Here is a 53,290-nt window from a genome sequence, read left to right on the forward strand (position 1 = left end):
AGGATAAAAAATAATATAGTGAATTCAAAGTTTTGACCGTATATTTTTTTATAAAGTTATCGTATATAAACTTTATTGACCTTACTTCTTCAAGTGCAAGTATTGACAGTATTAGCCAGTAAAATATATTAAAGCTTCGCTTCTTAAAAATATGTCTATATTCATATAAATATTGTTTTAATGTTTGTTTTATAGAGTTTTTGGATATACTAATCATAATCAGACATCTCCTAGATTTTTTTTTTAGTTATGATTAGTATTCCTAGGATTTAGATGTCTGATTTTTCTACTTTATGGAAGCTAACTCTTTATTTCTTGTAAAGTGGTGTTTTTATAAATATAAGTTTAAATATAAGTTTGTAATTGTCAAAAGTAATAGAATCGACTTTTATAATTTTTACTATTCAATCAGCATAACATAATCCTCCAAATATCTTATAAGCATCTAATCCTTCATTTCGTATTATTGAAAACTCATCTACTGCAAACCATCCTCTTTCACCTATTTTAGTTTCAACTAAACACCATTCTTTATCATCAGTTCCAACTATAGTAACTTTCCGTCCTTCATTTAAAATAAAATAATCATCACTATTTCCTCTATTTTTTAATAACTTTATTGGTCTTTTTATAAATACATCATAATTAGTTATATAGATATCTTGAGGTACTTCTATTAATTTATGCTCTTTTGATAGAGTATAATACTTATCAAAAAACCAAGTCTGTAATATCTTGCTCCTAGTTCTTGCTGAAAGCTTACCCATTCCATCTATTTTTATACCATATTCGAATAGCCCTTCTGTTTGTCCCATTTTGATAATGTTTTGTCCATCATAACAATAAAAATACGATACATAATCATTACTAGGTCCATAATCACTTATTATAATCTCTTTAAAGTTATCATTCTTATCTATATCGACTATAGCAAAATTATTACTATAATTGCCTAGTTCCCCTTCAATTACTAAATTGTTAATATGAAGTTTATAATTACTCATATTTTCTAACTCAAATAAAATCCTCTCTGTTTTACCATCACCATTAATATCTATATTTATTTCTTTATTGCATGGATAAACATCATAATTAGTTTTATAATTTTCATGTTTTTCATGGGTTTTTCTATATCTGTCTTCAAAAAATTTAATAAAATTTACATTATATTTCTCTATACTATTTAAACTACTAAACTCTACGGTAGTTGTTGGTTTATACCAACTTTTTTTAGCAAAATAATTTCTATACTTTTCTTTTTTAAATATATGTCCTTTTCGTGCAAAAATCTCATTTCTAGCATATTCAAGGAGCTTATTTGATAACCCTAGTAGTTGTTTTTCTGTTAACTTTTCAATATGACTATTTGGAAATATAAAATCTTTTTCTTTTCTTATCAGTTCTTCATTAGTCTGTTCTATTTCCGTAACTTCTATTTTATTCTCCGCAACTTTATTCTCTTCGATTCTATCATTGTTAATATTATTGCAAGATACAATAATAATTAACATAAAAACAAAAAATATTAAGAAAATAACATTCCATTTTCTCATAAAAAAACTCCTAAAAAATTTAAGAGAGCTAACGCCCTCTTATTTATTCTTCATAAATTCTTCTATTTCCTCTACTGTTTTAATAATATCTTTTGATAAAACCTCACAACCATCCTCCGTTACTAAAACATCATCTTCTATCCTTATACCTATTCCCTCTTCTTCAATATATAGACCTGGTTCAACTGTTAAAACCATTCCTGGTTCTAATTTTCTTTCATAACTACCTACATCATGTGTATCAAGCCCTAAATAATGGCTTACTCCATGATAATAATACTTAGTTATTTCACTATCTTCATTTATTAAACCTATTTTTTTACACTCTCTAATCAATACATCTTTCGTAATTTCATTTAATTTTTTTATAGGCATGCCAGGTCTTATAGCTCTAATCGTTTCAAGCTGTGCTTTCAATACAATATTATAAATTTGTTTTTGTCTTTCAGTGAATTTACCATTAACAGGATAAGTTCTACTTATGTCAGAACAGTAATTCTCATATTTAACACCTAAGTCAAATAATATTAGGGAATTATCAGCTATTTTACAATTATTTTGTTCATAATGAAGTATTGTACCATTAACCCCTGAAGCAGCTATTGTTTTAAAAGCCAAGTTCTTAATGCCTAATGATTTTACTGTAAAGTCGAAATATGCTTCAGCTTGATATTCCATCATATTAGGCTTTAAATTTTTCATTACATTTTCAAGCCCTTCCTTAGTAATATTGATTGCTTTCTTTATCCTTTCTATTTCTTCCTCCTGTTTTATAGTTCTTAAATTACAAATATCTTTATAAATGTTTTTTATATTAATATATGGATATCTTTCTCTTATTTCGTTTGCAAAAATAATCGCCGGATTTATATTTGAATTCCATTCTCTACGTTCTAAATCTAAATAAATTGTGTCTATATTATTCACTACTACGTTCATTGCTAAAAATTCCTGAAATTCTTCTTTGAATTGAATATTTTTAATACCTGATATTTCTTCTGCTTCACCTTTAGTCATTTTTTTACCAATCCATTTTTCTAATTTAGGATTAGAGTTTTCTATAAATAACATTTCTTCAACTTTATCATTCTTTTTAAACATAAAAAGTATAAAATTTTCTCTCTCTAATCCTGTTAAGTAATAAAAATTCCTATTAGGTGTATAAGGATACTTTTGATCTGCACTACGATAAGGTGCATTACCTGAAAATAGAATAACAATAGAACCATTTTCAACCATATCCATAAGTTTTTTTCTATTGTCTACAAAAAAACTTTGCTTCATAGTTTCACCATCCTCAATCAAATATTTAACAATATACTTCATACTTCTACAAAAACATTCCGTATCCTTTATTAAATATTTTAAATAATTTTAACTATACTCTATCCTTACTTTAGTCCCAGAAACACCAGATATTGCTGGTTCAACAATTAATTTAACAGGTACTCTATCTTTCAGTTCATCAACATGGCTTATTATTCCTACTGACAGCTTTTCTTTTTGAAGTTTCTCTAAAGAAGTCATAACTACATCTAAAACACTACTATCAAGAGTACCAAATCCCTCATCTAAAAAGAAAAATTCTATAGATGTATTTCCTTTTAATTGTATTTGTGTCGACAAAGCCAAAGCTAAAGATAGTGAAGTAATAAAAGTTTCTCCACCTGAAAGTGTATTTACATCCCTTTTTACACCGCCATTATAGTTATCACATATAACAAAATTACCTTTACTATCAAGCTCTAAACTATATCTATTGTTAGTTATATCCATCAATCTTTTTGAGGCTTCTCTAGCAATATACTTCAAATGACTTATTGCAACATATTCAACAAATTTATTTCCTTTTATGAGATCTGAAATTTCATTTAACATATCAACCTTTTTCAAAATATCTTTAAGCTGTTTTTCTAATTTTTTAACCTCAATAATATCTTTTTCCATTTTTCTTATTTTCTCTTTTTTCATACCTAACCGTTCTTTTATTTCACTATGAGCTTCTTTTTTCTTCTTTCTATTTTCAATAAAAATATTCCAATTGTCTTCAGTTAAAATTTCTCCATTTAATCGAGTTTCAATTCTCTTTATATTATCATTAACCTTTTTTACTTCATCATCATAATCATTTATCTCTTTTTCTAATTGTTCCAATACATCTCTATCTATATAACTTGCCCTTATTTCATCAATGTTTTCAAAACCCAGATTACCCATAATAACCACTAATTCTTTTTTTATATTATTTTCTGAATCTTTCAGCGTATTAATTGTTTTTAACAACCCTTCCTTACTAATTTGCAAATCTTTTAGTGTTTTTTCTCTATTTTTTAAATCATTTCTAGTTTCTTCTTCTTTTCTAATAATATCTTCTTTCAGTTTTTTAACTTCCTCTAGATATAATAAAGGATTTTTGTTTGGCGAAACAGTTTTAATCTTAATCTCATTTTCTTCTATTATTGAAGTTAAATTTTTACCATTCTCCATTATTAAATTCATTTTATTATTAATTCTTACAAGTTTATCATTCAACTTTTTCATTTCATCTGCTATTATTTTTAATGACTCTCTTATTTCTTTAACTCTAGCTTCCAATTTTTCATACTCTAAATCTTTTTTCTTAATTTCCTCAAATGCACTAATAAAGCTTTCAATTTCTAGTGTATCTTTGACTTTGTTGTATTTTTCCCGCACTCTATTGCATTCTTCTTTATTAGCTTCCAATTCTTTCAAGTTTTCTTTAATCGCCTCATTATCTTTTCTAATAGTTTCTAATAAAACAGCTTTTTCTCTTTCAAATCTGCCCAAACTCTCTTTCAATTCATCTGTCTTTTTCCTATATTCTTCATATTCTTTATTCCACTTGTCTAAATATGCTTCATTTTTTTCTAATTCTCTTTTATGATTTTCTATTTCTTGCTTAATAGTTTCTAAATCTACATCTTTAATTAATTCATCTAATTTTTGTACTTCTTCAGTCAAATTCTCTTCCTTTGCTATAATTTTATAAACTTCTGAATTTAGGCTTTCTATTTTAAGGCTTAATTCTCGCTCTCTTTTTTCGAGTTCCAATTTATTTTTTTGTATATTCTCAATTTCAAATGTATCAACTACATCGGCTTTTCTAGGATGGTGTAAAGAACCACATACTGGACAAGGTTCTCCTTCTTTTAAATTAACAACTATATTATTCATATGATTAATTAACTCTAATTTATCAATTTCTTTTTTTAGATTATCAATCTTTCGATTTACCAAATCTAGTTCTTCCTTAAAAGCTTTAAGACTTTTTTCGATTTTTTGCCTTTGCTTTTTGAGTTCATTTAACTCTTTTAAAACTTTTTCTTTCTTTTGTTTATTTTCTTTTATCTCATTGTATTGGTTTTGAAGACTTTCTATCTTTTTCCCATCTTCTAATAAAGATTTTGGGTCTTTTGGTCTATTAGATTCTAACTCTTTCGATTTATTTTCATAAATTTTATATATTTCTTTTTTTTCATTTAATAATTTTTCTATTTCTTTTAATTTGTCCTGATTTAAAGCTGTAGTATCTTTAAGTTTTTCACCTTTTTCTTCTAGTTGATTTATTTTTTCACTTAAATCTAAATACTTCTTTTCAAGTTCCAAACCTTTTATCACTTTATCTCTAAATTCACTGCCTATTTTTATAATTGACATCTTCTCTTCTATTTTTATAAGTTCTTTATTTTTCTGCTTTTCTTTTAATTTCAAATCTTCTAATGCTTTTTCACAGGAATCAAATACTTTTTTTAGTTTTGAATACTCTTCTCTAAGTTTATTCCTCTCTAAAATTAGTTCTTCGTTTCTTTTATGTAACTTAACGGCATTTTTCAGCTCCGTTTCCTTTTCTATAAGACTTGGCAGTTTATTGTCTTTCATCAAACTTATTTCTGTATATTTTCTTTCTAATATTTCTTTTTCCCTTAAAATACTTTGTAAACTTAACTCTACTTTCTTCAATTCTTGCTCATTTTTATTAATCTCTTCTAATGTTTTATCTAAATTGTTTATATATGGCTTTAATCCCTGTGCCTTTTTACCCTTTAAATATTTTTCTCTTTTTATTTCGATGTCTCTTTTTTCAAGCTCTAATCTCTCTCTTATTTCCTTATATTTTTTTAAATCTATTTGTAAATCCCATATTTTACTTAGTTTTTCATACTCTTTATCTAACTTTTCATTTTCTATTTTTAATTCTATTTCTTCTTTCTCTATAACCTTTAATTCCTCTTTTAATAATTTTAGATTTTCTTCACTAACATTTTCGTATTTATTTAATTGCCCTTGTATAACGTTTAATTTTGCCTCTTCTTTTCTTTTTACTTCTTTAACTTTATTAATTAATCCTGTACCATATTTCCCCAATCCCAATATTCTTTCTAACATATTACGTCTTTCACTGCCAGTTAATTTTAAAAATTCGCTAAACCGTCCTTGCGGCAATACAACAGACCTTATAAAATCGCTGTGATTTAATCCTATCAGTTTGATTATTTCTTCATTAATATCTGAAACTTTATCTATTATATTGGTCTCGTTTCCATTCTCATCTAAGTAAGACAATCTCGCTAATGTAGTCCTAGTTCCACTATCGCTTTTTTTAAGCTGTCTTTCCACTTTTACCTGCTTTCTTGACTGTCCTAATCCGACCTCAAATATAAAACTTACATTCAATTTTTCACAATCTGTATTTATAAATTCCTTCGTTCCTCTTGATACCTGTCCATAAAGCGCTATAGTTATAGCATCCAAAATAGTAGATTTTCCACTACCGGTCGGACCAAATATCCCAAATAACCCTTTCTCTGCTAATCTCGAAAAATCTATAATTTGCTCTTCTACAAAACTGTTTAACCCCGAAATTTTAAGAAGAATAGGTTTCACCTTCGTCACCTTCTTCATAAATTATTTTTGTGAAAAGTTTTATCAAATCCTCACTAGGCTCTACATTCTTTTCCCTTATATAAAATTCAGTAAATAATTCTACTATATTTCTCTCACTATAATCTTCAAATTCTTCTATCGCTTCAACTTTATCCTTTATTACGGGAATAATACTTAATATATCTGGTTTTATCTTTTTAATTTCCCTAATTTCCGATTTTGAAATAACTTTATCTGTAACAATCTCTAAATATGCCCATACTTCCCTATCCTTATTTTCTTCGCATTTCTTTATTGCTTCTTCTACTCCATTTACCTTCCATATCTCTATAGGTTTATAATTTTTTAAATATACCTCTTCTATATTTGGCTCTTGCTTAGGTTTAACATCGATTAAATATACACATTTACTGTATCCTATTTCACTTCTACTGTACTGTATAGGAGAACCCGAATAATATGCTTTTATATTTTCAGATTTAACTTTTTGCGGTTTATGAAGATGTCCTAAAGCTACATATTGTGCTTTAAATGGAAGTTTATCTATATCAACAGTAAGACCTCCACCCAACTGTATTGGTCTCTCTGAATCTGAAGTATCTCCTCCTGCCACAAAAATATGACTTACTGCAATATTTATAGTATCATCTCTAAAATATTTGGATAGATTTTCGAATATATGTCCAACCTTATTTGAATAACTTTTCTGCATTTCATTTTCATCCAACATATCCCCCAAGACTTCATTTAGCCTCTGTTCGCTAGGATATGGAAGAGTTATAATTACTATTTTTTCACCTTTTATTTCAAGTTCTAAACACCCTTCACAGGAATTTATAACTTTATGTTTTCCTACTATACCAGTTTCAACTGTACTATTTGGCTTTCCCAATAAGATGATTCCCTGTTCTGTTGCCAGAGAATTTACTGCAATAAGTCTTTCGGGACTATCATGATTCCCCGCAATTACTAATACAATTCTCTCTCCATTATTAGATAATCTCTTTAACGCATCATAAAAAAGTTTTTCGGCTCTTGCCGGCGGATTCCCATTATCATAAATATCTCCTGCTATAATGATTAAATCGACTTCTTTTTCCTCTACTATTTCTACCAAATCATCAATAAATTTCTCCTGTTCATCTAATCGGCTGTAATTCTCTAAATATTTACCCAAGTGCCAATCTGACGTATGGAGGATCCTCATATTACTCTTACCTCCTTATTAAGATCAAATAGATAAAGATAACTTTCTTTTACTTTTTTACCTGTTATTTTTTCTAACGCTTCTTTATACAGTTCAAGCTGAACTTTATATTTTTTTACTATATTTTCTAAATAACCATCATATACAAAATCCGTCTTGTAATCCACCAAAACAAGTTCATTTCCTTCTTCAAAATAACAGTCAATTACCCCTTGTATCAACAATTCTTCATCACAACCGTTTACATCTTTAATAATTTCTTTAGCCTTTTTTCTAAGTACAAAGGGAACTTCTTTATACAGTTTTTCTGCTGATATAATGCGCTGTCCAATACTACTTTTAAAGAAATTTAAAATTTTAGATATATCAATAACTTTAGCTTCTTCTTCAGTTAATAATTTTCTTTCAACCATATCATCTATTTGCTGTTTAATATATTGTTCGCTCATATTATCATTAAACGATAAATGCTGCATCATAAAATGCATTATTGTACCTTTTTCAGCTCTTGTAAAACCTTTTTTACTTTCTAAAAATCTAGGTTTTTTAATTAATGACGGTGTTTTCATAACTGCATTCTTAATATCTTTAAAAGAAAGATTCTTTATATCTGTAACAGAAAGTTTAGAAGGTATCTCAACTGCCTCTGCCTGTTTATATTCCCAATTAAACCTTAAATTAATAATATCTCTATATTCAGAAGATTTCTCTAGCTTAAAATATTTAAGTCTTTTTAATATTTCTTTACGTTTCATCAGTTCATCATTTTTTTCCATTAGAATACTACTTCTATCAATAATATTTATTTTCCATTTTGAATTATGGCTGTCTAATGTATTCTCATCTGTCTCCAAACCAGCTAACTGATGGATTAATATTCCATCTCTATGTTCTGATAAAGCGCTCATTATCCAATCTAAATAACAATTAGATTTTGTAAGATTATAAAGACTTGCACCGTCGCACCACTTTAAACTTCTATTATTAATATTTTTAACTGAACCTAATAAGATAAGTTTATCTACTGCACGTGTTAATGCAACATACAATATTCGCATCTCCTCTGACAAACTTTCTAACTTCATCTTTTCTCTTATAGCTATCAAAGGTAGAGTTTCTATATAAATCCTTTTATCTAGATCTATAAATTTAGGTCCTAGCCCTAAATCTTTATGAAGCAAAATATCTTCTCTAGTATCCATTAAATTAAACTTTTTACCCAATCCAGCACATATTACTACTGGAAACTCAAGCCCTTTACTCTTGTGTATACTCATAATTCTCACAACATTTTCATTTTCTCCAATAGTTTTTGCTGCTGACATGTCTCCACTACTTTTTGTTAGCTTATCTATAAATCTAATAAAATTAAAGAGACCATTAATTGATGTCTTTTCAAATTGACTTGCCCTATCAACCAGAATTCTTAAATTAGCTTGTCTCTGTTTTCCACCCGGCATAGAACCTACAAAATAATAAAAATTAGTTTCTCTTAATAATTTCCATATAAATTCGTCAAGCTTCATAAATTTAGACTCTTCAGCCCATTTATCCAACTTTTCAATAAACTTAACTAATCTATGCTTTAATTCATCATCTTTTGTATCTATGTATTCTTCTAAAGCATTATAAAAGGTCCCTTCTCTTTTATTTACTCTAATGGCTATCAAATCGTCTATTGAAAAATTAGCAATAGATGACCTCATTACGCTTAATAAAGGTAAATCCTGTCTCTTATTGTCAATCAACTTGAGTAAGTTTATAAAAATCTTGATTTCTAAAGCTTCAAAATAACCAGTATTATCATCAGAATATACCGGAATTCCCTCTTTCAACAATACTTCAGTAAAAATTGAAGCCCAGTTTTTAGTTGCTCTTAATAAAATTACAATATCTTTATACATTATATCTCTGAATTCCTGTTTTTTAGAATCATATGTCTTTTTACCTATAAGTTCTTTTATTTTCGAAACAATTATATTAGCTTCAACTTCTATATCAGTCAATTCTTCAAGTTCTTCATCAATGTCAAGTTCAGATGTGTCTTTTTCAACAATATCTATTTCAATACTCGAATCCCAAATTTCACCAAAGTCTAATCCTTTATATAAATAAGCATCTTCTGTATAGTCTATTTCGCCTAATTTGCTTGACATTATTTTTTTGAAAATATAATTTACACCTTCCAATATCTCTTGTCTACTTCTGAAATTTTTAGACAAATCTATTCTTACATTAACATCCTCTATATTCTTTGAAAAAGTATTGTATTTTTCTATAAAAAGACTAGGATCAGCCAATCTAAATCTGTATATGCTCTGTTTTACATCTCCTACTAAAAATAAATTATCGTCTCTCTTTATACAGTTTAATATAGTTTCTTGTACAATATTGCTGTCTTGGTACTCATCAACAAAAATATATCGAAACTTATTCTGATATTCCCTTTGTATATCTTCATTTTCTAGTATTTTTAACGTATAGTGCTCTAAATCGTTAAAATCAAGTATCCCTCTTTCTAGTTTCCTGCTTCTATACATTTCCCCAAAATCTATAACTATTTTATAAAGATATTTCATTATAGGATAAATCTCTTTTAGATATCTAGCGTTAGATTCTATATCATTAGTTATCATCTTATTTTTTATAGAATCGATTATTTTTTTATAATCATTTCTCAATTTTTTTACCTTTTCTTTGTTTTCTTCGCTTACTTCAAGCTTTCTATCTCCTTTAATAGACTTCAATTTTTTATGTTTTATACCATTTATCTCATCAAAGAAATTCTGTAAGCTATTTGACAATCCTTTCTCAAGCGAATCTATATTTTGCATATCATCATATAAAGCATCTAAATATTCAACTGGACCGTTTATTTTTTTACAAGTTTCAATAGCGTTATTTATCATATGTTTAGCACCATCAAGCTCAATATATAATATATCTTTTATAGTTTTAATCCATTTACCTTTTTCTAATTCTTCCTTTTCTACATTAAACATTTCGATACTTTCTTCTAACCATATTTCTGGATAAGGTTTACTCTGAATAAAATAATATATTTTTAATATTAACTCTCTAAGTTTTATATCCTCTTTATCTCTTCCATACCCTTCAACAAGTTTTATAAAATACTCATTTTCTTTTTCATACTCTTTCTCTAAAATCTCATCCAAAACTTCCTGTCTAATAATACTCAATTCAGTTTCGTCACCAATTCTAAATTTAGGATCAATATCAACTAAATGAAAATTTCTCTTTACGACATCTCTACAAAAAGAATGTAAAGTTGTTATTGAAGCCTTATTTAATAAAGAAATCTGTTTTCTTATATATTCATCTTCACCATCTTCTTCAAGTTTTTTTGTCAATGCATCTAAAATTCTTTCTCTCATTTCTCCAGCAGCAGCATTTGTAAATGTAACTATCAAAAGCCTATCTATATCTATCTTATCTTCAGTTATTATTCTGATTATCCTCTCAACTAATACAGCAGTTTTCCCAGAACCAGCAGCTGCCGATACTAACAAGTTTTTATCTCTTAACTTAATTGCACTTAATTGGTCAGAGGTCCAATTAGGCATCTTTTTCACCTCTACTTTCCTCTGCTATTTTCTCTAAAACCTCTTCATTAGTTAATTTCTTTATATTTCTGTAACTGTTATTCTCAAATTTTGTATCGAACTGACAAATAGAAATATACTGACAGTATTTACAAGACGTAAAATCTCCTATTTTACAAGGTTCAATTTTAATATTGCCTTTGAGTATTTCAATAGCAATTTCAGCAATAATATTACGTACGTGTTTTATTAGTGCTGTTAACTCTTCTTTAGAAAGTGCAGAAGACCTTTTTCCTATTTCACCATTTTTATTTAAAGAAGCTGGAATAATCAAAGATTTTCTATTTTGCTCAATATCTCTATCCATTGCTTTAATTACTTTAACATCTTTCAAAATAATTCCATCTAATTTTAACTTTTTCATTATTTCATTTTCTATTTCAGCTTCTTCAATGCCCTCACCATTGATTAGAGGATCGTCTATTCTAAAGTAGAAAACACCTCCAGGGTATAATTCGTCTTTAACCAGCTTATCTTTGTTTTCTAAAATAGCATCTAGATAAACTATTAACTGTATCTGCAATCCATAATAGACATCTGACAAACTGAATTTTTTATTTCCTGATTTATAATCTATTATCTTTACATAATTTCCATCTGAATCTTTATATATGTCTACTCTGTCAATTCTACCTTCAAGTTTGATTTCTTCACCATTTGGCAATTGAATAATAATCGGTGGAATTTGACTATTATCCCTGTCAGTGAATTCTAATTCATATCTTAAAGGTTTAAATTCTCCTCTTTTTAAATGTTCAGTTAAAGTCCATACGGCTCGTCTACTAATTCTCTTCAATTTCTTTACTAAATATCTATATCTATAAGTACTCTGTAGTAATTTGTTTTCAAATTCAGGGGCTAACTCATCGATTACTATATCTACTAGATTATCACATTGTTCTTTGTCTAAATTCTCCCATAAAATATTTCTCTCTTTGAGTTTTTTAGCAAATATTTCGATTGAAGAGTGAAATAATCTACCCATATCAGGAGCTTTTATTTTAAATTCTTTTCTCTCTTTAGGTTTTAATCCAAAATTCACAAAATGTGAAAATGGACAGTTAACAAATTTTTCTAGTCTTGATATGCTCGACTTAAATGGCATACTATAAAGCGCTTTCGCCTTTTCTTCTCCTATATAGCTTTCTTGATTATCAAAAGAAAGCCCATCTATTAGATTACTTAATCTATCTTTCCACTCGCTATTGTTAAAATACCAATTATATACATCTAACCATATGTCATCTAAACTATCTCCATCTAAATATCTTCTTAAATTTTCAATCATATATTTATAAGTAGATTCAGGTCTTGATATTAAATCTATATTTTTTTCGTTTTCCTTCGTTATGTCGCTAAACTCAACTATATTTGGAAACAGTCTCTTAAATCTCTCTATATATATTGACGGTCTTAAGGCCTTACCTTCTATGTCGGCTATCGGATAGCTTACCCATAAATATTCAGTTGGTTTAGCTATTGATTTATAAACTGAAAATCTTTCTTCTTTAATCCTTGAATCTACATCATCATTAATTTGGATAGAAGCTGATTTCAATGAAATCTTATCTTCTTCTGTTAGTATCCCTTCTTCTCCATATGAAGAAGGCAGCAAACCATCATTTACGCCAATTAAAAAAAGTGCCTTTATATCATGACTCCTAGATCTTTCTAGATTACCAACAAGTACTTTATCAATAGTAGGTGGTAAAATCCCTACCTCATACTCTCCAAACCCTGATTCTAAAATCTTCTTATAATCTTTAATACCTATTGTTGTATCACCTAACATTTCAACCAATTGATCAAATACTTCTATAATTATATTCCATATTTGAGTGTTTTCATTTACCTGTTCAAGTTCGCCTGCTTCTTTTAATATTTGTATTCTCTCTTCAAGTTTTTCCTCGATATTTATCTCCATTAGAAACTCAAATAATACTTTAGTCTTATTGCTGACCTTTCTGTTCTTTTTCATTTCTTCATTAAATTTTACAAAAGGATTTATAAACTTTTTTCGAATTTCATTTATAAAGACTAAATCATATTCTTCTTCTCCATAAGTAAAATCATTAAACCATTTGTCCCCTTCTATACCATAACTTAAAACATAATTTTCTAACTCCTCATATTCAATCCTATCTAGGTTTGTAAAACCTGTTTTTATAAAGTTGAATACATCTTCATATTTAAAATTTCTAATAATTATATCTAATGATGTTAATATAAGTTTAACTATTGGATTATTTAATATGCTTCTCTTTTCATCAATAAAATAAGGGATTTTGTACTCAGAAAATACTCTTTTTATAATCATTCCATATTCATCAATTGAAGACGGTACTACTGCTATATCTTTCCATCTATACCCTTTATCTCTTACAAGGGATATAATTTCTGAAGATAAGTATTCAACTTCTGTATATGGATTTGTAGCTTTAAAAATTTTAAAATTCAAAACTTCATCTCTATATTTTTTATATGGATAAGAAAAAAATTCACCTTCTAAGTATACTAATTCTGGACTTTTTGTTAACTTCAAATCTCTACCAACATATGTAGTTGAAATTTTTGCTTCTTCAGCCATTTTAGATAATATTTCATAAGTCTTTCTAGTAGGTGCAAAAACATCATAATCTCTAGCAAAATCATCTAGGTCTAATGTTAACGCTATATTTAACCTTGAAACTTTCCCAAGCAACTTTTTTAAAATATGATACTCTTGACTAGTAAAAACATCAAAACCGTCAATCCAAATTTCTGCATCGTCCAAAAATGAAACTTTATCTATATTCTCTATAAGTAAATCGAGTTTATCTTCTTCATCAAAATACTTCTTATGTTTCATAAACTCATTAAACTTTTCATACATATAAGTAATGTCTTTTAACTTTTTATTCAAAACATTATTTTCTTGAAATAAATCTATTTTATCCTTAAGCAAGTCTGGTGTTATTTCATTTCTTTTAAATTCTTTAACTAGTGCACAAAAATCAGAAATAAATCCATCCTGCTTTGAAGCCTTATTATATAGTATCAAATCCTTTGAATATTTTTCAAACAACCTTCTTAAAATCATTATTTTACCAAGTTCATTTACTTCTACCTTTTTTAATCCACCAACTTGGCTAAATACTTTATAAGTAAGCCTTTCAAAACTAAGTATTTCAAGGTCTATAATCCCCGGCATATCCATTTTAGTAATAAAGTCGTACTCAGTTTGTAGTGTAAATTGCTCTGGAACAAGTAAAATCAGCTTATTATTTGTTCCTTTTAATATTCTATCTTTTATTTCTTTAAAAATTTGATAAGTTTTGCCACTGCTTGCTCGTCCTAAAATAAATCTTAATTCCATAAAATCACCTCTTTTACCCAAGGGAAAGTTAAAAAAATTAATGAAAATAAATATTCTTAAATATAATTATAGACTAAAATAATATAGTTATCATCTTTTATTGACTATATATTTTTTATATCTGATAAATATTTTTCTATAATTATTTATTACCTGTATGACTAATTTACAAAATTTTGTATAGAATTTGTATAGAATATATAGAAGAAATATAAATTATAAGTCTATAAGGAGGTTAAAGTTATGCCAAACTTGACACCTTATAATAGAAGAAGAAATCACATGAGAAGCTTTATCAAAAATTTTTTCGATGATGATTTCTTTTTAGATTTACCTGATTTTTTTAATACCAGTGGATTATCAATGAGAACCGACATAAAAGAAACAGAGAAAGAATATATCATAGAAGCCGATATTCCCGGCTTTTCAAAAGATCAAATAGATATTACCGTTAACAATGGATATTTAACTATTAAAGCAAATAGAAAAGATATAATCAATGAAGAAAAAGAAGGTTATATTAGAAGAGAACGAAGATATGGAACTTTCCAAAGAGCTTTTAGACTTCAAAATGTAAAGGAAGATGAAATAAAAGCTAAATATGAAAATGGAGTATTAAAAATAACTCTTCCAAAGATTAAAGAAGGAAAAGACAGTATTAAAAAAATTGATATAAATTAATTTAGAGCGGCTAAAATATTTTAGCAGCTTAACTCTTTTAAGCAATTTCTCTAAAGTTTTCTATATATTTATCCGCTAAACTGCATATCTCATCTTTATATGGAAAAGAAAACTCATCTGCAACAGCAAAAACTTTCATCCCTGCTCTTTTAGCAGCTAATACCCCAGCATAAGTATCTTCAAAAACTAGACAATCTTCAGGAGATACCTTCAAGTCTTCAGCTACCTTTAGAAAAACATCAGGATACGGCTTACCTTTTTCAACTTCACAAGATGTTCTTATGGTATCAAAGTAATGAAGTATATTGTGAGTTTTTAATACCTCTATTGCCAATTCTCTAGAATTACTCGTTCCAATCCCTAATTTAATATTTTTTTGTTTAAGGTATTTTATAAACTCATTTACACCTTTTTTTAATGGAACTCTATTTTTATAAAAATCATAAGCCATAGCATTCCATTCTTCTTTAATTTCTTCAATTGATTCTTTTAGGTTAAACCTATTTTTAAAATATATCGCTGTTTCTGTAAAGCTCATTCCTTCAATAGCTTTTTGCAAATCATTTGGTAATCTAATACCTCTTTTAGCCAGAAAGTCTATATCAATTTGTTCCCAAATCCACATTGAATCTACAATAGTACCGTCTAAATCAAATATTACAGCTTTTACTCTATTTAACATATATGAACCTCCAAAATTAATTACTTTATTATTTACTCTATTATATTCTAATATTCTGCTGCTAGTCTAGTCAATTCTAAAAATTTTTATATGAAATTTTTTAAATTCTTTGTTGCTACTAAATTTTAAATCCATCCAATTACCATCTTATCATGAGCTTTTTTCTTAAATTTTTAAAAATTTAATTTGTTAATAAGTCGCGTTGTTTCTAAATGCTATACCTATTACTGTGAGTCTATAATTATATGCTGTTTATTATAATTTTTTTGCTAGAAATAAAGCTACTAATTGTTTCTTTTTAATATTACCACCATACTTTTCTATAATATCTTTTATCCCTTTAAATAAAGCTTCTCTATCTTTTTTAGGTAACAATCTGTGCCTTGAATGGGTATTTAGTAAACTAATATATTCATCGGATGTATAAAAATCATCCCAACTATATTCTTTGACCATTAAATCTTTAAATAAATTTGTTCTTTGAATTATATCTTTAGTCTTATTTATTACTTCTTCAGGAGTAGGCATTTTTGTATCATCTAAATCAGGAGCATATTTTTTATATAATTTTCTTATATCTAAATATAAGTTATCATATGATTGTACATGTACAGTTCAAAAAAATCCTATTGAGCCTCTTTCATTCAATAATCTTGCTACTTTAGGATACCCAACTTCAGGGTTTATAAAATGAAAAGCAGTTGCAGATATTGCTAAATCAAATTTACTTCCATCTTCATTCAATTCTTCAAAAGATGAATTGTATACTTTTATCGTACGTTCTTTTCTAAACTTTTCTTTTGTTAGTTTTGCTAGTTCACTTCCTAGTTCTATACATGTTATATTTTTATAACCAAGATCTACAAAACCTTGTGTTGCTTTACCTGTTCCAAAACCTATTTCTAGTATTTCACTATTTTCTTTTATCTCTGAATATTCGACTATGTCATAAAATAATTCTTTTGGATATGTAGGTCTAATTCTTTCATATTCTTTTGCTACCTCATTAAATGTTTCTTTTCTTTCTTTTATCATTCCTTTCACTCCTTATATAGTCCATTACCTTTCAATATTTTTAATCATTAATTTAATTTCATTGATAATTTTATCCAATTTATTATCTTTAAATATATCATTATGTCCTGCATTTTCTATTAATAATAATTTTTTATTACGAGATGGACATATTTTATATAATTTTTCACTCATAAATTTAGGAATAAAGTTATCCTGTGCACCATGAATAAATAAAATAGGTAAATCTATTTTACTAACTGATTTTTGATTATCTAATCTTTTTAAATTAGGGTTTATCACTAAATTATTACCTGTAGCACCAAAGACCATGACCAAATCTTCAATTCCAGAAAATGCAGATATACAGACATAACCTTTTATCCAATCATCTATTTCCTGACTCTTATAAGAATTTAAACATGTAAAACAACCTAATGAATAGCCCATTAAAATAGTAGGAATAGATTTATCGGCTACACTATAAACTTTTTCAACAACTTATCCTCCATCTCTTAAAATATTTTCGATTGAAGGACTGCCTGTGCTATTACCATAACCTCTATAGTTAAAGGCATAAATATTTAGTGAACATTCTGAATTTAATCTGTGAAATAAGTTTACCATAAATGAAATGTTTCCTCCATTCGGCGGAAAGAATATCAAATTCCCTTTTGAATTTTCACTTTCTAATAACCAAAAGTCTATTTTTGCTCCATCCGGCAATTCAATAAACCTCTTCTTACCACTAAACCTATTTTCACTGTCATGATTATCTTTACTAACCATAAACAAATCCCTCTCTGAAAAAAACATTTTCTCCCCCATCATTAACCCCCCTTTTTATCTAAATGATATATATACGACAAATAATATAAATCCTTGTTTAATCTAAAATTGACTCCGCATTTTTATAGATCTTTTCTATTTCATCTCTTGTCAATAAAAGATTTAAAACATGTTAATCCCGAATTTTCTCCCATATATTTCACCATAGTCTCTCTAGGAACCCATATATCTAGTAATCCTAGAACTATAAAAACTGGAGGAATAACTAAAATCATCTCTTTAATGCTATATACTGCTGTATTGAAAGCTTTTATCCCCAAATTTCTATTAAACAAGGTAATAATCGTCATAATAAAAACACCTATTAACGGAAAACTATATCCCACCCCATCCTGATTCTTTACCGATTAATCTTGAAATAACATCGGCATTAAATATTGAAAGAAGTATCCCTACTAAAATAATAACTCCTAAAAATTCGGGTAGTATATTGCTAAACGCTTTCCACGATTTTTTTAAAGCCTTTTTAGTTTTCTGTTTATCTTTCGTAAAGGATATTCCAAGTAATATGAAAGTAATAACATAAATAATATAGTTTGTCATTTAAATACTCCCTTCTAAAATATTTAATTGTTTTTGAAAGTCCAGTTAATTAGCTGGACTTTACTTATTCGTTGAAAAAATTACGTCCAAAGTGTTAGCCTTGTATCTCTGATAAAATGTCTCATAAACAAATTTAGCACATATCGCTGCTAATAAATACCCTCCTGCAACATCTATTACATAATGTTGTTTTATAGTAATTGTAGATAATATAACCATTGTAGAAAACACATAAGAAGATATTTTTACCGATTTTTTTATATTTTTAATATTTAAAATAGCTATATGTGTTAAAACTGACTGTAATACATGAACACTTGGAAAAGCATTTACTGGATTATCATTTGAATATATTAAAAGCACTAACTTGCTAAAAATATCACTACCAACTACTTCAGGTCTAATAACATATGTTGGATATAATAAAAATATTATTAGACAAATAGTTTGTCCTAAAATAACCGCTAATGAATGTGTAATAAATAATTTTTTATCTTTAATTAATAGATATAATAAAATCCCCCATATATATAAATACCATAATACATAAGGTATAACCATCCAGCTAATAAAAGGGATATAATTATCTAAATGGCTCATTAAATGATGTTTTCTCATGTCTAATGTATTTATTAATAAATACGAAACTTTAAGCATTATTAAAACTATTATAAGTAATACATATTTATATCTATCTTTATTTTTTAAAAAATTTATCATCTGTATTCACTCTCCTTCTTTAATATTCTAAATAAGCATAGAAATAAAATCAAGTTAAATTTATTGACAAATTGCATTTTATTAATTACGATAATTAAAGAATATGAAAGTGGTGATGCTATGGATTTCAGACAACTTGAAACTTTTGTTGAAGTTGTTAAATTAAAAAGCTTTTCTAAAGCGGCTGAAAAACTATATTTGACTCAACCAACAGTTACAAATCATATTCAAAATCTGGAAAATGAATTGGGAACTTTATTATTAAATAGAACCGAAAGAAAAATAACTCCAACAAAAGCTGGTAATATTTTATATAAATATGCAATCGATATTCTAAATATTAGAGATATGGCCTGCTTTAATTTAGGTGTATATAGAGGTAAAATAGAAGGGCATTTGGAAATCAGTACTAGTTCAATACCAAAATTATATATTTTACCACAATTAATTAAAAGTTTTTCTGAAAAGTTTCCTAATGTTACATTTTCAATAAATAATAAAGATTCAAAAGAAGTTGTAAAGAATATACTAGATGGAATAACCGACTTTGGTATAATTGGAGCTAAATATTATTCAAAACATTTGGAATACGTAGAATTAATAGACGACAATATAGTTTTAATTACGCCTAATAATAAAAAATATCCATGGGAAAATAATCAGGAAATAAACCCCAAAATATTATTAAATGAAAGGATAATACTTAGAGAATTAGGTTCTGGTACAAGACATATAGTTGAAAAAGCATTAAAAGAAAACGATTACAGCTTAAATAACTTAAATATTGTAGCCTGTGTCGAAGATAATGAAACTATTAAAAAATTTACAGAATTAGGTATCGGAATTAGTTTTATATCTGAAAAGGCTATTGAAAAAGAAATAACAAATGGTACACTAAAGAAATTTAGATTAAAAGGTATAAACTTAACTAGAAAATTTTATTTAATTTATCATAAAAATAGACAATTATCTCCTTTAAACCTAACTTTTAAAGAGTTTATTCTCAATTATATTAATAAGCAAAATAGGTAACAGATACTTATAGCTGGGTATTGGGCATTAGGTTTACAAGTAGTCAACAGCTAAAAAAGACAGACGACAATTAATGCCGCCTGTCTTTTTATGCATTAAAGAAAGCTTTATATCCTCTATATGTCATATATACATCTGATTTACTTACAAGTTCATAAGGAGCATGCATGCTCAATACTGGTACCCCACAATCAACAACTTCCATTCCATAGTTAGCTAGAATATAAGCTATTGTTCCCCCACCGCCTTGGTCTACTTTACCTAATTCTCCAATTTGCCAAACAACATTGTTTTCATTAAATATCCTTCTAATTTCGCTAATATATTCAGCATTAGCATCATTACAACCTGCTTTACCTTTCACCCCTGTATATTTAACTAAAGTTATTCCTTTTCCAATAAACGCTGCATTTCTCTTATCTAATACGTCAGGATAGTTTGGATCAAAAGCTGCACATACATCAGCAGAAAGAACTCTTGAGTTGGCTAAAGCTCTCTTTACCTTTAATTCACTATAACCTTCATCTGTAAGTGCTATTAACTCTGATACTACATTTTCAAAAAACATTGAATGCATTCCTGTATTACCATAGCTTCCTACCTCTTCTTTATCCACAAATAAAGCTACAGCCGTTTTTTGTGGTGTATCAACTTCTAATATTGCCTTAAGCGATGTGTAAGCACAAACTCTATCATCATGTCCATGAGCAGCAATTAGACTTCTATCTATACCAACATCCCTAGCTTTCCCTGCTGGAACTGCTTCTAATTCAGCTGTAGTAAAATCCTCTTCTTTTATACCGTACTTTTCATTTAACAACTTAAGCACATTTAATTTAATTTTCTCATTTAATTCTTCATCTCTATATGGAATACTTCCTATTATTATATTTAGACCCTCGCCTGTTATACCTTCACTTAACTTTTTAGTTGCCTGGTCCTTTGCTAAATGTGGAAGAAGATCTGTAATAAAGAATACAGGATCATTTTCATCTTCACCGATAACTATATTTACTTTCTCACCATTTGATTTAATTACAACTCCATGTAAGGCTAAAGGTATAGAAACCCATTGATATTTCCTTATTCCTCCATAATAATGAGTTTTAAGTAGTGCTAACTGACCATCTTCATAGAAAGGATTTGGTTTTAAATCTATTCTAGGTGCATCTATATGTGAACCTATTATATTCATTCCTTTAGTTAAACACTCTTTACCAATAACAAATAATACTACTGCTTTTTCTCTATTAACAGCATAAATTTTCATTCCAGGCTCAATTTTAGTGCCTTTTTCAATAATTTCCTCTAAAGATATGTAGCCATTTTCTCTAGCTATCCTAACTATTTCTATTGCCGACTCTCTTTCAGTCTTTCCTCTATCCAAAAATTCTTTATATCCCTCAGCAAACTCGAAAACCTTTTCTTCTTCTGTAGTATCTATAACTTCCCAAATATTATTCCATTTACAAGCCAATTCTTTTTGTAAAACTTTACCTTGTGATTTCTCACTCATTCTATCCCTCCTATTTAGTTTTAATATATATATAAATATTATCTTACTTTTTATCTATAATTGTCAACAAAATAGATTTCTTTCCTATTATTATTACTAAAAATTAAAATTTTATTTTTTAAAGCTTTTTAATATTATTTTTGTAGGCATATATTGCTGCTTGTATTCTATCATTTACATTTATTTTTCTAAAAATATTCGAGACATGATTTTTAACTGTCTTCTCACTTATATACAACCGTTCAGCTATTTCTTTATTATTTAATCCCTCTGCAACTAAAGTTAATACTTCATACTCTCTTCTAGTTAACACATCTTTAACCGAACTTTTATTACTATCTCCATTTGCAGCCTTGTACTCTTTTGCTAAATATGTAGCAAGACTCGGTTGAATAAATGATTTTCCTTTATAAACATCTCGTATTGCTTTTATTAAAGTCTCTGAATCAGCATCTTTTAATACATATCCATCCGCACCTATATTTAAAGTTTCATATAGATACTCTCTGTCATCATGAATAGTAAGCATTACTATTTTAGAATCTGCTCCCATATCTTTTAATCTTCTTAAAGCCTCTATACCATTCATCGACGGCATGTTTATGTCTAATAATACAACATCAGGTTTATATTCAAGAGTCATATGAATTGCTTCTTCACCATTAGATGCTTGTCCTATTACTTTAATATCACTTTCTAATTCTAATATCTGCTTTAACCCTTGTCTCATTAAAGAATGGTCATCAGCTATAAGTACTGTTATCTGCTTTTTCAATTTAATCATCCTTCCCATCTATCGGTATTTTAAAAATAATACTAGTTCCTTTACCTATCGAAGAAATTATTTGAAATTCACCATTAAGCAATTCTACTCTTTCTCTCATTCCTAGAATTCCAAATCCCCCTTCAACTACATTAGTTTCTTTCAGCTTTTTCTCTACGTTAAACCCAATACCATCGTCTTTTACAACTACAATTATATTCTTCAATGTAGTCTCAATTTTAATTTGGACATTTTTAGCCTTTGAATGTTTTTTAATGTTATTTAAAGCCTCTTGTATAACTCTAAATAATGTAATTTCAACAATAGATTCCATGCTTTTAAATTGTCCTATTACTAAAACTTCAACGTTTATACCTGTTTCTTCAGAAAAATTATATCCATATCTCTTTACAGTCGGAATAAACCCTAGATCATCAATCGACATAGGTCTTAAATCATATATTATTTTTCTTATATCTTTAAGACTTTCTCTGACTATATTTTTTAAGTTTTTTAGTTCATCTCTAACTTTATTTGCATCGATATCTAAAAGCTTTTCACATATCTCTGTCTTAATTACAACATTAGCAAGCGACTGTGCCGGCCCATCATGAATATCTCTTGCTACTCTTTGTCGTTCTTCTTCTTGGGCCTTTAAAATTTTTATTCCTAATAACTGTTTCTTATGCATGTCTTCAATAGTCTCACTTAAATCACTCAAATCACCACTTAAATACTCTAAAGCCACCCCAACTTGAGTAACTAATTTTTCCGCCTTTTTAAGAACCTTTTCAGCATTAATCAACCTTATTTCTAACTCTCTTCTCTTATTTATAAGGTCTCTTTCCTCCTGTCTCTTCAACATCAATAGTATCTGCAGATTTTTTGCATTATCGTATGCTTTTTTAATATCTTCCTCTGTATAAAATTTAAAATTTTTACTTATAACCATTAGTTTTTTTCTACTATTTTTTTCTTCGATTTCTAAAACATCTACCTCTTTCACTAGTCTTGAAACTTTCTCTTTTAATTCCTCTAGCTCTATTCTTATAGACTCACATTCTTTTCTAGCACTTTCTGCTATATCAAATATTTCCTCTTTCCCTTTATTGATAGAATCTATAGTCTTCTTTAGAATTTCATTTATGCGATTAATATTCACTATATTTTTTTTCATAATTACACCTCATATATTTTGCTTCATGTGTAATATAGTATATTTCTATTCCACTTTACTTATATCCTGCTTTTTCATACTTGTAATATATGGTACTTATGAATCATTTTATAAACACAAAAAAAGCCGATAATTATCGGCAATATTAGCTAATTGACTTAAATTTGTTTAATAAAAATCTATCATCTACCCTTATCAACTCTATTTCATATTTAAATACTTCTGTTGATTTATCCTCATAATAGTTTATCTCCCATTCAATTTCGGTTTTAAATCTAATTCTTTCTAAACTATAATCAATAAGGGATATATTTAATACCCTCAAAGCACTAACATATTCAAGGTCCGTTGGATTTTCTCTTAAATAAGCTAAATTTTTCAAATCCTCTTTTACCAATACGTCAACTTCTATTTCTTTTAACTTTTTTTCTGCTAAATTTAAATCTAATCCTTCATAAATACATAAGTTCATTATATTCATTCTATTTACTAGAATCGTTCTAATCGTTTTTATCACAAAAGCCTCATTTATTATATCATTATAAGTTTGAGCCTGTCCAATACCAAAGAACAAAATAATAATCATTAAAATAAACACAACAATCAATTTTCTTTTCATTCCTATCCCCCCAACTTTATTATCCATAATTTAAGTATAGAGGAATAGGATTGAAAATTTTATCATATATTGACAGCTATAATTTTTTTTCGTAATACATATTACTACATCTTAATATTTATTTCGCCAAAAAATATATATTTACATAGATTCAATCTTTTTCTTTTCATCTTCTGTCAATATTTTCTCTAAATCAACCAAAATTATCAATCTTTCATCAAGTTTACCAACACCTATAATATATTTACTATCTATTCCCACTACAATATCAGGCGCTGGATCTATATCTTTATCATTTAATCTAATAGTTTGAGAGGCTTCATCTACTATAAAACCTATTTGTTTATCTTTTAAGTTTATTACAATAATTCTTGTATTATTATCAATATCTTTTTGTTCAATATTAAATCTTTTATGAAGACTTATTATGGGTATAACGTTCCCCCTATAGTTTATTATTCCTTCAACAAAACTAGGTGCGTTAGGTACTTTAACACTTTTTTGATACGGACCTATTTCTTTAACATTCATAATATCTATACCATATTCCTCATTACCTATTTTAAAAATTACATATTGCTTTTCGGCCATTTGAATTACCTCCTATTTTTTATTCATATTCATTTATTCTACATATTTTTCTTTTATCCTCTATTCTTTTTATTCCACAAACTTAATTGATTCTAACTGTCTTTTAAAATTTTCTCTAAAATTTTTAAGGTATTCTTTTCTTAAAACCTGCTGTTCTTCTTTCTCTTCTTTTGTCAAACCCTCTATTTTAGATTTTCTAGCCAAATAATTTATTCTATCCAATTTTTCTCTTGATAGCATTATAACACTCCTTTCAATAAAATAATCTGTAGTAAAATTTTATAGAAACATATCTCAAACCATTTTAATTCAAACAAGAATAATATAATTTCCTTATGGATTATAAACAAAAATACACATGTAAGTCAACGACCTACATGTGCTTTTTACTACTCCAATTCACCTATATATGATTCTACTTCTCTTAAAATATCGCCTGAACTAATTAATTCAAAACTCTTATTAATATCTTTATATAAAATTCTATCTTTATCTACATGCGCTATATTTTCCCTAATTTTATTATAAGCCGCTCTTGTGCCTTTTCCTAGTTTCTCACTTCCATTAAAATCTATAGCTTGAGATGCCGCTATCATTTCTATTGCCAGTACATTTTGAACATTAAATAATATATCCCTAGCCTTTCTTGCTGCAATAGTACCCATACTAACATGATCTTCTTGATTTGCTGAAGAAGGTATTGAATCTACACTTGCAGGATGTGCAAGTACTTTATTTTCAGATACAAGAGAAGCTGCTGTATATTGTGCTATCATAAATCCAGAATTTAATCCTCCCTTTTCTGCTAAAAATGCTGGTAATCCGCTTAACTGAGGATTTACTAATCGTTCGATTCTTCTCTCCGAAGAATTAGCTATTTCGGATAAAGCAATTCCTAAAAAATCCATAGCTAAAGCAATTGGCTGCCCATGAAAATTACCGCCTGAAACTACAAACTCATCATCACTAAAGATTAAAGGATTATCTGTTGCCGAATTTATTTCTATACTTATCTTTTCTTCAACGTATTTTATAGCATCTTTACTAGCACCATGAATTTGTGGAATGCATCTTAAAGTATATGCATCCTGAACTCTTATTTCTCCTTGTCTTGTTATATTCTGGCTATTTTCGCATAATCTCCTGATATTGCTAGCTGTTCTAATCTGACCTAAATGAGGTCTGACTTTATGAACTCTTTCATCAAAAGCATCTATTATTCCATTAAGCGCCTCTATTGTCAATGCTGCAGATATATCAGCTATCTTCATCAATTGTTTTGCATCATAAACCGCCAAAGCCCCAATAGCTGTCATTATTTGAGTACCATTGATTAATGCTAATCCTTCTTTCGATGTCAGTTCAACTGTTTGAATTCCAGCTTTATTCATCGCATCTCTTCCACTTAATCTTTCTCCTCTATATATCGCTTCTCCTTCTCCAAGAAGTACTAAAACCATATGTGATAGAGGTGCTAAATCACCACTTGCCCCCAAAGAGCCTTTCTCTGGTATTATTGGATGTACCCCTTTATTTAACATGTCTATCAGAGTTTGAAGAGTGCTTAATCTAATTCCAGAATTTCCTTTAGCTAAAGCATTTGCTCTTAAAAGCATTACTGCCCTAACCACTTCTTCACTTAAAGGTTTCCCCACGCCGCATGAGTGACTCATAATCAAATTTTTTTGCAGTTGTCTTGTTTCTTCTTTCGATATAACCATTTCACTAAACTTTCCAAATCCAGTTGTAATACCATATACAACTTTTTCATTTTCAACAAACTTATCTACAAGTTCTCTAGCTTTTTTAACTCTCAAAATTGCATCTTCAGACAATTCTACAATATATCCTTTTCTTGCAACATTTACTACATCATTAATTGTTAGACTATTGCCATCTATAATAACTTTCCCCATTCTTTTAAACCCCCTCCAAAAAAATTTTACTTTAATTCTCACCCATCTTTTATTCTTTAATAGCTAACGTTTTCCCTTTAAATAAATTCAAATTTTAAGAAATGTTTAAAATTTCAGTCATTTAGCAGTTTACCGCACTAAATTTTCTAATCTTCAATCTAATCGAAAATTCACTATAGGTGTATATATTCTCTTACCGTCTATTAATTCACTATTCATAAGCGTCAAATTTTTTAATGTAAAACTATATTCTAAATCTTTTTCTATCAAATCATCTATATAATACTTTCTTGATTCAAATACTACATCTCTTGCCAAAGTTATATGAGGAGTGTATTTTCTTTTTTCTTTTGCAAAACCATACTTTATCATCTCTTTATCCACTGCAAGTTTCATCTGTTTAACCTTTTCTACTTCGCCTGAAACTCCTAACCACACAACTCTCATCATACCTTTTCCAGGGAAATAATCTAACTTGTCCAATTTAAGCTTAATTTCAGTAAAATCAGAAGCAATCTTCTCAAGACTTTTATTTATGTCATCAATATAATTCTTATCTACACTGCCTAAAAATTTCAAAGTTAAATGAAAATTATCAACATATACCCATCTTCCTTTTGAAGAATTGATTTTTACCTTCTTCTGTATTTTCGCTATTCTTTCCTTTAACTCTTCATCAAATGATAAAGCTATAAATAATCTCATTTTAAAAACCTCCTTAAAATTAAAAGCAGCATAAAGCTGCTTTTATTTAAGTAATCCTTTTAATTGATCATATACGTCTTGAGGTGATTTCCCAGTTGCATCTATGACAGGTTTCTTAGTCACACTATCATACATTCCCATGAAATTACTATCTTGTCCTGAAACTATAACAGCATCATAACTATCCAAGTTATTTTTAGTGTTACTCAAATTTTCTACATCATATCCTCTGCTTGAAAGGAAATCCCTCATATTCTTCAAACCATCTTCAACTGCAATTTTCTTTTTCACAGTATTCACCTCCAAATACTCTCATGTTTATTATGAGTATCTGGATATATATTTATTCTTTATTTTAATAACTATCTTTTAAGTCTAAGTTATTTTTATTGAACTATCTCTCTTTTGTAAATGAAATGGCAATATCGTACATTTTTCTTCTAATGGCTCTTTTTTAAGCTCCTTAATTATTCTTCTTATTGCAACAGCTCCTATATCATAAAATGGTATCTTAATTGTCGTTAATCTAGGTCTTAAATTAGAAACGATACTAATGTCTCCAAATCCTACAACCGATATATCGTCTGGTATTCTTATTTTATTATCATAGCAATAATTCATAACGCCAATGGCTAGCTCATCATTACTGCAATATATAGCAGTAAAATCATTATAATCCTTAAATATTTCTTTAGCAGCTTCATAACCGTCTTCTATTTTATATCCCTTTGCAAAATGAATATTGCTATTCATGCCTTCAGTATCAGTCGAAGCTCTTTCAAATCCTTTTATCTTCATACTCTCTAATGAATTAACATCTTCCTTTACTCCTAAATATAATATATTTCTATGTCCTAAACTAACCAGATATTTAGTCATTTCATAAGAAGCATCAATGTAGTCTATAGTTACTGTTGCATAATCTTCTTGATGTGAAAATCTACTTAAAAATACAAATGGTATATCATATTTATCAATTTGTTCTCTAATTTCTGAATTTAAAACATCAGATACTAAAATTATTCCTTCAACCTGTTTTCTATTAAGTAGCTGCATATATTTTAATTCTGCTGCCTTATCACCATACGTACTACATAGAAGAATATCGTAATTATACATTTTCCCAACTTCTTCAATACCTCTTACCATATCTGCTATGTATGAATTGCCAATATCTGTTACAATAACACCAATTAAAAATGATTTCTTTGTAACTAATGTTCTAGCAATTTCATTTGGTTTGTATCCGATTTCTTCTATTACATCTAAAACTTTTTTTCTAATTTCTGGACTAACAGGTTTAGAATTATTAATAACTCTTGATACTGTTGAAATAGATACTCCAGCTATTCTAGCTACATCTTTAATAGTAACTGACAACAAATCACCTCCAAATCATTTCCCTTATTTTCTACAAACAAATATATGATATTATATTCTGTTTATTAAATCAAATAATAGCCGCAATTATGTCTGCTATTTTACAGATAAAGTTATATGAATTATAATCAAATTCCTTTTCTTTTATTGGTACTGAAAGGTATAAAATCCCTTTAAGCCTTCCATTTATAATTGAAGGAGCAACTATTACTGACTGCCAATCAGGTTTCCCAGTTGCAGGATCAATTTTACCTATATCCTCCCAATCAATTAAAAATTCTCCTTTTCTATTGTGTAGTACTTTTTCAATAATATTTTTATTATACCTAGGACAATTATGCCATTTCTGTTGTTTTCTTTTTTTAGCATATATCTTATTTATACTTAAATCTTCCTCAATTGTAAATAGTATTGCCTGCTGAACTTCCATAACTTCAATTAGTCTACTTAAAATTTCAAATATCTTACATTCTACTTTTATATCTAGCTTTAATAGATTTAAAACGTCAATCATTAAAGAAACTATGCGCTGATCCTGCACTGTATTCCCAGTTACTATCCCAGCAAGTTTATCAAATCTTACTGCTTTATCTCTAATAGAATTATCCCAAAGAACAGCCTTATTTCTTCCTGTATTTTTTGCATGGTACAAGGCTTTATCAGCATTTTCTATAAGTTCATCTTTAAATTGTCCATGCTGCGGATAATTTGATACTCCTAAACTAATAGTAACTGGATAATCTTTACTTATTAAATTAGCACTTTCTACTTCTTTTCTTATTTTTTCTGCAACTTTTAATCCCTCATTCCCTTCGGTATCATGTAGAATAATTATAAATTCTTCCCCACCATATCTTCCTACAATATCAGTATGCCTAATATTATTCTGGATTATTTGTGCAACTCTACTTAAGATTTCATCACCTTTCTGATGTCCAAATATATCATTTACATTTTTAAATTTATCTATATCTGCCATTATTACTGAAAAACTATAGTTGTTAATTTTAGAAAACCTTAATATCTCATCAAATAGAAAATCAAAATATTTCCTATTATAAATTCCAGTAAGTTTATCTGTTGATGAAGAAATCTTTAAATAGTAATTCTCAATATTTAAGTAAGCTATATAAGATAACATTTTCATCAGCTCAAAAGTAGTTTGATCAAATCTATTAAAAATTATATCTGAATCTAAATAAAAGTATCCTATAATCTTATCATTTGAAAATCTCTTTATTTTTCTTCTTTCTACTTTATTTAACAAACTTTCCTTTCTAGCCCTGAAAATTGGGATACAAATCATAGATTTAATGTCCCCAAATAAAAGTCTTTCTGTTTCATTTTTTATTTCTTTAAAAACATTCTTTAGAATAAACGCTCTCTGCTTTTGTTTAACTATAAATTTTATTTTTTGCAATTCTGCCTGATCGACATTATCTACCGTAGAAGCAATGATTTCTAATTCATTTGTAGACTCACTATTTACGAAAATAAAACCTCTACTAGCTAGACTCTGATCAACCGCAAATCTTATTAGTCTACGTAAGTTATTTTTATAATCATCATTAAATTTTTCTATCAACCTTGCTATCTGTAATATATTTAAATATTCCTTTGTTTCTTTACTATTTCCTTCTGTTGTCTTATTTATTTTATTAAATAAACTTATTAAAAGATCAATATCTTTCATATCACTATATTTCAGTTTTTCTAATATTTCATTTGCCTTCTTTGTCAATAATTCATCTTTATCCTTTAATAAAATATTTATTATCATAGATACTTTTTGAATTATCTTACGCTTTCCATGACTACTGAAATAAGCTAATCTAAAATTCTCATCTGGTATTTTTTTTGATAGCCTTTTTAATAAATCTAAAACCATTAAATAATAATTAGCTGCTTTATAATACTCCTGCTTTCTAAAAAACTTTTCGCCAAGCATATAATAAATAAACAATTCAAGCTCTAAAAATCTATTATCTCTAACTAATTTAAGCACTTCTAATAACCTTTGAATTCCCCAATCTTCTATACATATAATCAACATTTTTCTAACTATATCTAGATAAATTGTAGATACCTTCTCTGCTATTTCAGCATCTTCTTCTAATAATTCTAATGCATAATCTATATCTCCATTTTGAATAGCAACGTACGCTACTCTTAAAAGAAAATCTCTTCGACCAGTATTTCTAACTCTAAATTCATCTCTTATTTTATTAATTTCTTTTTTATCCAATATGCCAGTTTTGTAATATTTAATAAGCGCTTTTAAAGATATTGCATTAAGCTTGTATTTAATATCAAATTTAGTGCTATTTTCTATTGTCTTATCACAAAACTCTATAGCTTCATCCCACTTTCCAAATTTATAATAAAATTCACTTAAAAAATTATAATATTCAGTAACATTTACCTTACTTATATTAGATTCTTTGAATTTTTCCTGCAAGATATAATAGCAATCAAAACATTTATCAAACTCTCCCGTATGAAGATATATAGCAGCTAAATTTTTCATAGCAACAAAATACATATCTTTATATTCTAGTTCTTTTGAAAGTTTAACGGCTCTTTCTACTACTTCTTTAGCCTTTTCATATTCATTAATACTTAAATATAATTCGCCTATGTTATTTAAAAGTATTACTTCACTTTGTACAAAATTATATTTTTGAGATATTTCAATTCCTTCTTTCATATACTTCATTGCTTTATCGGTTTCATCAAAATAATCGGCATAAATTATTCCAATATTGTTAATAGGACGAGTAGATTCTACAAACTCATTAGCTTTTTGAAATAACTCTATACTTTTTTCAAAACATTCTTTTGCCAAATTAATTTTTTCTGTAAACATATAAACAAGACCCATATGATTATAAATACTACCCGCATATTTGTATAATTTTTCATTTAAAGCTAGTTCTAAATACTTCTTACTAAGCCTTAAAACTAAATAATACTTACCTTTCCAGATATTAATTTTATTTAGTAAAATCAAAGCATCTAAAACAGATTCAATCGAATCTATAGACTTTGCCTCTAAATATGCCTCTATTGCCAATCTTCTACATGTATCTAAATCATTTCTTAAACAAAATATGTTAGCCATATTTATTTTACATCTAATAATCAGCTGTTTATTATCTGTTTTCATTGCTCCTTTTAAAGCTTTTTTATACATGTCTATAGCCTTATTATTTTCACCCTGATAAGCATATAACTTACCCATACTTATTAACACTTTTAATTTTCTTATATCATCTGGCTTTTTCTCTAAAAGTTTATATGCCTTTTCCCACAATAACATCGCACGTGAATTTGCAAGTAATCTCTGCATCTTTTGTGCAAATGTAATAGCATAATCGATAGCTTTGTCTGTTTCTCCAGATAAAGTTAAATGAAAAATTAACTCATCAAAATTTACTCTATCCTGTTTTTTATAAATATCTTCAAGAATCTCAGAAGCCTGTTTATGCAATCTATTTCTTTCATCTTTATCAATACTATTATATATATATACCTTAACATTTCTATTATAAAAAGTATAAGTATAACCCCAATCCTCTAATCGTTTATCCAGTAGTTTCATAGAAACTAATTTTTCAATTAAACTTAATAATTTTTCTTCACTTATTCTCACCATTTTTTCTATAATTTTTTGAGAAACTGGACTGTTAAATATAGAAATTATTTTAATAATATTGTATAAATCTCTATCTAACAATTCGATTTGCTCTTTGATAGCTTCATCTATATTCCCAGGTATAAGAAGTCGATCAATATTTTCAATTTTTAATTTCCAGATACCCTTTTTATTTAAATAAAGTTCCTTAGCTACATACAATTTCTTCAAAACTTCCTCTATATATCTTGGATTACCACTAGTTTCTTCCATTATTTTAGCTGTAAAATTAATAGGTCTGTAATCGATATTTAAAATATTACTTAGTAATTCTGCTGTTTCTTGTAAACTTAATTTAAGCAGTTCAAGTTCCTTAACTTTATCTAATTTTTTCCATTCATTGATAATCTCTTTTATTTCCGGCATATATTTTACTTTTTCCTCATCATAAGTAACAATCAATAAAAGAGGTACAGAATTACTATTCTTTATAATAAAATCCAATATTTTAAAAGTTTCTAACTCGGCATTATGTAAGTCATCTATCATAATATAAGTTGGTGTCTTATTTATATAATCTAAAATAAAATTAGTAATCCGATCATATAATCTCAGCTTTTCTTTATCTGCAGTTAAAACTGATGAAGGTTTAATATCTTTAATAAATCTTATTTCAGGTATTATTTTCACTAATTCTGCACCATATTTTTCAATTAAACTAATATCCGCATTCTTTATCATTTGTTTCAAAATCATCTGAATTGGCGAGGAACTAACCGAATTTGATACATCAACCATTACTTTAAATAATATTCTATTATTCATCCTCAATCTAAATCCTATTTCATTGAGAAAACGTGTTTTCCCAATTCCGCATTCTCCCTTAACCAATACTAATTTCATTTTATAATTTCCTGTATTGAACTGATTATCAATATCAAGCACTTCTCTTATTTCTTTATCTCTACCTACTATCGGCGTTTTGAATATTAAATTTCTATTTGTAAAATCAAATTCAAATTGCCTTCCTGTAATAACATTTAAATCATTAACTAATTGATAGATATTATCATATCTCTTACTAACATTTCTACTTATACATTTTTTAATAATTTTAAAATAATCATTATCTGAATTTTTAATTTCTTCTAATATACTTTGATAATTGAATTCTGTTTTATTAACTCCCTTTAGTAAAGAATAAAATAATATTCCAATTGAGAATATGTCTATTCGCTTATCTATTTTTTCTTTATTAAAAGTAAATTCAGGTGCAATAAACATTCTGTCATTATAATCGAAAGTTCTACTTATAATACGTTCCTTTACTGAAATAATATCTTGTAATTTAATCTTTACTCCGTCTTTGTATTTATTTACAAAAATATTGTCTTGATTTAAAAAAACATAGGTTATTCCTTGCAGGTGTAAATGATATAATACATCACATATTTGATAAATAATATCAACCACTTCTTTTTCCGTAAATCTATCTATAGTACCAATGAGCTTAAATCCTTTTTTCATTTCAGTTGTATAAAAATACAAAAGTTTTTTTGAGTCTTTATTATCAATCGTTTTTACTATATCAAAGCTATAACTTCTGATGATATTAGGATGTGTAATAGTACTGTATTTAATAAAATTTTGTGTTAGGTATTTTACATACTTACTAGTATTTGGGGTCTCTTTGTATAATTTCAGAAATTTTTTCTCATTGTTTCTTATTAAATCTCTTACTTCATATGTAATACTATCATCATTTTCTTCAATAATATTATTTATAAAATACCTATTATTTATTAATTCCATAAAATCCCCTTCCCTATACCAAGCATACCCAAATTTCAGAATATATCGAATTTAAATAACATTATACCATAAATTAAACTAGAAAGGTATATTTCACCATATTATCATACCTGTATACTTTTCCATCTACCAGATTTAAATCTAAAAAATAGTAAAAGTCCCCTTATGATTAAATCAATACTCATAGCTATCCAAGCACCAATTAATCCAATTTTCAAAACTTTCACAAATAAGTATGCTAATGTAAGTCTTATTCCCCAAATACCTATAAATGTAATTATAAGCACCCATCTAGTATCTCCTGCGCCTCTCAATCCACCAGCAAATCCCATCACACCTGCTAAAAAAGGCTGTGATATAGCAACAATTCTAAGACACAATTTTGCATTATCTAATATCTTCTTATCTCTGGTAAAAATCATTAAGAATATGTCAGGCCAAATGAAGAAAAAGAGTCCAAATATGCCCATAACTATAGAAGCCATTTTTACAGATATGTATCCACTTTTCTGCGCTAATTTAGGGTCCCCAGCTCCTAAATACTGACCAACTAATGTAGTTGCTGCTAATGCAAATCCAAATCCTGGCATAAAAGATATAGATTCAGCAGTCAATGTAATTCTATGCGCTGCTACCATTTTTGTCCCTAGACTTGTTACTATTCTAAAAAATAAAAGTTGCCCAAATCTCATAAAAAACTGTTCTACTGCAGCGGGTATTCCAATATTAAAAATACGTTTAATAATTCGAAAATCAATCTTATTATTTTCTTTAATATTCACTTTTATTTTCCCTTTACCTTTAATAATTATTAAAAAAATAAATAAACCAGCAATGCTTCGAGCAAAAGCTGTAGAAATAGCTGCACCTGTTACTTCTAATCCAGCACCCGGTATCTTAATAAATACATTTTTATTTAATATAGGAATGTTTACATTTACTATTCGGGTATGATAAATCAAAAAAAAGTTTCCAATTATATTTAATATATTCGAAATACCATTTACATACATAGGTGTCCTAGTATCTCCTGTACCTCTAAAAACACCGCTCATTATAATGCCTATTATCATAAAAGGTAAAGATAAACTTATAACTTTAAAGTATCTTGTTGCCTGTGGAATTACATCTTCCTTTGCACCCATTAAAATAACTATTGTTCTAGCCAATAATTGGCCCAAAAAACTAAAAAAAATTGCTAATATTAAACTAATAATTAATGCTTGTTTAGCTACATCATTGGCTTTTTTAATATCTCCAGCCCCAATAAATCTTGCAACTAATGCAGTAGCTCCAACACTTATAGCTGAAAAGATTGCCATCGCAGTTGTCATAGGCATATCACTTATACCTACCGCTGCTATAGCCGAATCTCCAAGGCTTCCAACCATAGCCATGTCAGCAAAACCTAATAAAGTCTGCATCAGCATCTCCATGATTGCTGGAAGAGCTAATTTAATAGCCTGTTTAGTTAAATTTTTATTAGTTAATATTTCATTCGTATTTTTTGAGGTCCCCATTATAACTCCCTCCTCTTAAAGCTCTCTTTCCATAGATATATATAGCTTTTCTAAATTCTTAACGAGAGAGCTCTTCTCTTCTTCAGTAAAGGAACTTAACATCTTTTCTAAATAATCTATTCTTCTATTAAGAACCTTTTGTAATATTTCAAACCCCTTATCTAGTACCTTTATTCTAACCACTCTTCTATCTTTATCGTCTCTTACCCTTACGACTAATCCATTCTTCTCCATTCTGTCGACTAAATCCGTTATTGTGCTATATGCAAGAGCTAGTTTTTCACTTATCTCACCTATTGTCAAATCTCCTTCTTTTATTAAATACTGAAGTGCATTAAATTGAGGCCCTGTTATATTATATTCTTTTAGAATCTCCCTTCCTTTTTTCTTTATTATAGAATCAACTTTCCTTAGATATTTCTCAATAGCTTCAACATTATTAATTTGGCTCATTTTTTATACCCCCTAATATTTCGATACTCTAAATTTTATTACTATAGTTAATGATACCACTGGACATGCCTTAGTTCAACAGAATAATCCTAACTTTTACATAAAATTTCTATAATCAAGAAGGATTTATAACCCTCTTATCGAATAAATAAATTTGTGGCTATATTTATTTTTTGATTAATTATCGAAAGGGGGGGGAACGTTGAAATATATACATACTAAAACAAAAAAATCAAAATATTTTTCCCTACTTATCATTCCCCACTCTAACAATATAAAACAATTTAAGATAGCCACATGGGTTCCTAAACTTCTAATATTCACTATTATAATCAGTTTATCTACAACTATTTTTCTATTTTTTTCTTATCGAGAATTGAAAAATAAATATTTAGCAAAACTCGATGAACTCGACTACGTAAATAGTATAAACATAAAGCAGAAAGCCGAAATTGAAACTTTAAGAGAAAAAACTACTGAAATACAAGAAAAGCTCGATACTATTTCTAAATTTCAAGAAAAAATCAAGAATATGATCGGAATTAAAGATAATAAAAAAGAAAAAAGAGTTGTAAATCCTTCAAGAAGTGGAAATCAATTTTTTAAAGAAAAAGCCGTTTTAGAAAAACTTGATAACAGCATAATATCGCAGATAGATGAATTATCAAAACTTTTAGACAACAGTAAAGAAGAACTAATTAAACTAACAGCCGATGTAGAAAAAAAGATGAAATATTTAGATGCTAAACCAAACCTGATGCCTGCTAAAGGCAAAATAACTTCAGGATATGGTTATCGACGCAATCCTTTTGGTAAAGGAAGAGAATTTCATAAAGGGTTAGATATAACGAATAAACCCGGAACGAAAATCAGAGCTGCTGGAAGTGGAATTGTAACTTTTGCAGGCTACTACGGGGGATATGGAAAAGTTATAATAATAAGTCATGGATATGGTTATCAATCTATATATGGACATAATAGAAAACTTCTTGTAAAAGTAGGGCAGCATGTAAAAAAAGGAGAAGTCATTGCTGAAATGGGTAATACAGGTAGAAGTACAGGACCTCATTTGCATTTTGAAATCAGATATTATGGTAAAGCCGTTAACCCCAAGAATGTAATTGATAACTATAAATAACTTTATAAGGAGCGATTCATAATGTTTAATAAAAAAGAAGCGAAACTTGATAAAATTGATACACTTATTGGTAAAAATACAAAGCTTGAGGGTAAAATTGAATGCAAAGGTACTATAAGACTAGATGGTGAACTAATAGGAGATTTAAGCGTTGAAGGAAATGTTATTATTGGAGAGAGCGGAAAAATTAATGGTAATATAATATGTAATAATATTTTTATATCAGGTATGGTCAAAGGTAATATTATTTCAAAAGAGTTATTAAGACTGACAAATACAGCTAAATTATATGGAGATATTCAAGTGAAAACATTTATTGTTGATGAAAACGCTGTATTTGAAGGCTCATGTAAAATGGAAAATGCTAAAACTTTGAATGAAACAAAAATTAATAAAGAATCAAAAAAGTCAAAATAAGGAGCATTTTAAGCTCCTTATTTTATCTTACGAAAATCCTAAATGCCTGTGGTGCTATTTCAAATACAGCCGGCAACATTCCAAGGTATTCTCCATCTACATCAACATGCACTTTATCATCAGTACTAATTCTAATTCTTTTAGTCTTAAAATAAACTACATTGGGATGCTTTATATGTTCACCCTTTAATAAATTTATAAATATAGAAACTATATCTGTAATTTCCGATTTCCTTATTATTATGCAATCTAAATACCCATCTTCTACTTCTGCCGTTGGAGCAAGTTTTTTAAATCCTCCAATTGATGAACTATTAGATATAAGAAACAATAATACATCTTCAGTAGCATTATATTCATTACTTTCAATTGTCAAATTTATTGGCTTAAATTTTTGTCTTGGTATTTCTTTAAGTCCTTCTATATAATAAGCCATTCTTCCTAATACGGTTTTTAACTCTGACGGTACTTGATGTGCAACATTAGTTAATAATCCACCTGCTGCAACATTTACGAAGTATCTATTTCCTACCTTGCCCAAGTCTACATCTATTGTCTTACCAGCCAATATCATGTCGCAAAATTCTTTTACACTTCTTGGTATATCCATGAAATTTGCAAAATCATTTACAGTACCGGCAGCAAGAATCCCTACAGGTATCTTTTTCCCGCCGACTGCAATACCATTTACAACCTCATTTACTGTACCATCTCCACCACATGCAATTATTATATCCCAATCTTCATTGCAACACTTTATAGTCTCATTAAAAGCATCATCCTTCTTCTTTGTTGCAAACTTACCTACCAGACAACCATTATCCATTAAAATATTGCAAATTGCATCTATTCTTTTCTGAATTATCTGCCTTCCTGAAGACGGATTATATATAACTTTTACTTTTTTCATTCGTAATCACCTGCTGCATAATTTTTGTATTTAAAACCCTATATAAAACAAATCCTAGTATAACATAATAATCATTTATATGCAAAAGCCTAATTACATCATTTAACTCCAAGATAATTCGCTATATTTGCATTAGACGCAATTCTTCCCTTTATTAGTTCCTTTTTACAAGTCATTATAGTTGTTATGCCAGGTCCATGTCCCATCTTAATGCAATCACTATGAATTACAATTCCTATACTAACTGCTCCTTTAAGATATCCTCTGCCATAAGTATTGTCACAATCTCTCAATAGCACTAAATCTCCAAATTTTAATTTATCTAGTCCCAATTTTCTAATTTCATCTCTATCTAAAGTCATAATATCATAATCTCCACTAAATGAATTAGAAGAACCTATACCTGAACCCATCAAATACGGAGGTACTTCTGCTGCAACAGGCACTTCTATTTTCCCATCATCAGTTTCTTTAATACCTAATTTTAAAAACAAATTAGGATCTATATTCATAACCTTTATTTCCGGAAAATCCAATAATTTAAGTCCTTGTCCATAAGCTTTTATTAGTATTTTATCATCTACAGCCATTTTTTCTAAATCTTCTTTTTCAAAGTAGATAAGAACATGATCAACTCCTCCATGTTTACCTGTTACAAAACCTTTTGCCCCTTTAGAATCTCCAGAAATTACTATTGCTTCATTCCCTATGCAAGCAAGTAAATTCAAAGCCGCATTTTCATCTTTATTTTCATTACGTATACTAACCCCTGGTTCAACATGATCACCAGTCCACCCAAAAGCACAATCTCCTACTTTTACATTATATGTTATACCACCAGTAGCTGGTAGTACATTTGGGACTCCATCACCATCTATTCTGTAAGGAAATCTTTGAACAGGATGATGGATTTTCCCCTGAACTGATTGTTTAACTAACTTATCAATATTTGTTTTTAACATATAAATCACCTCTATTTAAGTATTATTTTAGTCATTGCAAATGGAACATACAACAAACTTGACAAGTAGATGTTAACAGCTATAAAAAATATTAAAAAACTAATATAACTTAATTTTTTATTATCTTTATAAAAAATATATATTATAGCTCCAGAAATTAAATTTAAAACTAATGGCATTATATATGGAGCAAATTTAAACTTAAGATAGCTAGGTAAGAAAAACACTGTATAACCACTATAAAACGTACTTCTAAACAACAGTAGATTTAGAACTATATATAGAGATAGAAATATCTTAAATTTAATATTTTCTTTATCAATTCTATATTTTCTAAGAATAAAATCTACAGGTAAAAAAACAATTAAAACATATAGGAAACTCTCCATTCCCTTTAAAAATCCAAACGCCAAAGCATAAAAAGGAGATGCTAATGCTCTGTAAAATGCAGTTATATAATCATTTTTTGTATATATGTTATTTTCTGAAATAAAGTCTTTATTTTTGCTATTTACAAACAACTTATAACCATTTACTTCTATATCCAACCAAGCCAAATAATCGCCAAATTCAGTTCTTATAAATGAAGGCCTTTTTGACTGACCTCCAGTATTAGAAATAAAAATTACATTCAATATATTACCTTGTTTATCAACTTCTAATTCAAAAATGTCTGAATACATAGCATATTTATTTCTCATATTTATACCTGAACATATAATTTTAATTTTCCCATTCTCTTTATAAACAGATATACTATTTCTTCCTAATGCTGCTACCCCATTTATATAACTATCTGTAATTTTTTTACTAACTTCTAAATTAAAAGTTTCTGCATTTAAAACCTTTAGTTCTAGATATGTTCTACTTCTACTTTTTGTATTAGTGACTAAATATGCAAAAAATATTTTATTATCTACTATCTCAATTTTAATATCCTTAATTACATCATTAAAACCACTTTTAATATTCATTATTTTCTTAGCTTCATTATCTAATTTATCAAACCTTACCAATAATATATCATTAACGTTTAAATCTGCTTTATCTGCAATAAATACATACTTACCGCCATTTACCTCCTTCAAATAAATATTTCTCACATTCCATTTATTGTTCATCTCATAAATTCTTTTTAATTCATCATTTTCAAATTTATATATATCAATATTTTTATCACCATATGTACCAATATATAATTCATCTTGTATTTTACTTAAAGTAAATCCTTTTATATTATCTAACAATTTAACTGATTCGGTAAAACCTGTCTCTTCATTATAATAAGATAATTTAAGTTTATTATCTTTTACATAAAATAATTTATTTTCAAATAAATAAATATTCTTAATCCTATTTATATTAATATCTTCATTAGACAAATTGCTTTCCAAAACTTTTCCTGTTTTTGATATCAAATAACATAAAAGTCTTCCTTCTTTGTTAAAAGTTGCTATTAATAGTTTATCTTTATAAGTCCCAATAATAGGTTCTCTATTAACAAAAGCCTTCCCTACCTCTATCCCCCTACCCCATTTATCAGAAAATTTTAACGATTGTATTTCTAAATAATTATATGTATGAAATCCTATTAAAAAGATAATTGTGAATATAAGTGCCAAAATAGTTTTCATAATTTTAATCTTTCTGCCCATGCTTTTCCTCCTTCAATAATCATTATATTTTATAAAAACAAAACCCTCTTTTAAGTAAATTAAATAAAGATTTTGTTTATATCTATAAAGAAATTAGAAAATTGTGTTTTAAATTATTCATAATTTAATAAAATATATAACTTTTCTTATAGATTTATAAAATATATGATACCATTTATTAACAACCTTTTCAATTATCAGAATATTAATAATTATTAATTTAATGTAATGTTTTTGGAAGTTTTTGTCTAATAAGTTTTATGATTAATCTGTGTTCAGTCAAATCTTAACTATTTTTGCATTTATGTTATAATTATATAGGTATACAATTAAAGATTAGGAGTGATATAAGTGTACGATTTTCACGTTCATAGCAGCTTTTCAGGCGATTGTAAATATACAATGGAAGATATGTTGAAAGGTGCTTTACAAAAAGGAGTTAAACAAATTTGTTTTACCGACCATTTAGATTTTGAATATGGAGAAGATTTGATAGATTTTGTATTCGATACAGCTGACTATTTCAAAGAGATTAATAGATTAAAATATAATTATAAAGGAATAATTGATGTATTAAGTGGCGTAGAAGTCGGTATGCAGCCTCATCTCGCCAAAAAAAAGAACGAATTTATAAATGCAAACAATTTTGATTTTGTTATAATGTCAATTCATACTGCTAAAGGCAAAGGCATTCACGAAGGTAGTTTTTATAAAAATAAAAACGTAAAAGATGTCTATTATGAATACTATGAAGAGCTTCTTCTCTGTATTGATACTCTTACTAATTTCGACGTCGTAGGTCATATTAATCTTATTGAAAGACATCAAAACTTTTTGGAAAAAACTTTAGAAATAAAAGAATACCTAGATGTTATCGAAACAGTTTTAAATAAAATTATCGATTTAGGAAAAGGAATTGAAATTAATACTTCGGGAATTAGATATGGTATAAATAGTTTTCATCCGAACACCGATATACTCAAACTTTATAAAAATCTAGGTGGGGAAATAATAACTTTTGGCTCTGATGCTCATAAACCAGAGGATATATGTGCCTACTATAAAGAAGCTATTGAGTTACTAAAAAGCATTGGTTATAGATATATAACCATATATAAAAATAGGAAACCTCAGTTTATTAAAATAGAGTAAGGCCTTTTTACATCCTTACTCTATTTATTTCAACTCTCTTTTCAAAATCACATCTATCGCACTTAAATAAATGACAGCACTTCTCATATTCTACTCCATCTACAAGTTGTGTTATATCGTTTGATAGATAGGGACTATATTCATCTAAATAATCCACTATCGCTCCTTGATCTTTCAATCTACCCCCACACCTTAAACAATATATTTCATAATTTAACATTCCATTACAGAGCGGACAAACTAACTCCATATTATGCATCTCCTTTTGACCAGCTTTTACTTTAATAACCCTATTTTTAATTTTTGTTATATACCTTAAACATATTCTTAATCCCATAAATCAGATATAATTTTTTAAAAACAATATATCTTCAGTAATATTATTCCTCTAAATAAAATATGTATAATACAGCAAATATTTTGGGGTGATAGTTTGAAAAAAAATAGTTTTATATACGGTTCGATAATTCTTGCAATTGTAAATTTCATAGTTAGATTTATAGGGTTTTGCTATAAAATAATTTTATCAAAACTTATTGGCCCAGAAGGTATAGGTCTATTTCAAATGGTATTTCCAGTTCTCATGTTTTTTATAACTATTACTACTGCTGGTATTCCTATAGCAGTTTCAAAATTAGTTGCTAAACAAAATTCTATAAACAATTTAAAAGGTGCAAAGAAAATTTTTAAAATTGCTTTGCTTATAACTATTCTAATAGCTATTATTTTGAGTTTAATTATTCTAATAGGCAGCAATTATATATCATTAAAAATTCTTAAAAATGAAGAAGTAAATAAAAGTATAATTATGTTAGCACCAGCAGTATTAATAATTTCAATTTCATCAATATTCAGAGGATATTTTTACGGTATGAAAAAAATTAGTCCAGCCGGTATAGCTCAAATAATAGAACAAATAGTAAGAATTACCTTCGTGCTTGGAATGATTTATTATATGTATCCAGTTAGTTCAAAATTAGGAGCTTTCATTGCTGTTTGTGGAATAAGCATCGGAGAAATTGCAGGTCTAATTTGGATGATGTTAAACTATAAGCTTTTTAGTAAAAACAGCACTATAAGTTCATATAAACCTATACATACTATACAAATAATTTCTCAAATTTTCTATATATCAGTACCTATAACCATATCCAGATTACTCAATGTATCAATGCAACTTATAAATGCAGTACTAATTCCTCAAAGATTGATAGTAGCAGGATACAGTCAAACAGAAGCCATTTCAATTTTTGGTAGAGTCATTGGTATGTCAATGCCTATCCTATTTTTACCATATATTGTTACATCAGCTCTTGTAATAAACATTATTCCAAATCTCTCTGAAGAATTAGCCTTAAAAAGATACAAAATGATTAAAAACGATATTCTATTATCTTTGAGAATAACCTTATTAATTTCTATTCCCTTGACATTTATATATATCTTTTTTTCAGAACCCATAGCTATGTTTTTTTACGGAGATAAAGTTGTAGGCATCTACTTGGGTATACTCGGCTATTCAACAATATTTTTATCCTTACAACATGTACTATCTGGTATACTTCATGGCTTAGGAAAACAAATAACAGCAACAATAAATTATTTAATAGGAATGTTAATTCAAATATCAGCAACATACTTTCTAGTAGGCAACCCAATATTCGGCATTAAAGGCTTTTTCATAGGCTTTATTTCAGCAACAATTATCATTAGTCTTTTACATTATATCAGTATAATAAAAATAATGAAAATTAATTTTAATATTATAGAATATATAATAAAACCCATAATATCCTCAATCAGTATGATTATAGTAACATTAATCATTTATAATCATCTTATATCATTAAATACACAAAATTATATAAATTTCTTAATATGTCTATCTGTAGGCGGTTTAACTTATTTCTTAATATTAACTTTAATTAAAGGACTCCCTCCTTCTTTACTAAAAAAACTTATGCAAAAGAAATAACCCTTAAGCTAAATGCTTAAGGGTTATCCCGTGGTGCCGTCGCCCTTCTAATTCGCACCCGCTGCTCACACAGGTGGGTGTTCTATCTGTAGCTTTTGACTTCCTACATTAATTAGGCATGTCATACACCACAGAACCCGAACTCCCGGATGTCTAATGTCGGTCGAATTATCAAGGGCTTACGAACATCTCAGGATTTTTGTCTGATTTTATTATAACACAAATTTAGACTTTTTAAAAATCAAAAAAACATTATTAAAAATGTTAATACGTAAATATCTCAAGTTATGTAAACTTTATTTGTATTTTTGATGAAATTCAGTAGTTGACAAGCTTTAGAATGCTAAGCCCTAAGACAAAGTCTCAGGGCTTATTAATAAATTTAATTCTTCTTCATTAATTGTCTCATTACAAATTAAATGTTTAGATATCTTCTCTAATAATTCTGTATTATTTTTCAACAACTCCAAAGTCTCTCTATATAACTTTTCCAGCAAGTCTCTTGTCTTTTTTATTATAAAATCATTGCTACCTAATTTGTTCCCTAATAGTGTTTCATAACTTACTAAACCAGCAGATTCTTCCATACCAAATCTACTAATTAGTAGCAAAGCCATTTTAGTAGCCTTCTGTAAGTCATTTGAAGCTCCAGTTGTAACTTTATTTTTCCCAAAAATAATTTCTTCTGCTGCTCTACCACCAAGAGATATTTTTATATTCTTAATTATATCTTCCTTAGATTGATACATACTATTAGGCGGTATATTCATACTAAAACCACCAGCACCTCTAGTACTTGGTATTATTGTAACTTTTGTAACTCTATTTTCCGGTGCAATAAGTTTAGTTACCAAAGCATGTCCAACTTCATGATATGCTGTTACTCTTTTATCCTTCAATGATATAGTACTCTTATCTTTCTTTTCTTCACCAGCTATTACTGTATAAAAAGCTTTATCTATATGTTCCATTTTTATAGTTTTTTGATTATTTTTCGCAGCTATCATAGCCGACTCATTCATTAAATTTTCTAACTTAGCTCCACTGAAATATACTGTTTGATATGCTACTTTCTTCAAATCCACATTCTTGTCTAACGGTTTGTTTCTACTGTGCAATCTTAATATTTTATATCTAGCATTTACATCTGGAAGTCCAACCTCAATCTGTCTATCAAACCTGCCCGGTCTCAAAAGCGCTTCATCTAATATATCAATTCTATTAGTTGCTGCTATTACTACTATTCCTTCATTCCCTTTAAAGCCTGACATTTCAGTTAATAAAGCATTCAATGTCCTATCACTCTCATCATTTCCACCAGATACATTTCCCGACCTTTTCTTACCTAGAGCATCTATCTCATCAATAAATATTACACATTTACCAGCTTGTCTAGCTTTTTTGAATAAACTTCTAATCCTGCTTGCTCCCAATCCTGCATAAACTTGTATAAAATCCGAACCTGTAACAGCAAAATAGGGAACATTTGCCTCTCCAGCTAAAGCCTTAGCTAAAAGAGTCTTACCCGTTCCAGGTAGTCCGTATAACAATACACCTCTTGGCATTCTAGCGCCATATTTCTCATATTTTTCGGGATTTTTTATAAAATCTACTAATTCTCTAAGACTTTCTTTAGCTTCTTCATTACCTGCAACATCATCAAAAGTTATAGTTCTAATATTACTAAAATCGCTTTCTATAGATGACATATAAGCCATTTCCCTTTGAGCTTGCTTATCCGTATTCTTACTCAAAAAGTATCCTATAAGCCCAAAACTGACCAAAACTAATAATAGAGTAAGCAAATTCATTATCGCTGTATTTTGCTCAATTTCTTCAACATTTATACCTTTTGTTAAAAGACTTTCTTTAAAAGATTCTGATCTTGGGTTATCCGTTATAAAATATGTCCCATCTATTAATTTACCTTTAATTTTAGAACTATTACTTAAATAAACAGTCTCAACGTTACCTTTTTCTACATAGTCAATAAATTTTTTATAAGAAACACTCTTATAATCTTTATTATCAATTTGAAAATATATAGAAATAGAAATCATCAAAACAAAAACTAATAATACAAAAAGTATCATCTTTCGTTTTTTAAGCATTGTAATATCCCCACTTTCTAGTTTACATAATATATTTTATAGTATACCAAATTCATTATTGTATGTCCAATTTATAATGTTTGGTAATGTTTACATAAAACTCATTATACAAAAAACTCCGGGTTATAATACCCGAAGTTTAAAATTTATTCCTTAATATCTACTTTTTTAAGTATTTCTACTAATTTGTCTAATTTTTCAGCCTGTTCTTCATTTAAAAATGGTTTTATTTTCTCAAGTTTTTTTATCTTATCCATGTACTCTTTCTTTGTCATGTCCTTTGAAAAGATTTTACTATATTTCATAACCTCTAACATTAATTCTTCTTCTGTCTTATTTGAATACTTGTTCGCTAATTCTCTTAATTCTTCTAACTGTTCTGGTTTTACCTCTATTTTCCCCTTAAACTTTTCTAAAATTTCTTCAAGATTTTTTATTCCATTATTATTGCCTAATTCGCTGTTCATGTAAACATCCCCCTTTAAAACCTTTATTAATTTATTTAAATCAAAGATTTTGTTTGATTACACAATACATTATATTATATGTGTCTTACACTTAAATATACCTAAGAAAATACGCCATAAAGCAGTGTTATATATCCAATATAAACCAGTAGTAATATTAAACTATTTAACCTAGTAACTCTATTTCTTTTTATTAATGGGATTATTAATAATAACATCAATATTAATGCTACTAGAAAATCAAAATAAATATTTTGTTCTAGAAGTTTTAAAGGTGTTAATATGCCTGAAATCCCAATCACTAATGTTATATTTAAAACATTAGCTCCTATTATATTCCCTATAGATAAACTTCCATGTCCTTTTCTTAATGCAGTAATAGCTGTAACCAATTCTGGCAGTGAAGTGCCTAATGCAATAAGTGTAAGGCTTATAATTGCTTCTGGAATTCCTAAATATCCTGCTAAAATAACACCATTATCTATAAGCAAATTAGCACCGATTAATATAGCAGTTATTCCAAATATAAAACTTATTGCAATTTTAATTATCTCTTTAGGCAAAATCTTTTTACTACTCCTATTTGATACTAATACCCTTCTGTTTTTAACGCTATAAGAATTATATATTACATATATTATAAAAAGTATTATCAATATTATTGAATCAACTCTATCAATAGAACCATTAAACCCTAATATAAAAAGTAATATCATATATATAGTCATTAAAAAAGCTTTTCCACTAAACAGTCTTTTATCTATCTTACTAGGCATAATAACGTTAGTGAGTCCTAATATTAATCCTATATTACATATAATAGAACCTATGGCATTACCTACACTCATTGTACTATGTCCTTTTATTGCAGCTGTTGCAGAAACCATAATCTCTGGTGAAGTAGTTGCTATACTTACCAATGTAGCTCCTATAAATGCTTCTGGTAAACCAGATATTTTTGCTATTTTTACTGAAGAATCTACAAACCAATCTCCACCTTTTATAACTAAAATCAAACCAAATATAAATAATATTATTGAAGTAGACAATATATATCACCCTAACTTCATATTTTATTCATCTAATAAGTAATATAACTAATGCAACAAACATTTATCCGTTATAAAACAAATCCTTTAATTTTAATAATTTCAAAAAATTACATTTTATTGTATATAAATATAATAAAATATTCTTTCTAATGTGTAACAAATTCATAATAAATATCATATTATACTTATGCAAGGTATTTTAATTTTAACTATTTGGGAGGATTAAATGTGAATAAGTTACAAATAAATACACAAAAACAAATTAATATAGGTCCTCTTAATAATAAATTATTATTATTTGCAGCTCTAATCTTTATGCCAAAACTAATTAATCAGAAATTTTCTTTACAGAATTTATCGAAAATATATATGTTTAATAATCTTGATAAAAAAATACACATTTTAAAGAAAATAGGGCCTTATCTCCCTGAACAAATGATAGGTACATTAAATATTTTTATAGTTAATCTCGAAAAAATAAACAAAATAATAGGATTATATGAATTTATTACAATAGGAAAAACTTTTGAACCAATAACTCCTGTAACTAATATAACGTCAAAAGAACGTATAAATAAAATATTTCAATCTTTACAGGAAGAAATTCCAGATGATAAACTACTCACTATAAAGCCAATGTTAGATTTAATGATGAACATTGATAAATTCAAACCTATTATATCAACTCTAACCAAAATTTCTTCTGCAAATGACAAATCAGAAATAAATATCGATGATATGATTGATTTAATAAAACCTATGCTTGGAGATGAAGAAGCAAAAAATATTGATAAAATGAAAGATATGCTTCAGATGATGGAATTACTTAGTGTATTAAATAGCAGTGATGAAAATTAATCTAAATATAAAAAACTCCTCTCCAGGTCATATTTTATTTCCTAGAAAGGAGTTTTTATTTTCATTTTAAACATATTCAGTACAAATTATAATCTCATATTATATTCCGATTCTTATATATTTTATTTGAATTCTACGTTTAATCCTGTCTGTTTCTATAATTTCTAATACAAAATAAGAACTTTTTAACCGTTTAGTTTTTCTATAAGCAACTCCATATCTTTAGGCAATCGAGCAAATACTAATCTTCTTTCCTTTGTTCTAGGTGATATAAACTTGAGAGAATAAGAATGCAGTGCCTGTCTGTCAATTAATTGACTAGGTTTATTATATAGTGAATCTCCTATTATTGGGTGTCCTATATGACTTAAGTGAACTCTTATCTGATGAGTTCTACCTGTTTCTATATGTATTTCTAGCAATGTTGCATTTTTATAACGCTCTAATACTTTATAATTTGTTATTGCTACTTTCCCATCTTCTAATACAGTTCTTTTTATAGAAACATCATTACATCTGCCTATAGCTTCTTTTATTGTACCTTCATCGTCTTTAACTATACCTTCAACTATAGCTAAATATCTCTTCTCCACTATATTAGATTCAAATTGCTTAGCTAATTGCTGATGGGCAAAAGGATTTTTAGCAATTACAAGAATGCCAGACGTATCCATATCGAGTCTATTTACAAATCGTACCTTCTTTTTTATCTTTTTCTGCTTAAAATAATATGCAACACCATTCGCAATCGTATTGTCCGGATGACTTTTAGTAGGATGAACAACTATTTTGGGGGGTTTATTTAATATAAGCAAATCAAAATCTTCATATATAATCTCTATTGGTATTGGCTGGGGCACATTTTCATCTGTTTCATCTTCCATTAAAATAGTTATTTTATCTCCCTTCCTAGCAATTTTATTAGTTTTTATTCTTGAACCATTCAAAAAAACTGATTTAGTTCTTTCGAGTCTTTTTAAAAATCTATCTGAAATATTAAATTTATCTTTTAAAATCTCTTTTATCAACAAACCATCATCGTCTACATTAAATTCAATTATGTTTTCATTTTCTTTAAATACGGTCATAAGCTGCCTCCAATCTATTATGTTCTAGTTTGTTATTAAGATTAGTATTATTTTATGCTATAATTATTATAGCATAGTAACTGCAAACAATATAATTAGCTCTATTGATTTAAATAATTAATTTTAAATTGGAGGGATAATTTTGTCCTTTGTAGGATTTGACAATAATATAATTAATATTATACATAATGATAAAAAAGATTCTATTGAAACAGCTGAAATTTTGAAAAAAAAATTGATACAAAAAGGGTTCAAAATCACCAATGGTTATGACTATACCGCCATATTGAACATTTGTATTGGCGGAGACGGCGCTTTTCTTAAAGCTGTTCATAATTACAACTTCCCTGATATACCTTTTATTGGAATAAATACGGGACATCTTGGTTTTTTTCAAGAAGTCTCTCCTGATAAAATAGACAATTTTATAGACAATCTAGTTAAAGGCAAATACAAAATTGAAGAAATCTTTCTCGTAGAAGCATTAATCTGTACTAGAACTAGCTGCATTGAATTGATTGGAATAAATGAAATTGCAATCAAAGGAATAGAATCGAAAACAATTCATCTCGATATATCAATCGATGATGCTTATTTGGAAAGACTTAGTGGCGATGGAGTGATAATATCCACTCCTGTTGGCAGTACTGCATATAGTTATTCTGCTGGTGGAAGCATAGTTCATTCATCATTAAAAACCCTTCAAATAACTCCTTTAGCCCCCCTGAATTCTAACGTTTATAGAGCATTAACTTCTAGTATAATTGTGCCTGATAATATGCCCATTAAAATTAACCCTGAATACAGATTCGAAAATTCTATTCTAATTGTAGTAGATGGGCAGCAACATAAATTCGACAATATAGTTGAAATTAACTTCAAATTATCCGATATGACAATAAAAATGCTTACTTTAAAAAGTAAAAATTTTTGGAATAAAATAAAAGAAAAATTTTTATAAAAATATTTAGAAAAAGGCGGCAGTGCCGCCTTTACTATAATAAACTCTCCATTTCATCAAGCAATTTATTAAATAATTTAAGGGCATTATCTACAGGCTGTGGTGTAGTCATATCTACTCCCGCCTTCTTAAGTACATTAATTGGATAATCTGAATTACCACTTTTTAAGAAATTAATATATCTGTCTACTGATTCTCTGCCTTCCTTTAAGATTTTCTGTGATAATGCTATAGCCGCAGAGAAACCAGTCGCATACTGATATACATAGAAATTATAATAAAAATGAGGAATTCTTGCCCATTCCATCGCTATCTCATCATCAATAACAATATCCGGTCCATAATACTTTCTATTCAATTCTTTATACATTCTACATAGACTATCGGCTGTTAACGACCTTCCATTTTCTATTTCTTCATGAATCAATTTCTCAAATTCCGCAAACATAGTTTGTCTATAAACTGTCCCTCTAAACTGTTCTAAATAATGATTTAAAAGATATAGCTTTTCATCCTTATTTTTAGCCTTACTAATCATATACTCCATCAATATGGCTTCATTAACAGTAGATGCAACTTCTGCAACAAAAATACTATAATCACCATATATATAAGGCTGATTTTCTCTTGAATAATAGCTATGCAAAGAATGTCCTAACTCATGCGCTAATGTAAATACGCTATCTAAATTATTTTGATAATTTAATAGTATAAATGGATATGAATCATATGTTCCCCAAGAATAGGCTCCACTTCTTTTACCTCTATTCTCATAAACGTCAATCCATCTCGAATTAAAACCTTCTTCAACTATTTCTATATATTCGTCTCCTAATGGTCTAAGACCTTCTAATACTATTTTCTTTCCTTCTTCATATGGTATTTCCATATCTATATCTTTAACTAAAGGTGTATATAAATCGTACATATGTAGTTCGTCTAATCCAAGTACTTTCTTCCTTAACTTTACATATCTATACATCGAAGAAAGATTATCATGTACTGCTTTGATTAAATTATCATATACCTCAACAGGAATATTGTTAACATCAAGTGCAGCTTCTAATGAAGAATTATATTTCCTAACTTTACTATAAAAAATATCTTTCTTTATGTTAGATGATAATGTTACAGCAAAAGTATTCCTATATTTATTATAAGTATCATATAACCCTTTGAATGCATCTTTTCTAACTCTTCTATCTTTACTCTCCATCAATTTTATGAAATTTCCATGAGTTATAGTAATCTCATTTCCTTTTTCATCTGTTATTGTTGGAAATTTCATATCAGCATTATTTAACATTCCAAATATTGTTTCAGGTGAATTAGCTAATTCTCCAGCCTGTGCAATTATAGCTTCTTCTTCTGGTGAAAGATAGTGTTTTTTCCTTCTTACTATTCTTTCAATATAATGTCTATATAATTTCAATCCTTCAACATTCTCAAAATAATCATTCAAAATACTTTCATCTATTAAAAGTATTTCTGGTACAATAAATGAAGTACTTTCTTCAACTTCTACCATTAAACTTGTTGCCCTGTCTGTTAAAGCTTGATACTTATCATTCCTTGTATCTTCATCTTTCCTCATTTTGGCATATGTATAGACATTTTCAACTATTCTTAAAATTTTACTTTCTAATTCTAATACCTCCAATAATGTTTTTCCACTCTCCCCAACTCTATTCTTGTATTGCTTAATTTGTTCAATAAGCTTTTTAACAATTTGAAAATCTTCTTCCCACTTCTCATCATTTTCATACATGCTTTCTAAATTCCATTTAAATTTTTCTTCAATTTGATTCCTATCCTTAACATCTTTAGTACTGCTCATAAAAAATCCTCCTCCCTAATTTGATTAAAATTTACCTAACATTATTTTATACTTTATTGAAAAAGTTTTCCACTTCTCTCTTACTTATTGTTTACTATTTTCTTTTAAAAATCAGTAACTAATAATATACACCACTTTACAAGAAATAAAGAGTTAGCTTCCATAAAGTAGAAAAATCAGACATCTAAATCCTAGGAATACTAATCATAACTAAAAAAAAAATCTAGGAGATGTCTGATTATGATTAGTATATCCAAAAACTCTATAAAACAAACATTAAAACAATATTTATATGAATATAGACATATTTTTAAGAAGCGAAGCTTTAATATATTTTACTGGCTAATACTGTCAATACTTGCACTTGAAGAAGTAAGGTCAATAAAGTTTATATACGATAACTTTATAAAAAAATATACGGTCAAAACTTTGAATTCACTATATTATTTTTTATCCT

General features: G+C 27.8%; 46 protein-coding genes and 1 other RNA gene. 9 read left to right on the forward strand and 38 right to left on the reverse strand.

Annotated features, from left to right (window positions below; genetic code table 11):
- The 7 genes from BUB51_RS13310 to addB form a co-directional block, all read right to left on the reverse strand.
- Positions 1 to 217 (reverse strand): hypothetical protein (locus tag BUB51_RS13310; protein WP_278293942.1); only part of this gene is annotated, 217 nt, incomplete at its 3' end.
- Between the two features lie 187 nt (positions 218 to 404).
- Positions 405 to 1,553, reverse strand: a complete 1,149-nt coding sequence (locus BUB51_RS03200) for a YARHG domain-containing protein (protein ID WP_073195444.1) — start codon at positions 1,551 to 1,553, stop codon at positions 405 to 407.
- Positions 1,554 to 1,592: 39 nt separating this feature from the next.
- A complete protein-coding gene (locus BUB51_RS03205) occupies positions 1,593 to 2,837 on the reverse strand; it encodes an aminopeptidase P family protein (RefSeq protein WP_073195446.1) in 1,245 nt (414 codons plus the stop codon).
- Positions 2,838 to 2,927: 90 nt separating this feature from the next.
- Positions 2,928 to 6,458 carry an AAA family ATPase gene (locus tag BUB51_RS03210; protein ID WP_073195448.1) on the reverse strand — a complete coding sequence of 1,177 codons (3,531 nt, stop codon included), beginning with the start codon at positions 6,456 to 6,458 and terminating at the stop codon, positions 2,928 to 2,930.
- Positions 6,439 to 7,665 (reverse strand): exonuclease SbcCD subunit D, encoded by a 1,227-nt coding sequence (locus BUB51_RS03215; RefSeq protein ID WP_073195450.1) that lies wholly within the window; start codon positions 7,663 to 7,665, stop codon positions 6,439 to 6,441. The genes BUB51_RS03210 and BUB51_RS03215 overlap by 20 nt, the downstream gene beginning before the upstream one ends.
- Positions 7,662 to 11,249 carry a helicase-exonuclease AddAB subunit AddA gene (gene addA, locus BUB51_RS03220; protein WP_073195451.1) on the reverse strand — a complete coding sequence of 1,196 codons (3,588 nt, stop codon included), beginning with the start codon at positions 11,247 to 11,249 and terminating at the stop codon, positions 7,662 to 7,664. The genes BUB51_RS03215 and addA overlap by 4 nt, the downstream gene beginning before the upstream one ends.
- Positions 11,242 to 14,643: a helicase-exonuclease AddAB subunit AddB gene (addB, locus tag BUB51_RS03225; RefSeq protein WP_073195453.1), complete on the reverse strand. Its 3,402-nt coding sequence runs from the start codon at positions 14,641 to 14,643 to the stop codon at positions 11,242 to 11,244. The genes addA and addB overlap by 8 nt, the downstream gene beginning before the upstream one ends.
- A gap of 243 nt (positions 14,644 to 14,886) precedes the next feature.
- Between addB and BUB51_RS03230 the strand changes: the two genes are divergently transcribed.
- Positions 14,887 to 15,324, forward strand: a complete 438-nt coding sequence (locus BUB51_RS03230) for an Hsp20/alpha crystallin family protein (protein ID WP_035161410.1) — start codon at positions 14,887 to 14,889, stop codon at positions 15,322 to 15,324.
- Positions 15,325 to 15,361: 37 nt separating this feature from the next.
- Here the strand turns inward: BUB51_RS03230 and BUB51_RS03235 are convergent, their stop codons facing one another.
- The 8 genes from BUB51_RS03235 to BUB51_RS03265 all read right to left on the reverse strand — a co-directional run bounded on the left by BUB51_RS03235 (position 15,362) and on the right by BUB51_RS03265 (position 19,132).
- Entirely contained in the window at positions 15,362 to 16,006 is a 645-nt protein-coding gene (locus tag BUB51_RS03235) for an HAD family hydrolase (RefSeq protein ID WP_035161409.1), read from the reverse strand.
- A 255-nt stretch (positions 16,007 to 16,261) separates the two neighbouring features.
- Complete coding sequence (locus BUB51_RS13235; RefSeq protein ID WP_200791879.1) at positions 16,262 to 16,534, reverse strand: hypothetical protein; 273 nt, start codon at positions 16,532 to 16,534, stop codon at positions 16,262 to 16,264.
- A gap of 87 nt (positions 16,535 to 16,621) precedes the next feature.
- The gene (locus tag BUB51_RS13240) at positions 16,622 to 17,041 is read right to left on the reverse strand and encodes a class I SAM-dependent methyltransferase (RefSeq protein WP_200791880.1); all 420 of its coding nucleotides are present in this window, start codon (positions 17,039 to 17,041) and stop codon (positions 16,622 to 16,624) included.
- A gap of 24 nt (positions 17,042 to 17,065) precedes the next feature.
- Positions 17,066 to 17,470 carry an alpha/beta hydrolase gene (locus BUB51_RS03245; protein ID WP_073195455.1) on the reverse strand — a complete coding sequence of 135 codons (405 nt, stop codon included), beginning with the start codon at positions 17,468 to 17,470 and terminating at the stop codon, positions 17,066 to 17,068.
- A gap of 51 nt (positions 17,471 to 17,521) precedes the next feature.
- Positions 17,522 to 17,848: an alpha/beta hydrolase family protein gene (locus tag BUB51_RS03250; protein ID WP_073195456.1), complete on the reverse strand. Its 327-nt coding sequence runs from the start codon at positions 17,846 to 17,848 to the stop codon at positions 17,522 to 17,524.
- A gap of 101 nt (positions 17,849 to 17,949) precedes the next feature.
- Positions 17,950 to 18,159 (reverse strand): hypothetical protein, encoded by a 210-nt coding sequence (locus BUB51_RS03255; protein WP_073195458.1) that lies wholly within the window; start codon positions 18,157 to 18,159, stop codon positions 17,950 to 17,952.
- A 25-nt stretch (positions 18,160 to 18,184) separates the two neighbouring features.
- Positions 18,185 to 18,412 (reverse strand): hypothetical protein, encoded by a 228-nt coding sequence (locus BUB51_RS03260; RefSeq protein WP_073195460.1) that lies wholly within the window; start codon positions 18,410 to 18,412, stop codon positions 18,185 to 18,187.
- 60 nt (positions 18,413 to 18,472) lie between these two features.
- Positions 18,473 to 19,132: a phosphatase PAP2 family protein gene (locus tag BUB51_RS03265; protein WP_073195462.1), complete on the reverse strand. Its 660-nt coding sequence runs from the start codon at positions 19,130 to 19,132 to the stop codon at positions 18,473 to 18,475.
- 120 nt (positions 19,133 to 19,252) lie between these two features.
- Here BUB51_RS03265 and BUB51_RS03270 point away from each other — a divergent pair, with 120 nt between their 5' ends.
- Positions 19,253 to 20,164 (forward strand): selenium metabolism-associated LysR family transcriptional regulator, encoded by a 912-nt coding sequence (locus BUB51_RS03270; protein ID WP_073195464.1) that lies wholly within the window; start codon positions 19,253 to 19,255, stop codon positions 20,162 to 20,164.
- Between the two features lie 88 nt (positions 20,165 to 20,252).
- Here BUB51_RS03270 and BUB51_RS03275 read toward each other — a convergent pair whose 3' ends face one another.
- The 13 genes from BUB51_RS03275 to BUB51_RS03335 all read right to left on the reverse strand — a co-directional run bounded on the left by BUB51_RS03275 (position 20,253) and on the right by BUB51_RS03335 (position 36,250).
- Positions 20,253 to 21,680: an aminopeptidase gene (locus BUB51_RS03275; RefSeq protein ID WP_073195466.1), complete on the reverse strand. Its 1,428-nt coding sequence runs from the start codon at positions 21,678 to 21,680 to the stop codon at positions 20,253 to 20,255.
- A gap of 118 nt (positions 21,681 to 21,798) precedes the next feature.
- Entirely contained in the window at positions 21,799 to 22,455 is a 657-nt protein-coding gene (locus BUB51_RS03280) for a response regulator (protein ID WP_420834478.1), read from the reverse strand.
- Between the two features lies 1 nt (position 22,456).
- Positions 22,457 to 23,620 (reverse strand): sensor histidine kinase, encoded by a 1,164-nt coding sequence (locus tag BUB51_RS03285; protein WP_073195468.1) that lies wholly within the window; start codon positions 23,618 to 23,620, stop codon positions 22,457 to 22,459.
- Positions 23,621 to 23,765: 145 nt separating this feature from the next.
- Positions 23,766 to 24,239 (reverse strand): hypothetical protein, encoded by a 474-nt coding sequence (locus tag BUB51_RS03290; RefSeq protein WP_073195471.1) that lies wholly within the window; start codon positions 24,237 to 24,239, stop codon positions 23,766 to 23,768.
- 141 nt (positions 24,240 to 24,380) lie between these two features.
- The gene (locus BUB51_RS03295; protein ID WP_073195472.1) at positions 24,381 to 24,830 is read right to left on the reverse strand and encodes a chemotaxis protein CheW; all 450 of its coding nucleotides are present in this window, start codon (positions 24,828 to 24,830) and stop codon (positions 24,381 to 24,383) included.
- 69 nt (positions 24,831 to 24,899) lie between these two features.
- Complete coding sequence (locus tag BUB51_RS03300; protein WP_073195473.1) at positions 24,900 to 25,070, reverse strand: DUF896 domain-containing protein; 171 nt, start codon at positions 25,068 to 25,070, stop codon at positions 24,900 to 24,902.
- A gap of 149 nt (positions 25,071 to 25,219) precedes the next feature.
- Positions 25,220 to 26,746: a histidine ammonia-lyase gene (gene hutH / locus BUB51_RS03305; RefSeq protein WP_073195476.1), complete on the reverse strand. Its 1,527-nt coding sequence runs from the start codon at positions 26,744 to 26,746 to the stop codon at positions 25,220 to 25,222.
- Positions 26,747 to 26,899: 153 nt separating this feature from the next.
- Positions 26,900 to 27,451 (reverse strand): RNA 2',3'-cyclic phosphodiesterase, encoded by a 552-nt coding sequence (thpR, locus tag BUB51_RS03310; protein ID WP_073195478.1) that lies wholly within the window; start codon positions 27,449 to 27,451, stop codon positions 26,900 to 26,902.
- Positions 27,452 to 27,493: 42 nt separating this feature from the next.
- Positions 27,494 to 27,742: a YkuS family protein gene (locus BUB51_RS03315; protein WP_035162736.1), complete on the reverse strand. Its 249-nt coding sequence runs from the start codon at positions 27,740 to 27,742 to the stop codon at positions 27,494 to 27,496.
- Positions 27,743 to 27,826: 84 nt separating this feature from the next.
- Positions 27,827 to 28,831: a LacI family DNA-binding transcriptional regulator gene (locus BUB51_RS03320; RefSeq protein WP_081943498.1), complete on the reverse strand. Its 1,005-nt coding sequence runs from the start codon at positions 28,829 to 28,831 to the stop codon at positions 27,827 to 27,829.
- A 70-nt stretch (positions 28,832 to 28,901) separates the two neighbouring features.
- A complete protein-coding gene (locus BUB51_RS03325) occupies positions 28,902 to 34,277 on the reverse strand; it encodes a diguanylate cyclase (RefSeq protein ID WP_073195479.1) in 5,376 nt (1,791 codons plus the stop codon).
- Positions 34,278 to 34,381: 104 nt separating this feature from the next.
- Positions 34,382 to 35,797 (reverse strand): MATE family efflux transporter, encoded by a 1,416-nt coding sequence (locus BUB51_RS03330; protein ID WP_073195481.1) that lies wholly within the window; start codon positions 35,795 to 35,797, stop codon positions 34,382 to 34,384.
- A gap of 15 nt (positions 35,798 to 35,812) precedes the next feature.
- Positions 35,813 to 36,250 carry a MarR family winged helix-turn-helix transcriptional regulator gene (locus BUB51_RS03335; RefSeq protein WP_073195483.1) on the reverse strand — a complete coding sequence of 146 codons (438 nt, stop codon included), beginning with the start codon at positions 36,248 to 36,250 and terminating at the stop codon, positions 35,813 to 35,815.
- A 202-nt stretch (positions 36,251 to 36,452) separates the two neighbouring features.
- Between BUB51_RS03335 and BUB51_RS13245 the strand changes: the two genes are divergently transcribed.
- Both BUB51_RS13245 and BUB51_RS03345 read left to right on the forward strand, forming a co-directional pair.
- Positions 36,453 to 37,388, forward strand: coding sequence for a peptidoglycan DD-metalloendopeptidase family protein (locus BUB51_RS13245; protein ID WP_073195485.1), 936 nt, complete (start codon positions 36,453 to 36,455; stop codon positions 37,386 to 37,388).
- 21 nt (positions 37,389 to 37,409) lie between these two features.
- Positions 37,410 to 37,805, forward strand: a complete 396-nt coding sequence (locus tag BUB51_RS03345) for a bactofilin family protein (RefSeq protein WP_073195487.1) — start codon at positions 37,410 to 37,412, stop codon at positions 37,803 to 37,805.
- Between the two features lie 22 nt (positions 37,806 to 37,827).
- On the opposite strand, the gene BUB51_RS03350 is transcribed toward BUB51_RS03345, so the two are convergent.
- From BUB51_RS03350 to BUB51_RS03360, 3 genes are all read right to left on the reverse strand, one after another.
- Positions 37,828 to 38,715: a YegS/Rv2252/BmrU family lipid kinase gene (locus BUB51_RS03350; RefSeq protein ID WP_073195490.1), complete on the reverse strand. Its 888-nt coding sequence runs from the start codon at positions 38,713 to 38,715 to the stop codon at positions 37,828 to 37,830.
- A 98-nt stretch (positions 38,716 to 38,813) separates the two neighbouring features.
- Positions 38,814 to 39,677, reverse strand: coding sequence for a DUF4438 domain-containing protein (locus BUB51_RS03355; protein WP_073195492.1), 864 nt, complete (start codon positions 39,675 to 39,677; stop codon positions 38,814 to 38,816).
- Positions 39,678 to 39,688: 11 nt separating this feature from the next.
- Positions 39,689 to 41,332, reverse strand: a complete 1,644-nt coding sequence (locus BUB51_RS03360; RefSeq protein WP_073195494.1) for a hypothetical protein — start codon at positions 41,330 to 41,332, stop codon at positions 39,689 to 39,691.
- 351 nt (positions 41,333 to 41,683) lie between these two features.
- Between BUB51_RS03360 and BUB51_RS03365 the strand changes: the two genes are divergently transcribed.
- On the forward strand, positions 41,684 to 42,484 hold the full coding sequence (locus BUB51_RS03365; RefSeq protein WP_073195496.1) for a histidinol-phosphatase HisJ family protein: 801 nt from the start codon (positions 41,684 to 41,686) through the stop codon (positions 42,482 to 42,484).
- A 7-nt stretch (positions 42,485 to 42,491) separates the two neighbouring features.
- On the opposite strand, the gene BUB51_RS03370 is transcribed toward BUB51_RS03365, so the two are convergent.
- Entirely contained in the window at positions 42,492 to 42,734 is a 243-nt protein-coding gene (locus tag BUB51_RS03370; protein WP_143153554.1) for a hypothetical protein, read from the reverse strand.
- 183 nt (positions 42,735 to 42,917) lie between these two features.
- Between BUB51_RS03370 and BUB51_RS03375 the strand changes: the two genes are divergently transcribed.
- Positions 42,918 to 44,459 carry a putative polysaccharide biosynthesis protein gene (locus tag BUB51_RS03375; RefSeq protein WP_073195498.1) on the forward strand — a complete coding sequence of 514 codons (1,542 nt, stop codon included), beginning with the start codon at positions 42,918 to 42,920 and terminating at the stop codon, positions 44,457 to 44,459.
- Positions 44,460 to 44,480: 21 nt separating this feature from the next.
- Here BUB51_RS03375 and ssrS read toward each other — a convergent pair.
- The 4 genes from ssrS to BUB51_RS03395 all read right to left on the reverse strand — a co-directional run bounded on the left by ssrS (position 44,481) and on the right by BUB51_RS03395 (position 48,086).
- Positions 44,481 to 44,659, reverse strand: a non-coding RNA gene (gene ssrS / locus BUB51_RS03380) — 6S RNA.
- A gap of 150 nt (positions 44,660 to 44,809) precedes the next feature.
- Positions 44,810 to 46,570 (reverse strand): ATP-dependent zinc metalloprotease FtsH, encoded by a 1,761-nt coding sequence (gene ftsH / locus BUB51_RS03385; RefSeq protein ID WP_073195500.1) that lies wholly within the window; start codon positions 46,568 to 46,570, stop codon positions 44,810 to 44,812.
- A 146-nt stretch (positions 46,571 to 46,716) separates the two neighbouring features.
- A complete protein-coding gene (locus BUB51_RS03390; protein WP_073195502.1) occupies positions 46,717 to 47,037 on the reverse strand; it encodes a hypothetical protein in 321 nt (106 codons plus the stop codon).
- 101 nt (positions 47,038 to 47,138) lie between these two features.
- Positions 47,139 to 48,086, reverse strand: coding sequence for a calcium/sodium antiporter (locus BUB51_RS03395; protein ID WP_073195504.1), 948 nt, complete (start codon positions 48,084 to 48,086; stop codon positions 47,139 to 47,141).
- Positions 48,087 to 48,317: 231 nt separating this feature from the next.
- Between BUB51_RS03395 and BUB51_RS03400 the strand changes: the two genes are divergently transcribed.
- Positions 48,318 to 48,947 (forward strand): hypothetical protein, encoded by a 630-nt coding sequence (locus tag BUB51_RS03400; RefSeq protein WP_073195506.1) that lies wholly within the window; start codon positions 48,318 to 48,320, stop codon positions 48,945 to 48,947.
- A 185-nt stretch (positions 48,948 to 49,132) separates the two neighbouring features.
- Here BUB51_RS03400 and BUB51_RS03405 read toward each other — a convergent pair whose 3' ends face one another.
- Positions 49,133 to 50,035: an RluA family pseudouridine synthase gene (locus tag BUB51_RS03405; RefSeq protein WP_073195508.1), complete on the reverse strand. Its 903-nt coding sequence runs from the start codon at positions 50,033 to 50,035 to the stop codon at positions 49,133 to 49,135.
- A gap of 142 nt (positions 50,036 to 50,177) precedes the next feature.
- Between BUB51_RS03405 and BUB51_RS03410 the strand changes: the two genes are divergently transcribed.
- Positions 50,178 to 50,996: an NAD(+)/NADH kinase gene (locus tag BUB51_RS03410; RefSeq protein ID WP_083599492.1), complete on the forward strand. Its 819-nt coding sequence runs from the start codon at positions 50,178 to 50,180 to the stop codon at positions 50,994 to 50,996.
- A 34-nt stretch (positions 50,997 to 51,030) separates the two neighbouring features.
- Here BUB51_RS03410 and pepF read toward each other — a convergent pair whose 3' ends face one another.
- The gene (gene pepF / locus BUB51_RS03415; RefSeq protein WP_073195510.1) at positions 51,031 to 52,833 is read right to left on the reverse strand and encodes an oligoendopeptidase F; all 1,803 of its coding nucleotides are present in this window, start codon (positions 52,831 to 52,833) and stop codon (positions 51,031 to 51,033) included.
- 240 nt (positions 52,834 to 53,073) lie between these two features.
- On the opposite strand from pepF, the gene BUB51_RS13315 reads away from it, so the two are divergent.
- Positions 53,074 to 53,290 (forward strand): hypothetical protein (locus BUB51_RS13315; protein WP_278293942.1); only part of this gene is annotated, 217 nt, incomplete at its 3' end.

It is taken from the genome of Caloranaerobacter azorensis DSM 13643, assembly GCF_900129995.1.
Taxonomy (GTDB): domain Bacteria; phylum Bacillota; class Clostridia; order Tissierellales; family Thermohalobacteraceae; genus Caloranaerobacter; species Caloranaerobacter azorensis.

What these genes read in the sequence shown, in the direction of transcription:
- BUB51_RS03200 (WP_073195444.1), bottom strand. Translation starts at nt 1,553, where the DNA reads ATGAGAAAATGGAATGTTATTTTCTTAATATTTTTTGTTTTTATGTTA.
- BUB51_RS03205 (WP_073195446.1), bottom strand. Translation starts at nt 2,837, where the DNA reads ATGAAGCAAAGTTTTTTTGTAGACAATAGAAAAAAACTTATGGATATG.
- BUB51_RS03215 (WP_073195450.1), bottom strand. Translation starts at nt 7,665, where the DNA reads ATGAGGATCCTCCATACGTCAGATTGGCACTTGGGTAAATATTTAGAG.
- addA (WP_073195451.1), bottom strand. Translation starts at nt 11,249, where the DNA reads ATGCCTAATTGGACCTCTGACCAATTAAGTGCAATTAAGTTAAGAGAT.
- addB (WP_073195453.1), bottom strand. Translation starts at nt 14,643, where the DNA reads ATGGAATTAAGATTTATTTTAGGACGAGCAAGCAGTGGCAAAACTTAT.
- BUB51_RS03230 (WP_035161410.1), top strand. Translation starts at nt 14,887, where the DNA reads ATGCCAAACTTGACACCTTATAATAGAAGAAGAAATCACATGAGAAGC.
- BUB51_RS03235 (WP_035161409.1), bottom strand. Translation starts at nt 16,006, where the DNA reads ATGTTAAATAGAGTAAAAGCTGTAATATTTGATTTAGACGGTACTATT.
- BUB51_RS13235 (WP_200791879.1), bottom strand. Translation starts at nt 16,534, where the DNA reads ATGCCTACTCCTGAAGAAGTAATAAATAAGACTAAAGATATAATTCAA.
- BUB51_RS13240 (WP_200791880.1), bottom strand. Translation starts at nt 17,041, where the DNA reads ATGATAAAAGAAAGAAAAGAAACATTTAATGAGGTAGCAAAAGAATAT.
- BUB51_RS03245 (WP_073195455.1), bottom strand. Translation starts at nt 17,470, where the DNA reads ATGGGCTATTCATTAGGTTGTTTTACATGTTTAAATTCTTATAAGAGT.
- BUB51_RS03250 (WP_073195456.1), bottom strand. Translation starts at nt 17,848, where the DNA reads ATGGGGGAGAAAATGTTTTTTTCAGAGAGGGATTTGTTTATGGTTAGT.
- BUB51_RS03255 (WP_073195458.1), bottom strand. Translation starts at nt 18,159, where the DNA reads ATGACGATTATTACCTTGTTTAATAGAAATTTGGGGATAAAAGCTTTC.
- BUB51_RS03260 (WP_073195460.1), bottom strand. Translation starts at nt 18,412, where the DNA reads ATGACAAACTATATTATTTATGTTATTACTTTCATATTACTTGGAATA.
- BUB51_RS03265 (WP_073195462.1), bottom strand. Translation starts at nt 19,132, where the DNA reads ATGATAAATTTTTTAAAAAATAAAGATAGATATAAATATGTATTACTT.
- BUB51_RS03270 (WP_073195464.1), top strand. Translation starts at nt 19,253, where the DNA reads ATGGATTTCAGACAACTTGAAACTTTTGTTGAAGTTGTTAAATTAAAA.
- BUB51_RS03275 (WP_073195466.1), bottom strand. Translation starts at nt 21,680, where the DNA reads ATGAGTGAGAAATCACAAGGTAAAGTTTTACAAAAAGAATTGGCTTGT.
- BUB51_RS03285 (WP_073195468.1), bottom strand. Translation starts at nt 23,620, where the DNA reads ATGAAAAAAAATATAGTGAATATTAATCGCATAAATGAAATTCTAAAG.
- BUB51_RS03290 (WP_073195471.1), bottom strand. Translation starts at nt 24,239, where the DNA reads ATGAAAAGAAAATTGATTGTTGTGTTTATTTTAATGATTATTATTTTG.
- BUB51_RS03295 (WP_073195472.1), bottom strand. Translation starts at nt 24,830, where the DNA reads ATGGCCGAAAAGCAATATGTAATTTTTAAAATAGGTAATGAGGAATAT.
- BUB51_RS03300 (WP_073195473.1), bottom strand. Translation starts at nt 25,070, where the DNA reads ATGCTATCAAGAGAAAAATTGGATAGAATAAATTATTTGGCTAGAAAA.
- hutH (WP_073195476.1), bottom strand. Translation starts at nt 26,746, where the DNA reads ATGGGGAAAGTTATTATAGATGGCAATAGTCTAACAATTAATGATGTA.
- thpR (WP_073195478.1), bottom strand. Translation starts at nt 27,451, where the DNA reads ATGAGATTATTTATAGCTTTATCATTTGATGAAGAGTTAAAGGAAAGA.
- BUB51_RS03325 (WP_073195479.1), bottom strand. Translation starts at nt 34,277, where the DNA reads ATGGAATTAATAAATAATAGGTATTTTATAAATAATATTATTGAAGAA.
- BUB51_RS03330 (WP_073195481.1), bottom strand. Translation starts at nt 35,797, where the DNA reads ATGGGGACCTCAAAAAATACGAATGAAATATTAACTAATAAAAATTTA.
- BUB51_RS03335 (WP_073195483.1), bottom strand. Translation starts at nt 36,250, where the DNA reads ATGAGCCAAATTAATAATGTTGAAGCTATTGAGAAATATCTAAGGAAA.
- BUB51_RS03345 (WP_073195487.1), top strand. Translation starts at nt 37,410, where the DNA reads ATGTTTAATAAAAAAGAAGCGAAACTTGATAAAATTGATACACTTATT.
- BUB51_RS03350 (WP_073195490.1), bottom strand. Translation starts at nt 38,715, where the DNA reads ATGAAAAAAGTAAAAGTTATATATAATCCGTCTTCAGGAAGGCAGATA.
- BUB51_RS03355 (WP_073195492.1), bottom strand. Translation starts at nt 39,677, where the DNA reads ATGTTAAAAACAAATATTGATAAGTTAGTTAAACAATCAGTTCAGGGG.
- BUB51_RS03360 (WP_073195494.1), bottom strand. Translation starts at nt 41,332, where the DNA reads ATGGGCAGAAAGATTAAAATTATGAAAACTATTTTGGCACTTATATTC.
- BUB51_RS03370 (WP_143153554.1), bottom strand. Translation starts at nt 42,734, where the DNA reads ATGGAGTTAGTTTGTCCGCTCTGTAATGGAATGTTAAATTATGAAATA.
- ftsH (WP_073195500.1), bottom strand. Translation starts at nt 46,570, where the DNA reads ATGCTTAAAAAACGAAAGATGATACTTTTTGTATTATTAGTTTTTGTT.
- BUB51_RS03390 (WP_073195502.1), bottom strand. Translation starts at nt 47,037, where the DNA reads ATGAACAGCGAATTAGGCAATAATAATGGAATAAAAAATCTTGAAGAA.
- BUB51_RS03405 (WP_073195508.1), bottom strand. Translation starts at nt 50,035, where the DNA reads ATGACCGTATTTAAAGAAAATGAAAACATAATTGAATTTAATGTAGAC.
- pepF (WP_073195510.1), bottom strand. Translation starts at nt 52,833, where the DNA reads ATGAGCAGTACTAAAGATGTTAAGGATAGGAATCAAATTGAAGAAAAA.